The organism is Arthrobacter sp. AFG7.2 (assembly GCF_002892835.1).
In the GTDB taxonomy this organism is placed as follows: domain Bacteria; phylum Actinomycetota; class Actinomycetes; order Actinomycetales; family Micrococcaceae; genus Arthrobacter.
On sequence record NZ_PJMB01000003.1, the window covers coordinates 283,799 to 339,247 of the forward strand.

At 66.6% G+C, this 55,449-nt stretch carries 55 protein-coding genes and 1 riboswitch (2 of these 56 only partly in view); of the genes, 27 read left to right on the plus strand and 28 right to left on the minus strand.

Translation table 11 applies throughout. The features are described from left to right. From uraD to CXX84_RS07815, 10 genes are all read left to right on the plus strand, one after another. A protein-coding gene (gene uraD / locus CXX84_RS07770) for a 2-oxo-4-hydroxy-4-carboxy-5-ureidoimidazoline decarboxylase (protein ID WP_102976121.1) crosses the window boundary here: on the plus strand, positions 1 to 14 show its 3' end. Its footprint begins 484 nt before the window's first position; only the last 14 of its 498 coding nucleotides appear in the window; the start codon falls outside the window, past its left edge; its stop codon occupies positions 12 to 14. Next, the gene (gene uraH / locus CXX84_RS07775; RefSeq protein ID WP_102976122.1) at positions 11 to 349 is read left to right on the plus strand and encodes a hydroxyisourate hydrolase; all 339 of its coding nucleotides are present in this window, start codon (positions 11 to 13) and stop codon (positions 347 to 349) included. The genes uraD and uraH overlap by 4 nt, the downstream gene beginning before the upstream one ends. A gap of 90 nt (positions 350 to 439) precedes the next feature. After that, positions 440 to 754, plus strand: a complete 315-nt coding sequence (locus CXX84_RS07780; protein WP_102976123.1) for a hypothetical protein — start codon at positions 440 to 442, stop codon at positions 752 to 754. A gap of 58 nt (positions 755 to 812) precedes the next feature. After that, positions 813 to 2,492 carry an amidophosphoribosyltransferase gene (gene purF, locus CXX84_RS07785; RefSeq protein WP_102976124.1) on the plus strand — a complete coding sequence of 560 codons (1,680 nt, stop codon included), beginning with the start codon at positions 813 to 815 and terminating at the stop codon, positions 2,490 to 2,492. Further along, a complete protein-coding gene (gene purM / locus CXX84_RS07790; RefSeq protein ID WP_102976125.1) occupies positions 2,489 to 3,649 on the plus strand; it encodes a phosphoribosylformylglycinamidine cyclo-ligase in 1,161 nt (386 codons plus the stop codon). The genes purF and purM overlap by 4 nt, the downstream gene beginning before the upstream one ends. Positions 3,650 to 3,809: 160 nt before the next feature. Next, positions 3,810 to 4,565 (plus strand): ABC transporter ATP-binding protein, encoded by a 756-nt coding sequence (locus CXX84_RS07795; protein ID WP_102976126.1) that lies wholly within the window; start codon positions 3,810 to 3,812, stop codon positions 4,563 to 4,565. Next, positions 4,562 to 5,416: an ABC transporter ATP-binding protein gene (locus CXX84_RS07800; RefSeq protein ID WP_223253019.1), complete on the plus strand. Its 855-nt coding sequence runs from the start codon at positions 4,562 to 4,564 to the stop codon at positions 5,414 to 5,416. Before CXX84_RS07795 ends, CXX84_RS07800 begins: the two co-directional genes overlap by 4 nt. Further along, a complete protein-coding gene (locus CXX84_RS07805; RefSeq protein ID WP_102976128.1) occupies positions 5,413 to 6,687 on the plus strand; it encodes an MFS transporter in 1,275 nt (424 codons plus the stop codon). Before CXX84_RS07800 ends, CXX84_RS07805 begins: the two co-directional genes overlap by 4 nt. 58 nt (positions 6,688 to 6,745) lie before the next feature. Then, the gene (locus tag CXX84_RS07810) at positions 6,746 to 8,302 is read left to right on the plus strand and encodes an ABC transporter substrate-binding protein (protein ID WP_102976129.1); all 1,557 of its coding nucleotides are present in this window, start codon (positions 6,746 to 6,748) and stop codon (positions 8,300 to 8,302) included. After that, entirely contained in the window at positions 8,302 to 10,083 is a 1,782-nt protein-coding gene (locus CXX84_RS07815) for an ABC transporter permease subunit (protein ID WP_102976130.1), read from the plus strand. Before CXX84_RS07810 ends, CXX84_RS07815 begins: the two co-directional genes overlap by 1 nt. 386 nt (positions 10,084 to 10,469) lie before the next feature. Here the strand turns inward: CXX84_RS07815 and CXX84_RS19280 are convergent, their stop codons facing one another. Next, the gene (locus CXX84_RS19280; RefSeq protein WP_223253020.1) at positions 10,470 to 10,622 is read right to left on the minus strand and encodes a hypothetical protein; all 153 of its coding nucleotides are present in this window, start codon (positions 10,620 to 10,622) and stop codon (positions 10,470 to 10,472) included. A 383-nt stretch (positions 10,623 to 11,005) separates the two neighbouring features. Further along, positions 11,006 to 11,239, minus strand: a complete 234-nt coding sequence (locus tag CXX84_RS07825) for a DUF3073 domain-containing protein (protein ID WP_050053419.1) — start codon at positions 11,237 to 11,239, stop codon at positions 11,006 to 11,008. Between the two features lie 417 nt (positions 11,240 to 11,656). Here CXX84_RS07825 and CXX84_RS07830 point away from each other — a divergent pair, with 417 nt between their 5' ends. Continuing rightward, complete coding sequence (locus tag CXX84_RS07830; RefSeq protein WP_223253021.1) at positions 11,657 to 12,172, plus strand: septum formation family protein; 516 nt, start codon at positions 11,657 to 11,659, stop codon at positions 12,170 to 12,172. 47 nt (positions 12,173 to 12,219) lie between these two features. Here the strand turns inward: CXX84_RS07830 and clpB are convergent, their stop codons facing one another. The 8 genes from clpB to CXX84_RS07870 all read right to left on the minus strand — a co-directional run bounded on the left by clpB (position 12,220) and on the right by CXX84_RS07870 (position 21,434). Next, on the minus strand, positions 12,220 to 14,868 hold the full coding sequence (gene clpB / locus CXX84_RS07835; protein ID WP_102976133.1) for an ATP-dependent chaperone ClpB: 2,649 nt from the start codon (positions 14,866 to 14,868) through the stop codon (positions 12,220 to 12,222). 233 nt (positions 14,869 to 15,101) lie between these two features. Further along, a complete protein-coding gene (locus CXX84_RS07840) occupies positions 15,102 to 16,286 on the minus strand; it encodes an ABC transporter permease (protein WP_102976134.1) in 1,185 nt (394 codons plus the stop codon). Further along, the gene (locus tag CXX84_RS07845) at positions 16,283 to 16,990 is read right to left on the minus strand and encodes an ABC transporter ATP-binding protein (protein WP_223253022.1); all 708 of its coding nucleotides are present in this window, start codon (positions 16,988 to 16,990) and stop codon (positions 16,283 to 16,285) included. Before CXX84_RS07845 ends, CXX84_RS07840 begins: the two co-directional genes overlap by 4 nt. A gap of 2 nt (positions 16,991 to 16,992) precedes the next feature. Then, a complete protein-coding gene (locus tag CXX84_RS07850) occupies positions 16,993 to 18,159 on the minus strand; it encodes a hypothetical protein (RefSeq protein ID WP_102976136.1) in 1,167 nt (388 codons plus the stop codon). 146 nt (positions 18,160 to 18,305) lie between these two features. Then, entirely contained in the window at positions 18,306 to 19,406 is a 1,101-nt protein-coding gene (locus CXX84_RS07855) for a sulfate/molybdate ABC transporter ATP-binding protein (protein WP_102976137.1), read from the minus strand. Continuing rightward, entirely contained in the window at positions 19,403 to 20,254 is an 852-nt protein-coding gene (locus tag CXX84_RS07860) for an ABC transporter permease (RefSeq protein ID WP_102976138.1), read from the minus strand. Before CXX84_RS07860 ends, CXX84_RS07855 begins: the two co-directional genes overlap by 4 nt. Continuing rightward, the gene (modA, locus tag CXX84_RS07865) at positions 20,251 to 21,030 is read right to left on the minus strand and encodes a molybdate ABC transporter substrate-binding protein (protein ID WP_223253024.1); all 780 of its coding nucleotides are present in this window, start codon (positions 21,028 to 21,030) and stop codon (positions 20,251 to 20,253) included. The genes CXX84_RS07860 and modA overlap by 4 nt, the downstream gene beginning before the upstream one ends. Beyond that, positions 21,027 to 21,434 (minus strand): molybdopterin-binding protein, encoded by a 408-nt coding sequence (locus CXX84_RS07870; RefSeq protein WP_102976259.1) that lies wholly within the window; start codon positions 21,432 to 21,434, stop codon positions 21,027 to 21,029. The genes modA and CXX84_RS07870 overlap by 4 nt, the downstream gene beginning before the upstream one ends. Positions 21,435 to 21,555: 121 nt before the next feature. Here CXX84_RS07870 and CXX84_RS07875 point away from each other — a divergent pair, with 121 nt between their 5' ends. Together CXX84_RS07875 and CXX84_RS07880 are read left to right on the plus strand one after the other, a co-directional pair. Then, positions 21,556 to 22,425: a DUF4031 domain-containing protein gene (locus CXX84_RS07875; RefSeq protein ID WP_102976140.1), complete on the plus strand. Its 870-nt coding sequence runs from the start codon at positions 21,556 to 21,558 to the stop codon at positions 22,423 to 22,425. After that, positions 22,422 to 23,231, plus strand: coding sequence for a 2-phosphosulfolactate phosphatase (locus CXX84_RS07880; protein ID WP_102976141.1), 810 nt, complete (start codon positions 22,422 to 22,424; stop codon positions 23,229 to 23,231). The genes CXX84_RS07875 and CXX84_RS07880 overlap by 4 nt, the downstream gene beginning before the upstream one ends. Before the next feature lie 42 nt (positions 23,232 to 23,273). On the opposite strand, the gene CXX84_RS07885 is transcribed toward CXX84_RS07880, so the two are convergent. Together CXX84_RS07885 and CXX84_RS07890 are read right to left on the minus strand one after the other, a co-directional pair. After that, the gene (locus tag CXX84_RS07885) at positions 23,274 to 23,675 is read right to left on the minus strand and encodes a YccF domain-containing protein (protein WP_102976142.1); all 402 of its coding nucleotides are present in this window, start codon (positions 23,673 to 23,675) and stop codon (positions 23,274 to 23,276) included. 207 nt (positions 23,676 to 23,882) lie between these two features. Further along, a complete protein-coding gene (locus CXX84_RS07890; protein ID WP_102976143.1) occupies positions 23,883 to 24,494 on the minus strand; it encodes a phosphoribosylanthranilate isomerase in 612 nt (203 codons plus the stop codon). Between the two features lie 107 nt (positions 24,495 to 24,601). Here CXX84_RS07890 and CXX84_RS07895 point away from each other — a divergent pair, with 107 nt between their 5' ends. Then, positions 24,602 to 25,177 carry a HutD family protein gene (locus tag CXX84_RS07895; RefSeq protein ID WP_102976144.1) on the plus strand — a complete coding sequence of 192 codons (576 nt, stop codon included), beginning with the start codon at positions 24,602 to 24,604 and terminating at the stop codon, positions 25,175 to 25,177. Here CXX84_RS07895 and CXX84_RS07900 read toward each other — a convergent pair. Genes CXX84_RS07900 through CXX84_RS07925 form a run of 6 tightly spaced genes read right to left on the minus strand, consistent with a single transcriptional unit; the run spans position 25,167 to position 32,092 of the window. Then, complete coding sequence (locus CXX84_RS07900; protein WP_102976145.1) at positions 25,167 to 26,501, minus strand: Gfo/Idh/MocA family protein; 1,335 nt, start codon at positions 26,499 to 26,501, stop codon at positions 25,167 to 25,169. The genes CXX84_RS07895 and CXX84_RS07900 overlap by 11 nt on opposite strands. Positions 26,502 to 26,504: 3 nt before the next feature. Further along, complete coding sequence (gene ggh, locus CXX84_RS07905) at positions 26,505 to 27,860, minus strand: glucosylglycerate hydrolase (protein ID WP_102976146.1); 1,356 nt, start codon at positions 27,858 to 27,860, stop codon at positions 26,505 to 26,507. After that, entirely contained in the window at positions 27,857 to 28,945 is a 1,089-nt protein-coding gene (locus CXX84_RS07910) for an ABC transporter ATP-binding protein (protein ID WP_102976147.1), read from the minus strand. Before CXX84_RS07910 ends, ggh begins: the two co-directional genes overlap by 4 nt. Before the next feature lie 23 nt (positions 28,946 to 28,968). Then, the gene (locus CXX84_RS07915) at positions 28,969 to 29,853 is read right to left on the minus strand and encodes a carbohydrate ABC transporter permease (protein ID WP_102976148.1); all 885 of its coding nucleotides are present in this window, start codon (positions 29,851 to 29,853) and stop codon (positions 28,969 to 28,971) included. After that, positions 29,850 to 30,764 carry a carbohydrate ABC transporter permease gene (locus CXX84_RS07920; RefSeq protein WP_223253025.1) on the minus strand — a complete coding sequence of 305 codons (915 nt, stop codon included), beginning with the start codon at positions 30,762 to 30,764 and terminating at the stop codon, positions 29,850 to 29,852. Before CXX84_RS07920 ends, CXX84_RS07915 begins: the two co-directional genes overlap by 4 nt. Next, entirely contained in the window at positions 30,764 to 32,092 is a 1,329-nt protein-coding gene (locus tag CXX84_RS07925; protein ID WP_102976149.1) for an ABC transporter substrate-binding protein, read from the minus strand. The genes CXX84_RS07920 and CXX84_RS07925 overlap by 1 nt, the downstream gene beginning before the upstream one ends. Positions 32,093 to 32,218: 126 nt before the next feature. Here CXX84_RS07925 and CXX84_RS07930 point away from each other — a divergent pair, with 126 nt between their 5' ends. The 7 genes from CXX84_RS07930 to CXX84_RS07960 all read left to right on the plus strand — a co-directional run bounded on the left by CXX84_RS07930 (position 32,219) and on the right by CXX84_RS07960 (position 37,227). After that, positions 32,219 to 33,400 (plus strand): ROK family transcriptional regulator, encoded by a 1,182-nt coding sequence (locus tag CXX84_RS07930; RefSeq protein ID WP_102976150.1) that lies wholly within the window; start codon positions 32,219 to 32,221, stop codon positions 33,398 to 33,400. Between the two features lie 103 nt (positions 33,401 to 33,503). Continuing rightward, positions 33,504 to 34,034 (plus strand): ferritin, encoded by a 531-nt coding sequence (locus CXX84_RS07935; protein WP_102976151.1) that lies wholly within the window; start codon positions 33,504 to 33,506, stop codon positions 34,032 to 34,034. Positions 34,035 to 34,111: 77 nt separating this feature from the next. Next, positions 34,112 to 34,175: riboswitch (guanidine-III (ykkC-III) riboswitch) on the plus strand. A 9-nt stretch (positions 34,176 to 34,184) separates the two neighbouring features. Then, a complete protein-coding gene (locus tag CXX84_RS07940) occupies positions 34,185 to 34,508 on the plus strand; it encodes a DMT family transporter (protein ID WP_102976152.1) in 324 nt (107 codons plus the stop codon). Beyond that, positions 34,508 to 34,885, plus strand: a complete 378-nt coding sequence (locus CXX84_RS07945; protein ID WP_102976153.1) for a DMT family transporter — start codon at positions 34,508 to 34,510, stop codon at positions 34,883 to 34,885. The genes CXX84_RS07940 and CXX84_RS07945 overlap by 1 nt, the downstream gene beginning before the upstream one ends. A 25-nt stretch (positions 34,886 to 34,910) precedes the next feature. Next, a complete protein-coding gene (locus CXX84_RS07950) occupies positions 34,911 to 35,537 on the plus strand; it encodes a nucleoside/nucleotide kinase family protein (protein ID WP_102976154.1) in 627 nt (208 codons plus the stop codon). Between the two features lie 36 nt (positions 35,538 to 35,573). After that, positions 35,574 to 36,566: an aldo/keto reductase gene (locus CXX84_RS07955; RefSeq protein ID WP_102976155.1), complete on the plus strand. Its 993-nt coding sequence runs from the start codon at positions 35,574 to 35,576 to the stop codon at positions 36,564 to 36,566. Between the two features lie 10 nt (positions 36,567 to 36,576). Beyond that, on the plus strand, positions 36,577 to 37,227 hold the full coding sequence (locus tag CXX84_RS07960) for an MBL fold metallo-hydrolase (RefSeq protein ID WP_102976156.1): 651 nt from the start codon (positions 36,577 to 36,579) through the stop codon (positions 37,225 to 37,227). A gap of 75 nt (positions 37,228 to 37,302) precedes the next feature. Here CXX84_RS07960 and CXX84_RS07965 read toward each other — a convergent pair whose 3' ends face one another. Then, on the minus strand, positions 37,303 to 39,198 hold the full coding sequence (locus CXX84_RS07965) for a DEAD/DEAH box helicase (protein WP_102976157.1): 1,896 nt from the start codon (positions 39,196 to 39,198) through the stop codon (positions 37,303 to 37,305). Between the two features lie 332 nt (positions 39,199 to 39,530). On the opposite strand from CXX84_RS07965, the gene CXX84_RS07970 reads away from it, so the two are divergent. Continuing rightward, a complete protein-coding gene (locus CXX84_RS07970; RefSeq protein WP_102976158.1) occupies positions 39,531 to 40,298 on the plus strand; it encodes a class I SAM-dependent methyltransferase in 768 nt (255 codons plus the stop codon). Positions 40,299 to 40,376: 78 nt separating this feature from the next. Here the strand turns inward: CXX84_RS07970 and CXX84_RS07975 are convergent, their stop codons facing one another. Further along, the gene (locus tag CXX84_RS07975; protein WP_102976159.1) at positions 40,377 to 41,762 is read right to left on the minus strand and encodes an MFS transporter; all 1,386 of its coding nucleotides are present in this window, start codon (positions 41,760 to 41,762) and stop codon (positions 40,377 to 40,379) included. Positions 41,763 to 41,776: 14 nt separating this feature from the next. Then, positions 41,777 to 43,096 carry an MFS transporter gene (locus tag CXX84_RS07980; RefSeq protein WP_189337531.1) on the minus strand — a complete coding sequence of 440 codons (1,320 nt, stop codon included), beginning with the start codon at positions 43,094 to 43,096 and terminating at the stop codon, positions 41,777 to 41,779. 90 nt (positions 43,097 to 43,186) lie between these two features. Here CXX84_RS07980 and CXX84_RS07985 point away from each other — a divergent pair, with 90 nt between their 5' ends. Together CXX84_RS07985 and trmB are read left to right on the plus strand one after the other, a co-directional pair. Continuing rightward, on the plus strand, positions 43,187 to 43,582 hold the full coding sequence (locus tag CXX84_RS07985; protein WP_146031853.1) for a hypothetical protein: 396 nt from the start codon (positions 43,187 to 43,189) through the stop codon (positions 43,580 to 43,582). Positions 43,583 to 43,676: 94 nt separating this feature from the next. Further along, on the plus strand, positions 43,677 to 44,600 hold the full coding sequence (gene trmB, locus CXX84_RS07990; protein ID WP_102976161.1) for a tRNA (guanosine(46)-N7)-methyltransferase TrmB: 924 nt from the start codon (positions 43,677 to 43,679) through the stop codon (positions 44,598 to 44,600). Positions 44,601 to 44,661: 61 nt separating this feature from the next. On the opposite strand, the gene CXX84_RS07995 is transcribed toward trmB, so the two are convergent. Together CXX84_RS07995 and CXX84_RS08000 are read right to left on the minus strand one after the other, a co-directional pair. Further along, entirely contained in the window at positions 44,662 to 45,111 is a 450-nt protein-coding gene (locus tag CXX84_RS07995; protein WP_102976162.1) for a hypothetical protein, read from the minus strand. Positions 45,112 to 45,114: 3 nt separating this feature from the next. Further along, the gene (locus tag CXX84_RS08000; RefSeq protein WP_102976262.1) at positions 45,115 to 46,698 is read right to left on the minus strand and encodes a hypothetical protein; all 1,584 of its coding nucleotides are present in this window, start codon (positions 46,696 to 46,698) and stop codon (positions 45,115 to 45,117) included. Positions 46,699 to 46,950: 252 nt separating this feature from the next. Here CXX84_RS08000 and CXX84_RS08005 point away from each other — a divergent pair, with 252 nt between their 5' ends. Next, on the plus strand, positions 46,951 to 47,799 hold the full coding sequence (locus CXX84_RS08005) for a DUF1206 domain-containing protein (RefSeq protein WP_102976163.1): 849 nt from the start codon (positions 46,951 to 46,953) through the stop codon (positions 47,797 to 47,799). Between the two features lie 5 nt (positions 47,800 to 47,804). On the opposite strand, the gene CXX84_RS08010 is transcribed toward CXX84_RS08005, so the two are convergent. Continuing rightward, complete coding sequence (locus CXX84_RS08010; RefSeq protein ID WP_102976164.1) at positions 47,805 to 48,467, minus strand: zf-HC2 domain-containing protein; 663 nt, start codon at positions 48,465 to 48,467, stop codon at positions 47,805 to 47,807. Next, a complete protein-coding gene (locus CXX84_RS08015; RefSeq protein WP_102976263.1) occupies positions 48,464 to 48,964 on the minus strand; it encodes a sigma-70 family RNA polymerase sigma factor in 501 nt (166 codons plus the stop codon). Before CXX84_RS08015 ends, CXX84_RS08010 begins: the two co-directional genes overlap by 4 nt. Before the next feature lie 172 nt (positions 48,965 to 49,136). Between CXX84_RS08015 and CXX84_RS08020 the strand changes: the two genes are divergently transcribed. Together CXX84_RS08020 and CXX84_RS08025 are read left to right on the plus strand one after the other, a co-directional pair. After that, complete coding sequence (locus tag CXX84_RS08020) at positions 49,137 to 49,700, plus strand: hypothetical protein (protein ID WP_102976165.1); 564 nt, start codon at positions 49,137 to 49,139, stop codon at positions 49,698 to 49,700. Between the two features lie 315 nt (positions 49,701 to 50,015). Beyond that, positions 50,016 to 50,636 carry a DUF5655 domain-containing protein gene (locus CXX84_RS08025; protein WP_102976166.1) on the plus strand — a complete coding sequence of 207 codons (621 nt, stop codon included), beginning with the start codon at positions 50,016 to 50,018 and terminating at the stop codon, positions 50,634 to 50,636. Positions 50,637 to 50,648: 12 nt separating this feature from the next. Here the strand turns inward: CXX84_RS08025 and CXX84_RS08030 are convergent, their stop codons facing one another. The 3 genes in view from CXX84_RS08030 to CXX84_RS08040 are tightly spaced (at most 35 nt apart) and all read right to left on the minus strand, a layout consistent with a single transcriptional unit that may run on beyond the window. Then, entirely contained in the window at positions 50,649 to 51,587 is a 939-nt protein-coding gene (locus CXX84_RS08030; RefSeq protein WP_223253026.1) for an aldo/keto reductase, read from the minus strand. 35 nt (positions 51,588 to 51,622) lie between these two features. Beyond that, positions 51,623 to 53,797 carry an alpha-xylosidase gene (gene yicI / locus CXX84_RS08035; protein WP_102976168.1) on the minus strand — a complete coding sequence of 725 codons (2,175 nt, stop codon included), beginning with the start codon at positions 53,795 to 53,797 and terminating at the stop codon, positions 51,623 to 51,625. A 6-nt stretch (positions 53,798 to 53,803) separates the two neighbouring features. Beyond that, a protein-coding gene (locus CXX84_RS08040) for a beta-galactosidase (RefSeq protein WP_102976169.1) crosses the window boundary here: on the minus strand, positions 53,804 to 55,449 show its 3' portion. Its footprint extends 418 nt past the window's final position; only the last 1,646 of its 2,064 coding nucleotides appear in the window; its start codon lies beyond the right edge, outside the window — the gene reads right to left on this strand; the stop codon is at positions 53,804 to 53,806.

The window sequence follows — 55,449 nt, forward strand, 5'->3', positions numbered from 1 at the left end:
TGATCGCCGAATGAGCGTCTCCCACATCACCACCCACATCCTCGACACAGGCGCCGGACGCCCAGCGGCGGGGGTCGCCGTCGTGCTTTACCAGAACGACGGCGGCACCTGGCGCCACGTCGCCGACTCCTCAACTGACGCTGACGGCCGCGCCAAGGACCTTGGTCCGGAGCAGCTGGAGGCCGGACACTACAAGCTCAACTTCGCCACCGGGGACTACTACGCCGGTCTCCAGACGGCCACGTTCTTCCCCGAGGTGGACCTGGTATTCGAGGTGACCGGCCCGGAGCACTACCACGTGCCGCTCCTCCTTAGCCCGTTCGCGTACTCCACCTACCGCGGCAGCTGACATCCCCGTTGCCCTATCACTTACGGTCCCCATCCGGGGGTTTTGGCAGCCGTAACTGATGGGGCAACAGCGGAAATGTAGGGTTAATGCATGCCTTCTGAACAACCCCCTGCCGAGCGCCGCGAAGTGACCGTCCGCCGTGCACCCAAGTACGTGCCGTTCCTCATCCTCGGGGCACTGGTGGGCATCGCGGCAGCCGCTGTAGTCGCCTACGCGGTCCCTGCGAATCCCAGCTTCGATGCCGGGGCAGTCTTCGGGTTCTTCCTGGTCATGTTCGGCGGCGGGGGCGCAATCCTCGGTGCCGTGCTGGCGCTGGTCCTCGACCGGCGGAGCGTCAAGCGGCAGCAGCGGGCCGTGGTGGAAGCCGTGCCGGATTCCGAGCCGGACACAGACTCCCAGCCATAGCCCGGCCATAAACCGGCCGCCGGAAAAGTCCTACCCCATGTCGTGAGATAATCGACCAGTGGCACGCGGCGATGGAAAACTTTCCCATGATCTCCTCCCTGGCGAAAAAGGCCCGCAGGACGCTTGTGGCGTCTTCGGCGTCTGGGCACCAGGTGAAGAGGTAGCAAAACTTACCTATTACGGGCTGTATGCATTGCAGCACCGCGGTCAGGAGTCGGCTGGTATTGCCACCAGCGACGGCAAGCGGATCAACGTCTACAAGGACATGGGACTCGTCTCCCAGGTCTTCGACGAGACCACGCTGAACACCCTGACCGGGCACCTGGCGGTGGGACACTGCCGCTACTCCACCACCGGAGCCAGTCACTGGGCCAACGCCCAGCCCACCCTGGGCGCCACCAGCACAGGCACTGTCGCCCTGGCGCATAACGGCAACCTGACCAACACGGCTGAGCTCAACGCCATGATCCAGGAGCGCAACGGCGGCCAGCTCACCGGCGAAATGAAGCAGGGCAACACCTCGGACACGGCCCTGGTGACAGCCCTCCTGGAAGGCGAGCCGGGGAAGAGCCTCGAGGAAACCGCCACCGAGCTCCTGCCCAAGATTAAGGGCGGCTTCTGCTTCGTCTTCATGGACGAAGGAACCCTCTACGCGGCCCGCGACACCTACGGAATTCGCCCGCTCGTACTGGGCCGGCTGGAGCGCGGCTGGGTTGTCGCTTCCGAGCAGTCCGCCCTCGCCACCGTTGGCGCGAGCTTCATCCGGGAAATTGAACCCGGCGAATTCATCGCCATTGACGAGCAGGGCGTGCGTTCGCAGAAGTTTGCGGAGCCGACGCCGGCCGGTTGCGTTTTCGAGTACGTCTACCTTGCGCGCCCGGACGCCTCCATCGCCGGCCGCTCGGTGTACGAGTCCCGGGTGGAGATGGGCCGCCAGCTGGCCCGCGAAAACACCCAGGTGGCGGACATCGTCATCCCCGTACCGGAATCCGGCACCCCTGCAGCCGTGGGCTACGCGGAAGAGTCCGGCATCCCCTTTGCCCACGGCTTCGTCAAGAACTCCTATGTGGGCCGTACTTTCATCCAGCCCTCTCAAACCCTGCGCCAGCTGGGTATCCGGCTTAAGCTCAATGCCCTTGAGTCGGTCATCCGCGGCAAGCGCGTGGTCGTCGTCGATGACTCGATCGTCCGCGGCAACACCCAGCGCGCCATCGTTCGGATGCTCCGGGAAGCCGGCGCGGCCGCTGTCCACGTCAAGATCTCCTCCCCGCCCGTGCAGTGGCCCTGCTTCTACGGCATCGACTTCGCCTCCCGGGCGGAGCTGATCGCCAACGGTGCCACTATCGAAGAGATTTCGCAGGCCATCGGCGCCGACTCGCTGGCCTACATCTCCGAAGACGGCATGATCGGAGCCACCCGGCAGCCGCGTGAAAGGCTGTGCACCGCCTGCTTCACGGGCCAGTACCCCATTGAGCTTCCGGGCTCGGACAAACTGGGCAAGAACCTCCTGGAACGCAAGGACCTCGGTGGACTGAAGCCCTCGCCGTCGGCCCTCCCCGGCTCTACCGCAGCCCTGGCCGTCGACTCGCATGAAGACCCGGCAGAAAAGTCCGGCGCCACCGGCTGTGATCCCGGGCCGGACTCCGAGTTTGAAAACCTGCTCACCGAAGCCGACCTCGTGCCGGAGATTCATCACGCAGTCATCACCCCCGACGCTGACAAGAAAGAGTCCGTATGACTTCCGCTGCCCCCGCCTCCGGCAACACCTCCGGGAACACTGCCGGCATCACCTACGCGTCCGCGGGCGTCGATGTTGAAGCCGGCGACCGCGCCGTCGAGCTGATGAAGGGTGCCATCAAGGCCACCCATAACTCCTCGGTGATCGGCGGGGTGGGCGGCTTCGCCGGCCTCTACGACGTCTCCAAACTCCTCACGTACAAGAAGCCGCTGCTGGCCACGTCAACCGACGGCGTGGGCACCAAGGTGGCCATCGCGCAGGCCATGGACATCCACGACACCATCGGGTTCGACCTGGTGGGCATGGTGGTGGACGACATTGTTGTGGTGGGCGCCGAACCGCTGTTCATGACCGACTACATTGCCTGCGGCAAGGTGGTGCCCGAGCGCATCGCCGACATTGTCCGCGGCATCGCAGCGGCATGCTCGGTGGCCGGCACTGCCCTGGTGGGCGGCGAAACCGCAGAACACCCCGGCCTGCTGGGCGAGCACGAGTACGACGTCGCCGGCGCAGCCACCGGCGTCATCGAGGCAGACCACCTGCTGGGACCGGACCGGGTCCGTGCCGGTGACGTCGTGATCGGCATGGCCTCCTCAGGCCTCCACTCCAACGGCTACTCCCTGGTCCGCCGCGTCATCAACCACGCAGGGTGGGCGCTGGACCGCCAGGTCTCGGAGCTCGGCCGCACCCTGGGCGAGGAGCTTTTGGAGCCCACCCGCGTGTACGCCGCAGATTGCCTGGATCTCGCCCGCAGCTTCCCCGTCACGGGGGCTGCTGCCGTGCATGGATTCAGCCATGTGACCGGCGGGGGCCTGGCCGCCAACCTGGCCCGCGTACTCCCCCGGGGCCTCGTGGCCACGGTGGACCGCGCAACCTGGGAGCTGCCGGCCATCTTCAAGCTGGTGTCCGAGCTGGGCAACGTCCCGCTGGCGGACCTGGAGCGCACCCTGAACCTTGGCGTGGGCATGGTGGCAATCGTCTCCGCTGACGTCGCTGACGCAGCAGTTGCCCGGCTGAACGACCGGGGCCTGCCATCCTGGGTGATGGGCACCGTCACGGAGGACTCGGACGCAATCCTGAAGTCCGGTCCGGACTACGTGCAGGGCGCCAAGGGCGTGGACGGCGGCGCAGTACGGCTGGTCAACGCCTACGCCTAGAAAACACACTGATTTTGCCGGCAGGTGCCTTGTGCACCTGCCGGCTTTTTGTTTCCATCTATCGGTATGGGCCACTGGACGGGAGAAATTTCCTAATGCGAATGATTATTGATAGCATGTGATTTGACCCCTTGAAGTCCTGCCGCGAAACGATGTCCCCATGCCTGCACCCGCCCTCTCCGTGAAAGACCTCAAGCTCTCCCTCCACGGCCGTGCCCTGGTGCATCCCCTCACTTTCACCATGGAAAAAGGCGAGCGCGTCGCTCTGCTCGGGGCCTCAGGGTCGGGAAAGTCACTCACTGCCGGTGCCCTCGCGGGCTCAGTTCCGGACGGGATCACGGCCGGCGGCACCATCACCTTCCCGGCCGGTTCAGAACCAGGGCATGCCGGATTGATCCGCCAGGACCCGGCAACTTCCCTCAACCCCCTGGTCCCCGTCGGCAAGCAGCTCCTCATTCCCTTGCGCAGGTCAGGATTTCGCCGTACCGAGGCACAGGCCGAAGCAGCCCGGGTGCTGGCGCTGGCCGGCATTGAGGATCCGGCGCGGATTCTCCGGCGGTACACCGGCGAGCTGTCCGGCGGGCAGCTGCAACGTGTCTGCATCGCCCTCGCCCTGGCCTCCCGCGGGTCCCTCCTGATAGCGGACGAACCCACCACCGCCCTGGACGCCGTCACGCAACTCAAAGTACTCACGACCCTCCGCACGTGGGCGACGGAAGGCCGCAGCCTCCTCTTCATCACCCACGACCTCACCGCAGCGGCCGCCCTGTGTACACGCGCCCTGGTCATGGAGTCCGGCCGGATTGTCGAAGAGGCGTCCATGGCGGAGCTGCTCCGGAACCCGCAGCACCCCTACACACAGCGGCTGTTAAAGGCCGCCGGCGCAGCCGATAAACCCTTCGCGGCGGCAGCATGAGCACCCGCGCCATTGAGGGCCTTGGCAGGACCCGGAGCACAGGGATGGATCCTGGCGCCCTCACCGCAGACGGCATCTCCTTCGCCTACCCCGCCCACCGCTTCCGCAACAGTGGGCCAACAAACACGCTGCACAACATCAGCCTGAGCCTCTCCCCCGGCACCAGTACGGCCCTCGTCGGCAACTCAGGCTCTGGAAAGTCCACCCTGGTGCGGATCCTGCTGGCCCTCGAGAAGCCCACAAGCGGCACAGTCACCTTTGGCAGCCGGGACGTGCAGTCCGGCCCCGTCAGGTCCCTGCGCTGGTACCGGCAATCCGTGCAGTACATCCCCCAGAACCCGGCCGGAAGCCTGGACCCCCGCATGACCGTTTCCCAGCTGTTGAAGGAACCACTGCGGCAGCTCCGGGTGGACGGGAACCACCAGGCCCTGGTGGCCGAGGCCCTGGACCGGGTTGAAGTGCCGGCAGGCTTGACGGAGCGCCGTCCCGGCGAGCTGTCCGGCGGCCAGAACCAGCGGGTGGCCATTGCCCGTGCCCTCGTTGTTCAGCCAACCTTCCTGTTGGCGGACGAACCGGTCAGCGGACTTGACCTTCCGTTGCGGGACACGGTCCTCTCGCTGCTGGACAGCCTGGTGCAGGGAGAAGGCCTGGGCCTGCTCCTGGTCACCCACGACCTTGGTACGGCAGCCAGGATGTGCCACACCACTGCCGTGCTGTCTGCAGGCCGCATCGTGGAACAAGGGCCCACCGGGCAGGTGCTGGAAAACCCCGCCAGCCCGGCCGCCATTGCACTTGTGCAGGCATCCGCCAGCCTGCAGCTCCCCAGCCATGTCCCGGCGGGTGCCCTGTGACAGGACTCCGTTCTCCACAGCGGGTAACCGGCACACCGCCCCACCCGGGTCCGGGCCTGCTCCTGGCCAGCCAGCTCGTCTTCAATGTCGGCTTCTACGCTGTGGTGCCGTTCCTTGCCCTTGTCATGACCCAGGACTTCGGCATGACCGCCACAGCCGTCGGCGTCGTCCTCGGTGCGCGCGTCTTCAGCCAGCAGGGCCTGTTCCTCGTCGGCGGTTTGATCACGGACCGCTGGGGGCCGCGGCGGGCCATGCTGGTGGGCTGCCTGGTCCGCGTCTCCGGGTACCTCACCTTGGCCATGGCCGCCAGCTTTCCTCTATTCCTCCTCGGCGCCGTCCTCACCGGCATGGGCGGAGCACTGTTCTCCCCCGCGCTGGAATCCCTCGTGGGGAAGGCAGAAGAACGACGGCGGAGCGCCAGCCGAAAGGGACCGGCGCTTTTTGCGCTGCTCGCCATTTGTGGAGAGATGGGCGCCGTGGCCGGGCCGCTGGTCGGCGCGCTGCTGCTCGGCCTTTCCTTCAGTTGGGCGGCACTTGCCGGAGCATTGGTCTTCATCGTCATGGCAGGGGTGCTGTGGTGCAACATCCCAAGTGAGGTGCCACATCTTGCCTGGTCCCCGGCCAAGCCGGACGTTCCGCCGCAACCGGCCACTGCACAGACTGAGGGTATCGCTGCGATGCTGCGTGAGAAGCGCTTTGTGCTGTTCGCTGCCCTGTACAGCGTCAACCTTCTCGCCTACAACCAGCTCTACTTCGGGCTCCCGATCGAACTGACCAGGAGCGGTGCCGGGCCTGCAGCACTGGCCGGCTTGTTCGCCGTCGCTTCCGTCCTGACCATAGCCCTGCAGTGGCCCATCTCCCGGCTGACAACGAGGATCGGCCCGGGGCCGGCCCTCACTGCCGGATTCCTCCTTAAGGGCCTGGCATTCGCCACCATGGCAGTGCTGGCCCAGTTTCCAGCCACCGGCGCAACGCAGCTCCTGCCGCCGCTGCTGCTGGTGGTGGGGTTGTGCCTCGGCCACATGTGCATCGGCCCGGTGGCCATGCCGCTGGTCCTGGACTTTGCCCGCGGCCGCCGTACCGGAATCTATTACGGCCTCCTTGCAAGCATGGGCGGCTGCGCCGTGCTGCTAGGCAACTTCATCCTGGGACCGCTCTACTCAGGAGCCGCACAGCCCGGACCCGCCGCCGTATGGCCCTGGGCGCTGATGGCGGCACTCACGGTGATTCCCGCCGTCGGACTTTCCAGGCTCCTGCCCGCCAAACACTAGGCCCGGCACCCGCGCCGGCCCGCACCCTCACCTCTACTGAAGGAACAGGTAATTCCCCATGGCAAAAACCCGCCTCAGCCATGCGCTCACCGGCGTGTCAGCAGTAATTCTGGCCGCCGGCCTGACAGGTTGTTTCTCCGCCGGAGCCGAACAAACAACAGAGAATGGCGCCGGTTCAGCCCGGATCAAGGTGGCCATGCTGCAGCCGCCACGGTCCGGGCTCTCGCCCCTGAGTGACGATGCCTTCAAACTGTCACGCTGGAAAACTGCGGAGACGCTGGTGGAACTTGACGATCTCGGCGAGGCAAAACCGGCTCTCGCCACCGCGTGGCAGCAAACCGGACCGACTGCCTGGCGTTTTACCCTTCGGGACGGCGTGGAGTTCCATGACGGAACGGCCCTGACAGCCGCGGAAGTGGTTGCTTCCCTGGCTGCCGCTGCAGGGGCCAGCCCCAAGCCCAGGATTCTGGACGGCGTGGTCCTCACCGCCCAGGCCGAGGGTGACACCACAGTCATCGTCACCACGGCAACGCCCGATCCCCTCCTTCCCCAACGGCTTTCCAGCCCCCAACTGGCCATCCTCGCAGCCTCGGCCTACAAGGACGGCGCAGTCAGTCCGGTCAACGCCGGCACCGGGCCCTACCGGCTGGTCTCTGTAGAGGGGACGTCCTCGGCCCGGCTGGACCGTTTTGACAGGTACTGGGGCGGGCGGGCCGAAGCCGACGGGGTGGACGTCGAGTTCGTTCCGGACGGGACTGCCAGGGCGGCTGCCATCCGGACCGGGGATGCAGACGTCGTCGAAGCGATCCCCGTGGGCCAGGTGGCCCAGATCGATCCAGCCCTGGTGCACGAAGTACCCATGCCGCGGACCAACACCCTGTACCTGAACACTGCTTCCGGCCCGTTCACGGATCCGGCGGTCCGGGCCGCCGCCCGGGGCGCGATCGATGCCGGCACCATCGTGGACAGTGTTTATGAGGGCCGGGCAGACAAGGCCGCCGGACTGCTGGGTCCGGCGCTTCCCTGGGCAGCCGGGGAACGGGACAGTGCGAGCTATGCGGCAGCATTGGCCACCCGGGTCACCGCAACTGCGGTAAAGGGCACACCCATCCGGCTCGGTACGTTCACTGACCGCGCTGAACTGCCGGAGGTGGCCGTCCAGCTGGAGCAGCAACTGGAGGCTGCCGGTTTCACGGTGGAGCAGGATGTCAGGGAGTACCAGCACATTGAGGCGGACGCCCTGGCCGGAAAGTTTGACGCCTTCATCCTCTCCCGCGCCACAGTGCTGGATTCCGGGGACCCGGTGGCCTACCTTTACAGCGACTTCTCCTGCGCCGGGTCCTTCAACATCTCCCAGTTCTGCGATCCGGCCGTTGATGCCGCACTGGCCAAGGCTGCCGGGATTCCGGCCGGCCCGGAACGCCGCGCTGCCATCGCCGCCGCAGAAAGCCTGATCCTGGCCCGTGATGCGGCAATCCCGCTGCTTCACGAACGCGTCATCCAAGGCGAGTCCGGCAGCGTCCGGGAGGTGGAGCGGGATTCGCGCGAGCGGGCCCTGATTACGGGCAGGACAGCGGTCACCGGCGGAGCTGGGACCACAGGGGCTGCAGGCTGATGCCCACCGGTCCGGTGTTGCTGAAAGTCACTGCCTCGCGGATCCTTGCCCTGGTTTCCCTGGTGCTGCTGGTTGGCATGATGCCGCGGCTCTCAGGGCGCGGAGCGGAGTACACCATCCTGCGCGCCAGGTACTCGGACCGTGAGCCCACGCCCGAAGCCCTGGCTGCAGTCCGGGCAGAGCTCGGCCTGGAGCAGGGGCCCGTGGCCATGTTCCTGTCCTGGATGGGGGGCGTATTCACCGGGGACCTCGGCACCTCCTGGATCAGCAATGCGCCCGTAGGTCCGGGGATCACGGCCGCGCTGAGCGTCTCAGTGACCCTGATGGGGTTCGCCACCGCCGTCGCTGCCCTCATCGCCATTCTCACGTGCACGCCCGCGGTGGTGGACGGGCTGCGGCAGCGGCGAAGGCCGGCGTCGGGTGCCCTGTCCGCCGCGCTGACCTCCCTGCCGGAGTTCCTCCTGGCAGCGATGCTGCTGGTAGTGGGTGCCATCTGGCTTCGCTGGTTCCCGCCCTTTGGCTGGAAAGGCGTGGAGTATGCGGTCCTGCCGGCTCTTTCGTTGGGCATCCCGGCGGGCGGACTGATCGGACTCCTGCTGTCGGACGCTGTCCGCGCCGCGTTCGCGGAGCAGTGGGTGGCCACCTGGCGGATGGCCCATGCGGGGTCCGCGCAGCTGACCGTTGCGGTGCTCCGCCGTGCACTGCCGGCGGTGCTGCCGCAGGTGGGGCTGGTCCTCATTGGGCTGACGGGCGGAGCGGTGGCCGTTGAGAAGGTGTACTCGATCCCGGGGCTCGGCCGTGCGCTCCTGGGCGCAGCCAGTGCCCAGGACATCCCCACCCTTCAGGCGGGCATGCTGGTGCTGATGGGGCTTGCCCTGCTGGTGGGAACGCTGACGACGGCGGCGCGGTTCGTGCTGCTTGGGCCTGCGGTGCGCTTCGGCACGCTTCCGCTGTCCGAGGCACCGCGGTCGGGGAACCGCCGCCACCTGGCCGTGCCTGCTGTCGCGGGCCTGGCCTTGCTGCTGATGATCGGCGCCGGGTTGCTGCGCGACCCTTTTACATCCACGCATGCCCGGCTGGCAGCACCCACGTTCACGCTGCCTTTTGGGGCAGACGCCAGCGGCCGGGACCTGCTGGCCCGTGTGGCGCACGGAGCGCTGGGCACGCTGGGAACTGCGCTGCTGGTGGTGCTGGCCTGCCTGGTCATCGGAATCGCCGTCGGGCTCTTTCCGCTGGCAGCCACAGGACCGCTCGAGGTCACTAACGCTGCACCGCCCATCCTTGCGGGCCTTGTGGTTGCAGCGCTAGCGGGCCCCTCGGCGCATGGCGCGGCGCTTGCCGTGGCTGCCGTGAGCTGGGCACCCCTGGCTGCCCATACTGCCGCGTTGGCCCAGGAAGCAAGGGCGCAACCCTATGTCCAGGTCCTTCCCGTGCTGGGTGTGGGCAAGGCGCGGATCATGCTCCGCTACATCCTTCCGGCCGTGGCGCGGCCAATTTTGCGGCACGCGATGCTCCGGTTGCCCGGAGTTGCCCTTGCCCTCGCCGCCCTGGGATTCCTGGGACTGGGACCACAGCAGCCGTCAGCGGAGTGGGGACTGATCCTGGCCGAGGGCATCGGCTATGTGGAACGAGCACCATGGGCGGTCCTGGCACCGGCGTCCGCACTGGTGCTGGCGTCGGTGTTGGCTGTGGGGCTGGCTGGTGCGCCCCGCGCTCTGGCCTTGGAAAGAAAGCACGATTCGAACGGCGTAATTCAAGAACCGCGCCGCGCCTCACGCTGAACCCTGCCAAAAGAATTTATGTGAGATAAACCACTCCCATATCTTGACCCTAAGTATACTTACCTTTATGCTCGAAGGTATGGAAGAGCAGTACCGGAGTCGGTATGGGGGTTCTTCTCCAGGGCCAGTGACAGCAGTCCTTAAAGGGGCAAGTTCGCCCTAGCAGCCCGGTACTTGGCTGCTTCCTACCGCCGCCGGCGGAGAGCAAAGAAACCACAAAGTCCGTGTTCCCACACGGCCACGCCATACGATATTGGGGCGTTTAGCTGGTCAGACGTACTTCGGGTACTACGGTCAGATTTCAGGGAGAAACAATGTCTATCATGCGCAAAATCACGGCAGCAGCCGCCGGATCTCTTTTCATCATTGGAGCTGTCGCGGCACCATCACAGGCAGTTCGTGACGTTGACCAGGACGGACTGGTAAATGTCAGCGTAGGAAACGTAACGATCCTGGAAGACGTCAATGTCGCGGTCGCCGCGAACGTAGCCGCCCAGGTCTGCGGTGTAAAGGTTGGGCCTGTCATCCTGCTCGCCCAAGAAGTCGATGCGAATGACACCACCAGGGTTGTTTGCGACCAGCAGGGCCAAAGGAATGATGTCGAACTGAGCAACAACTAGGAGCGGCGGTTACTGCGAGTAGTCATAGCAACACAATGAGTGCCCCGACCCAAACGGGGCGGGGTGCTCCCATTTTCTCTGACGAGTCGCGACAAGTCACTGGTCCAGCAGAAAGCCCGCTGCCTGCACCGTTTCCGGTGCGGGCAGCGGGCTTTTCAACTGAAGTCGGCCCCGGAAATGAACTAATCCGGGTGCCAAAAAAGAAGCGCTGCACTAGGGCTGGAGTCCACCAGGACTTGCGGCGTCCTTCTGTGCTGCGGCGTCACATGGCTGTCCGGTCTCGGCAACAGCCCACGCGACAACTAGCCGATCCGACGGGTGTCTACCTCGTCGTCGTCTTCTTCCAAATCATCCGCGTACTTATCCACATAAGCCGAATAGTCGGGTTCAACCGGCTCATTCGCGTAATGGCTCGTGGCACGACTGCCTGGACCCGTCAGCTCACGCTGAAGTGCCGAGTAGTCAGTGTTCGGGGAGTAGTACTTGATATCCCGAGCCTGCTTGGTAGCTTTTGCCTTTTGACGGCCGCGCCCCATGGCGTGACCCCCTTTTGTACTTGGACCGGAGGTGGTCACCTTGGCGTAGGTGAGGCCCCGGAATGTTTGGTCAATTTGTCGTACACCTAGATTACATGCTTTCGACTGCCCCCGCTTGCCACCTTCGGCGCCTCGACGTGGTTTGGGTTACCATCAGGGCTTCAAACAGCGCGTTTGCAGCTTTTTTCTTCGGTAGAGTCGCTAAAAACATCTGCCAATACAGAGCCAAAGGCAGGGCCGGCGGAGAGAACCAGGAGGACGCACCACGTGAACCACCAGGACGTTCCGCCCAAGCCCGCCTCGCCGCCCCCCGCCGAACAGCATCGTATGCCTGCACCGCCAGCCGAACCGGTCCTGCACCCGCGCATGGAACCGGAACAGGGAACATCCACCCAATCCGGGAGGGTAAACCGCCGAATGCTGTGGATAGCAGCCTTCGTCGTCGTCCTTCTGGCCGTCATCGGTTCCCTGGTGTGGCTTGCCCTGTGGCTGAACTCGAACCCAGTCGCTGACAGTCCCAGGGGCAGCGCACCGGGGGTGCTGGAAACCACGGTCACACCGCCCGCTACACCACTGCCGCTGCCCCGCGAGGGCGTCACCCCCGCCGACTACGCACTCGGAGACTGCTTCAAGGATTTCGATCCCGAAGCGCTGGCAGCCACCGTGGTGGCGTGCGATACGCCGCACTCGGCCCAGCTCGTAGCGTTGTTCCGGTACCCGGAGGCGGAAACGTATCCCGGCGCCGAAGCCCTGAAGGCAAAAGCGCTGGAAGCATGCCAGGCCGCGAAGCTGGGCCCGGCTGCCAACAACTTCGCCCTCAACTTCGAGCGCAGCTTCCCCAGTACCACCAGTTGGGAATCAGGGGACCGCAGAGCTGACTGCTATGTCACCGCAGCCGGCGGCAACGTGATTAACGCAAGCGTGCTGCCCTAGCGGCCATACCGCCAGGGCAGCACCCCTGCATCCACCCTTGATCGCCATTAGTCCTTCCGGCGGACGGACAGACCGTTACTGAGCCCCACCCCGGCGGCTGGGGCATCAATTCCGTCCGCGGTGAGCTCTCCAAGGTCCGCCGCCGTATCCACCAGCACCGTATCGCCGTCGCTGATGTCGCCGGCCAGGATGGCTTTCGCCAGGCGGTCGCCGATCTCGCGCTGCACCAGGCGGCGGAGCGGCCGCGCGCCGTAGGCGGGATCGAATCCGGACAAGGCCAGCCAGGCTCGGGCGCCCTCGGTGACCTCGAGGGTGAGGCGGCGCTCGTGCAGCCGGCGGCCCAGTTCGTCCACGTGCAGCTCCACGATGTGTGCCAGCTCTTCAACGGTAAGGGCGTCGAACAGCACAACCTCGTCCAGCCGGTTCAGGAACTCGGGCTTGAAGGATGCATTGACGGTGGCCATAACGGCGTTCCGCTTGGCCTCCGGGTCCAGGGTCTGGTCCACCAGGAACTGGCTGCCCAGGTTGGAGGTCAGCACCAGGATCACGTTGCGGAAATCCACGGTGCGGCCCTGGCCGTCGGTGAGCCGGCCGTCATCGAGCACCTGCAGGAGGATGTCGAACACCTCGGGGTGGGCCTTCTCCACCTCGTCCAGCAGCACTACAGAGTACGGACGACGGCGGACCGCTTCAGTCAGCTGGCCGCCCTCCTCGTAGCCCACGTAGCCCGGGGGCGCACCCACGAGGCGGGCGACGGAGTGCTTCTCGCCGTACTCGGACATGTCGATCCGCACCATGGCACGCTCGTCGTCGAACAGGAAGTCCGCCAGGGCCTTGGCCAGCTCCGTCTTGCCGACGCCGGTGGGGCCCAGGAACAGGAACGACCCGGTGGGCCGGTTGGGATCGCTGATCCCCGCCCGTGCGCGCCGGACGGCGTCCGAGACTGCCGTGACAGCCTTGGTCTGACCGATGAGCCGCTTGCCCAGCTCCTCCTCCATGTGGAGCAGCTTCTGGCTTTCACCCTGTAGCATGCGGCCTGCAGGTATGCCGGTCCAGGCCGAGATGACCTCGGCGATGTCGTCAGCAGTCACCTGTTCCGCCACCATCTGCGAGGATTTGTCCGTGACGGCGGCTTCGGCCTCCGCGGCGGCATTCAGCTCCCGCTCCAAGGCCGGGATCTCGCCGTAAAGCACGCGGGACGCAGTCTCCAGGTCGCCCTCGCGCTGGGCCTTGTCCGCAGCGCTTCGCAGCTCATCGAGCTTTGCTTTGAGGTCGCCAACCCGGTTCAGTCCTGCCTTTTCGGCTTCCCAGCGGGCGTTGAGGGCATCCAGCTCCTCCCTCTTGTCCGCCTTGTCCGCACGGAGAGCCGCGAGGCGTTCCACAGAGGCGGCGTCCGTTTCACCTTCCAGAGCCAGCTCTTCCATGGTGAGCCGGTCCACCACGCGCTGGAGCTGGTCGATCTCCTCCGGCGCGGAGTCGATCTCCATGCGGAGCCGGGATGCGGCCTCATCCACCAGGTCGATGGCCTTGTCCGGCAGCTGGCGTCCGGAGATGTAGCGGTTTGAGAGCGTGGCGGCGGCCACCAGGGCAGCGTCCGCGATGGTGACCTTGTGGTGCGCCTCGTAGCGTTCCTTCAGGCCGCGGAGGATGCCGATGGTGTCCTCCACGCTGGGCTCACCCACGTACACCTGCTGGAAGCGGCGCTCAAGGGCGGGGTCCTTCTCGATGTTCTCCCGGTACTCGTCCAGGGTGGTGGCACCGATCAACCTCAGCTCGCCGCGGGCCAGCATGGGCTTGAGCATGTTGCCCGCGTCCATGGAGGAATCACCGGTGGCACCGGCCCCCACCACTGTGTGGATTTCATCGATGAAGGTGACGATCTGGCCTTCGGAGTTTTTGATTTCCTCCAAAACAGCCTTCAGCCGCTCTTCAAACTCGCCGCGGTACTTGGCACCCGCCACCATGGACGCGAGGTCCAAAGCAATGAGGGTCTTGCCGCGCAGGCTTTCGGGCACATCCCCGGCCACGATGCGCTGCGCCAGGCCCTCCACTACAGCGGTCTTGCCGACGCCGGGCTCACCGATGATTACGGGATTGTTCTTGGTGCGGCGGCTCAGGACCTGGACAATCCTGCGGATTTCGGCGTCGCGTCCGATCACGGGATCAAGCTTGCCCGACCGGGCCATGGCCGTAAGGTCGGTGCCGAACTTCTCAAGGGATTGGAACGTGTTCTCCGGGTCGGGGCTGGTGACCTTTCCGTCACCGCGGACTCCAGGCAGGGCGGCGAGCAGTGCTTCATGGGAGGCTCCGGCGTCGCGGAGCAACCGGGCTGCAGCATCATTGCCGGCCGAGACCCCCAGAAGGAGGACCTCGGTGGAGACGAACGTGTCACCCAGGCGGTCCGCTTCCTCCTTGGCGTTCTGGATGGCCTGCAGGGCGGGGCGGGAGAGCTGCGCCTGCTGGCTGGATCCCCCGGAAGTGGCCGGGAGTGCCTTGATCGCACTGCTCGCCTGGACGCTGACAGAGTCAGGATCGGCGCCGGTTGCGCGCAGCAGGGCCACGGCGACGCCTTCGCGCTGGTCCATCAGCGCCTTGAGCAGGTGAGCGGGCTCTACCTGCGGGTTTCCAGCCGTGGAGGCATTCATGGCCGCAGCCGAAAGAGCCTCCTGGCTCTTGGTGGTGAATTTGACGTCCAAAGAGAGCTCCTTTCGGGGGCAGTTTTACTTAAGTTGAGTCTACTCCGCTCAACTTTGGTTTTGCAGCGTATCCACTGGTTGTTTGCCTACAGCGAAACAGTTCAGGGTGGCTGGCCGCCAGAGGCGCCCGGCCCTACTAGAGGGGTTACTGCTTCCGGTTGCTGAGAGCACGCCTGAGACGCCGCCTGCTTGCCGGGCTCAGCGACGCTTCCGCCGGCCTGCAGGAGGCCCGGCTAGAAGCGGATCGCGTCAATCACCTTGATGCGGACGGCGACCAAGGCCGGGATGGCTCCGGCCAGCGCACCGACGAGGACCGCCGAGCCCAGGCCCAGCATCGCTGCTTCCAACGGAAACGCAGGGTACTCCGCAAGGCCTGGTGCAACATTGGACTGGACCCACGGGTTCTTTACGACTGCCACCGAGAGCATGACGCCAACGATTCCGGCCACTGCCGTCGCCACAACGGACTCCATCATGACGCCGAGGAATATCCGCTGCGAGGTTGCCCCAAAGCTGCGACGGATGCCGATTTCCCGGACACGGTACCGCACGGTAACCATCGAAATATTCAGCATTCCGACCGCTCCCAGGAGGAGGACAAGCCCGGCGATGCCGCCGACGGCCAACTGGACAGATTCGAAGGGATCTCCGTTGCTGGCGTAGTCCATCCGGTCCACCTGGACCTGCATGCCCGGGAACTGGCGCTGCAGGTCCGAGGTGATGGCCATTTTGAGCGGTTCGGCCTGGCCTTCCCCTACCCACAATTTGAACTGCCCGAATCCTCCTGCTGAAATGCCTGCAGTGTCCGCAGCCCCGGTCAGCATAAAGGCCGACGGCGGTGCCTGCGGGTGCGGGTCCGGAACCACCCCGATGATCACCGCGGTGGTTTTCTGTTGTCCAACCAGCTGGACCTTTGGATTAGAAACGAGGTTCGGCCTGCCCGCCGCGGTGTAGAAGTTCTCTGATACCACCAGGGCGGGAGCCAGCCGGTTTTCGTCGTCGGCCGCAAACCAGCCGCCCTGCCGGACGTCCAAACGGTGAATCATTCCGTAACCGGGATCCACGAGCTGGAGGTTCACCTGCTGCACGCCCTGGGGGGACTGGAAGCCATGCTGCGCCTGGCCGGACTTGGAGTAGTAGGTGATGCCGTAGCGGTCTATGACGCCCTGGTATGCGGTATCGAGCTTCCGCTGGTCCGGCTGCGTCGGTCCGTAGACGCCGATGCCAAGGGTGGCGGCGCGCCCGCCGTTTTGTTCCGACGACGCCTTGAAACCCTCACGGGCCAGGTTTCCCAGGCCCACAACCGATGTCAGGGCTGCCACGGAAAGAGCCACGCCGACGAGCGCCAGCAGGATGCGGGTCTTGTTAATCCGCAGTTCCTGCCATGCCTCCACCAGGGCGGAAATGATTCCCGTCATGCGCCCGCTCCCGCCGGTACCTCGGCCGGCGAGAGGACGCCCGCCTCAAGCCGGTAGCAGGCCCGGGCAAGGGCTGCGACATTTACGTCGTGCGTGATGGTTACGAGCGCCGCTCCGGATTCGGTGGCAACTTCGTCCAGCAGCGCCATCACGGCCTGCCCCGTATCCACGTCGAGTGCGCCCGTCGGCTCGTCGGCAAGGATCAGGCGGGGCCGGCGGACCAGGGCGCGGGCTATCGCAACTCGCTGCTGTTCGCCACCTGAAAGCATGTTCGGCAGCATCTGGGCCCGGTGAGCCAGTCCCACCCGGTCAAGGATGTCCATGGCAATCTCCCGGCGCCGCCAGAACCGGGCACCGCGGGCGTACAGCAGGGGTGTGATGACGTTGTCCAGGGCGGACCGTCCGGGCAGCAGGTTGAACTGCTGGAACACAAATCCCACCGCTTCACCGCGCAACCTGGCCCGTGCAGCATCGCCGAGCTGCTGTACAGGGCGCCCCTGGAAGCTGAGTTCGCCGCTGGTGGGGAGGTCCAGGAGCCCAAGCAGGTTCAACAGGGTGGACTTGCCGCAGCCGGACCGGCCAACCACTGCCGTATGGTCGCCGCTGTGGACCGCCAGGTCAACGCCCCGAAGAATGGGGAGTTCCTGGTCATCAGGAAGCAGTACAGTCCGGGTCACGCCCTTGAGGGCAACGAGTTCCTCCACCCTCAGCCGCCCATCGGAAAGACGGGCCCGCCGAACTGCGGTCCGGAGGGCACCTGGGCGGGCGCACCCGGGATGAACTCAAGTACCGACTCTCCCTCGGCCAGCCCTGACACCACCTCCACCACGGCACCGTCATTGAGGCCCAGCTGGACTTTCCGCTGCTCCGGCTCACTGGCTGGTCCCACTGCAGGAGTTCCGCCTGCGGGGGCTGGTCCGGCCGGCCCGCCGATGACGACGCCGCCGGCGCCGGGGTTCATGTCAGCTCCGGCGAGCCAGACAATGCCTTCCTTGACGCTGCCCTCCACCGCAGTGAGGGGAACGGTGACGACGTTAACGGCCTCGCCGGCCGTCACTGTCATGGTGGCGCCGAGTCCGGCAAAGACTTCGACGTCGGTTGGGACAGCGCAGCTGAGGGTCCCGGTGGGTGTCCCGCCCGGTGCGGGCGCACCATCAGGCCCTGCCGGGCCGACAGATATGGAGGGGACAGAGCGTCCTACTCCTCCCGTGATGCCGCCGCTTCCGGCGGCATCACCGGTGCCGCCGGCCGTACTCTTGAGCTCAACCGCGGGACAGGTAAAGGGCGCAGGCCCGCCGACCAGGGATATCTGGGCTGATCCCGGCTTTGCCAGGAGGCGGTACTGCTGGGCAGCGTCCACGGAACCACTGACAGTAAAGGTCCCCGGGTCAATCGTGCCGGCGGCCGCCCCCACGCTGACCTGCTGGTCAAGGAGCACATCCAGGGTCCGCAAAGTGCCGGCGGCCGGGGCAAGCACGTCTGAGTAAGTGTAGGTGGGAGCAGGTGGAGCCGTGAGCAGAATCCGGCTTCCAGGACCCTCGGCGTCGGGCGGCGATACCGGCTGGGAAGCCGCGGCTGCCTGCGGAGCAGGCTGGACTTCCGTCCGAACCTGGTAGAGCCGGTCACCTGAAGCCACCTTCACGCCGGGCTCCAGGAAAATGTAGGTCACAACCCCGGCGGCGGTGTTGCGCACCCCGACTGCCGGATCGTTCTGCACCGTTGCCTGGATTTCGACCTTGTTGGTCACCGTAGCCCGCGACGCCTGCACCACCGGAACGGCCACCTGCGCCCCCGGCCCAACAACCGCCTGCTCGGGTGCCATGCCGTCCACGAATGCCATCTTGACCAAAGCGACTGCTATCACGGCGAACACCGTCAACCATGCCGCCGGTAAAACGACACGCCTGAATACCCTCATCACTGCCCCCATCAGTAACTCCCCGGGCCACGATGCCGGGAAATGCATGCTCAGCATATAGTGGGGCCCGCAGACGGGCGGCACTGGCTGGCTTTGCACCTTTATGTTTCGGCCGGCACTTCTGGCGTACGGGCACCGTCACTGAGGTTCTGCCAGGTCTCGTACACCGACACGGCTGCCGCTTTGACCACAAAGTGCACTGTTAGGCCGGGAAGCAGGCCCAGGTCCGCCGAGGCAGCCGGGGTAACGTCGGCAGCCAGGCCTCCCGCCCGCACCCGGATAAGGTCACCGTGCGGCTCCAGATCCGTGATTCTCACCGTGAAGGAATTTCGGGGGCTGCCATGCGCATCATCGAGGAAAACGGATACGGCCGACGGCGGGAACGCGGCAGCCGCCGGCCGGCCGGCGGGGATGGGGTCCTCACTGTGTCCGGCAATGTGCCGGCCTCCGCTGGTCAGGATGCCTGTCCCGGCTGACGTTCCGGGCACGAAATTCAGGCCTGCCAGTCCGGCTGCGAAGGCGCTGCGCGGCCGTTCCAGCACTTTCCGGGCAGGACCTTCCTCCACGATCCTGCCCCCTTCCAGAATGACCACCCTGTCGGCAAGCATCAGCGCATCGAGCACGTCGTGGGTAATGATGATGGCCTGCCGCCCGGTGAGCACGCGCTTAAGCAGCCGCCGCAGCAGGGGCGCGGAGTGGATATCCAGCGCCGCCATGGGCTCGTCCAGGAGAAGTAGTCCGGGATCCGCTGCGAGCGCGCGGGCCACGGCGACACGCTGCGCCTGCCCGCCGGAAAGCTCCTCAGGACGCCGTGCCGCCAGGTCGCTTGCTTCCACTTCCGCCAGCCAATGCATGGCCCGGCTGATGGCGAGGTGCCGGACGGTCCCGGTGCTGCGCGGCCCAAAGGCCACATTGTCCAGGACGCTCAGGTGCGGAAAGAGCAGCGGCTCCTGTGCGAGCAGTGCCGTCCCCCGGTGGTGCGGAGCGGTCCACGTGCGCTCCCCGTCGGCCAGGTGGAAAAGGGTGCGGCCGTTGAGCTCGGCCCGCCCGCTGTCAGGGCGAAGCAGCCCGGCAATGACGGAGAACAGCGTGGACTTACCGGCACCGTTGGGTCCCATCACGGCAACAGTTTCCGTAGGGCCAAGCGAAAGCGCGACGTCGAAGCCGCGCTCTACCACGGCCGCCTGCAACGAGAACGTCACGTGACGCCACCGCCCGGCCCGGCAGCCGCCGTCGGCCGCGTTGTGGCCTTGTTGCCTGCCGGGCGTGCAGGGCGCCTGTAGGCGAGCGCCACCACGGCAACAGCCACGGCCACCAGTACCAGGGAAAGCGCGACGGCGGCGTCCGGGTCAGTCTCGCGCTGCAGGTAGATTTCCAGCGGCAGCGTCCGGGTGACCCCCTGCAGGCTGCCGGCGAAGGTCAGCGTGGCGCCGAACTCGCCAAGGCTCCGGGCGAACGACAGGACTGCTCCCGAGGCCAGCCCGGGCAGGACCAGCGGCACCGTGACACGGCGGAACACGGTGCCTGGCGAGGCTCCCAGTGTTGCCGCCACTGCCTCGTAGCGCTGGCCGCCGGTCCGCAGGGCGCCTTCCAGGCTGACCACCAGGAAGGGCAGGGCCACGAAGGTCTGGGCCAGGATCACGGCCGTGGTGGAAAACGCGATCCGCAATCCCAGCACCTCAAGGGTTCCGCCCAGGAGGCCTTGCCGGCCGAATGTGTACAGGAGGGCAATGCCGCCCACCACGGGCGGCAGGACGAGCGGGAGCAGCACCAGCGAGCGGAGGAGCCCCGACAACGGAAACCGGCCACGCGCCAGGACCACCGCCAGGGGAACCCCCAGCACGACGCAGAGACCAGCACTGGCAACCGACGTGCGAAGGCTCAGGCCCAGCGCCGCAAGGGCCGGCTCGGACGTGACCAGCGGAAGGAAGTTTGCCCAATTGACCCGTGCCGCCATGGCCGCCAGGGGAAGAACCACCACCAGGGCAGCCAGGGCCGCGAGTCCATATAGCCAGCGGGGGATGCCGGTGTACGCCTGGTGCCCGGTCACGTGGCACCCGGGCCAAAGCCGGCCGCTGCCAGGATTTCCTGGCCTTCGGGCCCGCTGACGAAGTCCACGAAGTCGCGAGCGGCAGCGATATTCCCGCCACCCGCCAGCGCGGCGACGGGGTACGCGTTCACGGCGCCGGCCGCCTCCGGGAAGGGGACACTGTCCACCCTGCCGCCAGCCGACCGGACGTCCGTGGCATAGACGAGCCCTGCGTCGGCTTCTCCCGAGATGACCTTGCCCAGGACGTCGGTTACCGAGTTCTCCTCGCTGACAGGGCGTAGCGTGATCCCGGTTTTCTCTGCCACGGAAGCCGCCGCTGCCCCGCAGGGCACCTGCCTGGCACAGGCCACCAGCCTCGTTCCGCTGTTGGCCAGGTCAGCGAAGGAGTTGATGCCGGCAGGATTGCCGGGCGGGACCGCGATGGCCAGGGTGTTGGTGGCAAAGTTCCGTGCTTCGCCGTCCAGCAGGCCTGCGTCCTGCAGTTTCGCCATGTTCCTGGCATCCGCGGACGCGAACACATCCGCGGGAGCACCCTGGCTGATCTGGGCCGCCAGGTCTGCCGACCCCGCGAAACTGAGCGCGACGGCGATGCCCGGGTGCCGGGCTTCGAAGCGCTCCGCGATGTCGGTGAAGCTGCTCTTGAGGGATGCGGCAGCGAATACCGCCAAGGTCCCGTTGCTGCCGTTGGCCGCCGTCCCTTTGCCGGCGCACCCTGCCAGCGAAGCGGTCAGGACCGCCGCCAGCAGCAAGGCGGGCAGCTTCCGGGGCCTTGTCACAGCGCCTTGCCCTTGGGGGTTTCGATGATCACCGTGGTTGCCTTGACCACCGCGGTGGCTACGGAGCCCAGTTCCAGCCCGAGCTCCCGCACCGCCTCGCTGCTCATCAGCGACACCACGCGAAAGGGACCGCACTGCAGTTCCACCTGGGCCATGACTTGGTCGGCGGTAATGCCGGTCACCAGGCCCACGAAGCGGTTGCGGGCCGAACTGCCCGTGCGGTGAGGATCGTCCGGAAGCTGCGCGAGTTTTTGGGCATGCCGGGCCAGCTCCAAGCCATCCACGGCTAGCCTGCCGGCGTCGTCCCTCACCGGGGAAAGACTTCCGTTCTCCAGCCAGCGCCGCACGGTATCGTCGCTGACACCGAGGAGCCGGGCAGCCTCAGCAACGCGGATAATCGTCATAGCGTCAGTGTAATCCGCAACTGCGGACGGCGGCGCGGTTTTCTTCCGCATTCACGGTCAATGAGTGAAAACAGCGGGGCAGGGCGCCTGCCTCTCAACCACGTCCAATTAGACTTCCACCATGGCCATTTTCATCGATCCGCCGCTGTGGCCTGCGCACGGGACGCACTTCTCCCACCTTGTCTCCGATGGGTCGCTGGAGGAGCTGCACGTGTTCGCGGCCGCGGCAGGCATCCCGGAGCGGGCGTTCGACGGCGACCATTACGACGTCCCGGAGCGCCGCTTCGACGACCTGGTGGCGGCGGGAGCGGTTCCCGTAGAGGCCCGGATCCTGGTCCGCAAGCTGATTGCCAGCGGCCTCCGCATCCCTGCCCGCCGGCGCAATAAATCATTGAAGGTTCCGCTGCTGAACCGCTGGAACGCCGTCATGCCCGGCCACGACGCCCTCTTCCTGGACCTCCTGGACCGCTGGAGCGAGCCGCACCGGCGGTACCACGGCTGCACCCACCTGCTGTCAGTCCTCGAATCCCTGGATTTGCTCACCGACCCCGCGGACCCGCCGCGCACGGTCCTGCTGGCCGCATGGTTCCACGACGCCGTCTACCGCGGGGTGGCGGGCCAGGATGAGGAGGAGTCCGCCCGCCTCGCCGAAGATCGCCTGCAGGCGGCCGGCCTGCCGGAGGCGGAGGCGTTTGAGGTGGGACGGCTTGTCCGTCTGACGTCGGACCACCGGCCCGAGCAAGGGGACGACGACGGCGCCCTCCTCTGCGATGCAGACCTGTCCGTTTTGGGCGGGGAGCCGGAGGAGTACGCACGGTACGTTGCCGCCGTCCGCCAGGATTATGCGCACATCGGTGACGCTGACTTCGCTGCCGGGCGGGCCGCCGTCGTCCGCCGGCTGCTGGAACTGGACCCGCTGTTCCACAGCGGACGGGCGAAGGAACTATGGCTGGAAGCCGCACACCGGAACCTGAACGGTGAACTGGCGTGAATGCATCCCCCTCGAACCCCCGCCACACGGTGACTGCGAGTGCAGCGCACAGGCAATTGCCCTCTGCCGTCCGGCTGGAGTGGGGCCTCGAAGGCGCCCGGACAGTAGCGTCCGGAGCCGACCTGGCCGTGGTGGTGGACGTCCTGTCCTTCAGCACCTGCGTCAGCGTCGCCCTGGACCGGGGCGCGCACGTCTTTCCTTTTCCGTGGAAGGACACCGGCGCTGAGGACTTTGCCGCCCGCCACGGTGCCCAGCTTGCCGGTCCCCGGGACGGAGGCGGGCTCAGCCTCTCCCCCGCCGGCATCCGGGCTGCCGAATCATTGGACCGCCTGGTCCTGCCGTCCCCGAACGGTTCCGCGCTCTGCCACGAACTGGCCCGCGACGTTCCCCTGGTGGCGGCGGTATGCCTGCGGAACGCGGCAGCCACGGCAGAATGGGCCGCAGCCACACTCCCTGGCGATGCTGTGATCGCTGTGATTGCAGCCGGTGAGCGCTGGCCTGACGGGACCCTCCGGCCCGCTGTGGAAGACCAGATTGGCGCCGGCGCATTCATCGCGGGCCTGGTGGCTGCAGGCAAGGGCGGCTACGAGCCGGAAGACGGCAGGCACGGCTACTCGCCGGAAGCGGTGGCGGCGATGGCTGTCTTTGAGGCTGCGGAGCCCCGCCTGCGTGAGATGCTCCTCGGCTGCTCGAGCGGCCGGGAGCTGGTGGGCGGGGGCTACGCGGCCGACATCGATATCGCCGCGGAACTGGACGACAGCGACGCCGTGGCCATCATGGCGGACGGGGTATTCAGGCCCCGCTGAGCACTTTGTGTCCCACCGGATCTGTGGCGTTGGAGGGTCGTGCTACCGGTACGTGGTCACGAACGGCTGGCTGGTGGGCACGATCTGCTTGCCCAGCGGCATCAGGGACACCGGAATGAGCTTCAGGTTGGCGATGGCCAGGGGGATGCCAATGATGGTCACTGCCATCGCAAAGGCGGTGACCACGTGCCCGATGGCGATCCAGATACCTGCGACCAGCAGCCAGATCACGTTGCCCAGCAGCGAAAAGACGCCGGTGCCGCCGGGCTTGTCCACCACTGTCCGGCCGAACGGCCAGAGCGTGTAGGCGGCGATCCGGAACGATGCGATGCCCCAGGGGATGGTGATGATCAGCAGGCAGCAGATGACACCGGCCGCGAAATAGCCCAGCGCGAGCCAGAACCCGCCAAATACAAGCCAGATGATGTTGAGCAGTGTCTTCATTCATCCATTGTGCCTTGGACTCTCCGGCCGGCACCTAAGGGTCTCCCCTGAGCTGCCCCTGAACCCTGGCCTTCGCAGAGCGACGCGCACATTCACTTTCGACCCGCATATACGTTGGCGCACGCGAAATACGGGCCGCGCAGGCGAACGGGTGCGTCGAAAACGAAACCGCGAGTCACAAGGGGGCGCGAGCTAGTGTAGGACCAGCTAGACGCTGGATTCAGCCTTTGCCGCCTGCACAAAGGCTCGGACCTTGGCCGGGTCCTTGACCCCGCGGCTCATCTCAACGCCCGAGGAAACATCAACCCCCCAGGCCTGGGCAGACGCCGACGCGTTCCCCACGTTCTCCGGGTCCAGCCCGCCGGCCAGCAGCCACCTTCGGCCCTGCAGGACCGGCAGCTCCGCCACCGAAGCGTAATCCCAGGACTCACCGGAGCCCGGCACGGCGGCGTCGATGAGCAGGAGGTCCTCGCCCCAGTCCTCCAGCTCCTCGGACGTGGCAGCCAAGGTGACGGCCCTGACCAGCTTCATGCCGGCGTCGTGCACTGTGGCAACGTCCTCGCGTGTGCGCGGGCCGTGCAGCTGGATCCAGGTGAGCCCGGCGGCGCGGGCGATGGCCACGGCATCGGCAACAGGCTCATCCCTGAACACGCCGATGGGCGAAACACCCGTGGGCACGTCGGACAGCAGTCCAGAAACTTGGTGCGGCGAGACCACCCGGGGGCTGGCGGTGAGGACAAATCCCACTGCGTCAGCTCCGGCGTCCACCGCTTCACGGACGGATTCAGGCGTACTGAGACCACACACTTTGACGAACATTCCCGGCTCCTTCAGGCTGTTTTCGCGTTGTCCCCCCGCAGGAGAGTAGCAGGCAGGGATGCGGGCTGCCGACACGGGGCATCAATGCGGGCAACTAGGCTTGGCAGATGGAGATCATCCGCTTTGCCGACCTGAAACCCCAGCCCTGGCGAAACGGCGGCGGGATAACACGGCAGATCGCCGGCCATACCGGCACCGCCCCTGCCCCTGATGGCGGGTGGGACTGGCAGGTCAGCATCGCCGAGGTCACCAAGGCCGGGGACTTCTCGCCGTTTCCCGGCATGGAACGGGTACTGACGGTTGTTGACGGCGAGCTCCTGCTGCTCACGGTGGACGGCGCCGAGCAGCCCCTGGAGAAGTACCGTCCCTTCAGGTTCCCGGGCGGTGCCGCCACCACCTGTTCCCTTCCCACCGGGGATGTCCGGAACCTCAACGTGATCACCCGGGCGGGGAGCTGCAAGGGCTTCACGTTCATCATCGAAATCTCGAAGAAGCGGGCGCATCCACTGTTTGCCGGCCAGTTGGGCATCCTGCTGCAGGGCCAGGCCACTGCCTCTGACGGGGCACATGAACCGGAGGTCCTGAACCGCTACGACGCCGTGGCAGGCTCGGACGAGGACTCCCCGGAAATTCTGGGCCGGGGCTTCCTGGCCGTCGTGTCCATCGATGAGGTCACTGACTGAGGCTGGCCGGCCTGACCTGGACAACGGTACTGCTCCGGCGCGCTTCCTCCGCGGCGAAGACGGCAGCGTGACTGATGAGGGACTCTTCCAGTCCTGAGACCACCCCTGACCAGTCCCCGGTGGCCAGCGCTGCCACCCATGCCTGAACGAGGCCGCGATCGCCTCCGTCGTGCTTTTCACCGCGGACCTGCTGCACCGCATCGGGAACCCGGTGGACGGTGGTTGCCCCGCTGAGGAAGTCATAGACCGACACGGCTCCGGCTGCGACGGATATCTCCCCGTGGCTGCCGAAGATCCGCGTCTGCCGCGGGCCTGCAGCAGTGAAAGCCGTGGCGGTAAAAGCGGCTGTTGTGCCGTCTTCGTATTCAATGTTCACAACCTGGTGGTCCACCACGTCGTTGTCGGAGGAATACACGCAGCGTCCGTACGGGCCCGTGGCCAGGGCGTGCAGGAGCGACTCGGGAGTCCCGCCGGGATCCACGACATCCGCGAAATAGGCCCGGGCCGCGTCAGGCTTCCCGCCGCCCGTCGGCCGGCCGGCGCCGTAGATCCGCAACGCCGAATAGGGGCACCGGGGCTCCGCGGGACAGTCGGAGCAGCGCCGGGATGCGCCCTCGGGCGCCGCCTCCGGACGGAAGTGGGCCAGGTTTCCGAAGGACGATACCCGGACGGGCGTGCTTCCAATGATGAAGGACAGCCAGTCGACGTCGTGCGTGCACTTGGCCAGCAGGAAGGGGCTTGAGTCGCCCTCCCTGCGCCAGTTGCCGCGGACATAGGAATGCGCGAAATGCCAGAATCCCACAGGTTCCAGGTGTTGGACTGAAATGATCCGGCCTACCGCTCCGCCGGCCAGGAGCTGTTTGAGCAGTGCCGTCAGCGGAGTGTAGCGCAGCACATGGCAGACAGTTGTGCTGGTGCCGCTTTCACGGCTCAGGCGTTCCAGTTCGGCACATCCCTCAGGGTCGACGGCGACGGGTTTCTCAAGGAGGACCGGGTAACCGTGGTTTGCGGCTGCCGCGAACGGACCTGCATGCTCCCGGTCAGGGGTGGCGATGATAATCCCATCGGCGGCAAGGCGGGTTGCAAGCATCGATTGCCAGTCGTCAAAAATCCCGTCGTCCGGAATTCCGAGCTCCGCCGCCAGGCGGTCACGCAGCACAGTCCGCGGCTCGGCAACGCCCACCACGATGGCCTGCCCGGTGGCGACGGCGAGACGGGCGTAGGCGGCGCCCCTTGCGCCGGCACCGGCGATGAGGAGGCGCACCGGCAGGTGGTCCGCGGAGCCCAGGCGCCGGGGGGCGCCTGGCGGCGGCCGCGCCTCCACCCGTCAGCCGTTCTCAGGATCGGCGAGCCATTCGAGCGCGACGGCCGCCGTCCATGACTGGTCCATGCTGCCCAGCGGTTCACCGGTGAAGGGTTCGTAGTACTCACCGAAGTGGCCCTCCATCAGCTGGGCGAGGGAGGCCTCGCGCAGCTGATGGTAGCGCTTCCCGTCGCCGCGCCTGCGCAGGCAGTGGGCCAGGTACCAGTTCATCACCGGCCACACCGGCCCCCGCCAATACTGGCGCGGCTTCAACCCTTCATAGGTGGTGGAGGTGGAGGCGGGCAGCGGGAAGGCCAGCCGCGGGTCGCCTGTCCACTCCGGCCCCTCGAAGACCTCTAGCTGCCGTTCCAGGAGGGCCTGGTCCGTGGTGGAAATCAGGGGTGCGAAGCCGGCCATGGTGGGTGGTCCGATCCATTCCCCGGTCAGCACATCCCGGTCCCGCGCGAGTCCGGTCCGTTCATCCACCGTAGCGTCAACACCCTCACAGAATTCCTGGGCCCACTGCCGCAGCCGGGGGGCTTCCTGTGGCCGGCCGAACTGCTCCGCCAGCACAGCAAGGTCCTCATTGGCTGTGGCAAAGATTGCAGACATGAAGACGTCCTTGACCTGGAAGTCCATCACCCCCGGCAAGCGCTCGTCGTCGAATCCCACGTCAGCCATCTGCTGCACCAGCCACAGGTAGCGGCTGTATTCCTCGTCGCTGGGCCGCTGGCTGTGGTCTGTGATTTTCAGCGTGTCCGTGCGGACGAACGGCTCCATCTCCCCTGGCTGGACCCTTGAGTACGGGCCATCGAACCGCGGGGAGTTGTCCATGCCGGACTCCCAGCCGTGGTAGATCGTGAGCAGGCCTGAACCGTCCTCGGCCCGGCTGTTCCGCAGCCACGCGTGCCAGTCGATCCAGCGCGGCAACGTCCGCCGGACGAATTCATCGGCGAGCCTGGCATCCTCGCCGCCCGCCGTCGTCGCCCGTTCCACGATGCGGCGAAGCATTGTGGTGTGCACCGGCGGCTGGCAGATGCCGCTGGACTGCACTCCCTCGGGCGAAGCGCCGCGGGTTCCCCACCGGTCCACGTCCGGGAAGTAGCCGGGGACGTCGGAGAACACGATGTGCGGGATCATTCCGCTTTTCCACTGGGCCGCCAGCAGGTAGTCCAACTCCTGGAGTGCCCGCTCAATACTTATGGTGGACAGCCCCGTGGCGACGAAGGCGGCGTCCCAGCTCCACATGTGCGGATACAGGTTCGGGGCGGCCGTCACCATGGTGCCAAGATCGTTGGCCGCTAGCACATCCCGTGCCCGGCTGCCGAGCTCCTCGAGGTCCTGGATGGGGTAGCTGTCCCCGTCCGGCGCCTGGCTCATGCCGTAAGCCCCAGCTGGGTCTCCGTATCAAAGAACCGGATGGCAGCCTGGTCGAACCGCAGGCCGACTTTTTCGGCCGGGGAAACCCGCACGGTGGAGGCAACCTGCACCTTGATGACCTGTCCGCCGAGGTCCACGGTCAGCAGTGTGGCATGGCCCAGCGGTTCCACCACGTCCACGGTGGCGTCCAGGGTCCCCGGCGCTCCGCGCTGCTCAATGTAGATGTTCTCCGCCCGGATTCCCACCATCACGGGCAGGCCGCCGGAACGTGCCGCGGAGCGGGCCAGGAATTCGGGCGCGTCCGTGCTTTGGCCGGCGACTTCCAGGGCGCCCTGCTGGGTGACGCGGCCCTCCAGGAAGTTCATGGGCGGGGAACCGATGAACCCTCCGACGAAGCGGTCCGCCGGCTCCTCATACACGGTGATGGGGTGGCCCAGCTGCGCGATCTGGCCCTTCTTCATCACGGCCACCCGGTCCGACAGGCTCATGGCCTCCACCTGGTCGTGAGTGACGTAGAGCGTGGTGGAGCCGAGCTGCTGGACGATCTTCTTCAGCTCCGCCCGGAAGTCGAGGCGCAGGAGGGCATCGAGGTTGGAGAGCGGCTCGTCCATGAGCAGCACGTCCGCGTCCATGACGATGGCCCGCGCGACGGCGACGCGCTGCCGCTGGCCGCCGGAAAGCTGGGCAGGATACCGGTCCAGGTAGGGGGTCAGCTGGAGCAGGTCGGCCGCCCAGGCGACTTTCTTCTCCAGCTCGTCCCGGGGAACCTTCTTCATCACCAGGCCGAACCCGATGTTGGTGCGGACTTTCCTATGCGGGAAGACAGCGTAGGACTGGAACACCATGGAGAGGTTCCGGTCCTGGGGAGGCAGGTATGTCACATCCCTGCCTCCGATGGAAATGCTCCCCTCATCCGGAAAATCCAGCCCGGCCACCATGCGCAGCAGGGTGGTCTTTCCGCAGCCTGAGGGCCCCAGAAGCACCATGAACTCACCCTCGGCAACCTCGAGGGAGACGTTGTTCGTGGCGAGCTCCGTGCTGCCCGGGTAGGTCTTGTGAAGGCCCTTGATCGAGATGTCAGCCATTGAACAGCCTCTCTGGAAAGCACTCAGCGGATGGTGGAGCCCCACATGTTTGTGAGGTAGCGGCGCATGAAGAAGATGAAGATCAGTGCCGGGACCACCAGCAGGAAGCCGCCCGCGAACCGGTAGGCCAGGGGTGATTCGGCGAGTGAACTGAGAACCTGGGCCGGCAGGGTCCGCTGGTTCAGGGTAAGGATGGACGCGCCCAGGACTTCGTTCCACGACATCACGAAAGTGAAAATCGACGCCGCGGCAATGCCGGGGATGGCCATGGGCATGACCACTTTGAGGAAGGCCTGCACAGGGCTGCAGCCGAAGATCCGGGCAGCCTCCTCCACATCGCGCGGCACGCCCAGGAACACTGAGGACGTGATCAGGATGGTGGTGGGCAGCGCCAGCGCTGTATGGAGCAGGACGACGGCGAGGATGCTGTCGTACAGCCCCGTCTGGAGGAAGAGCTGGGCCAGCGGAACGGACAGCACCACGATGGGGAGGGCACGGGTAAAGAGCAGGAAGAGCTGGTACGGGTCCCTGCCGGGGAAGGCAAAGCGGGCGACGGCGTACCCGGCCGGGACCCCGATGATCAGGGACAGCAGGAGGGTGAAGATGCCCACCTGGATGGAGTTGATGAGCCCGCCCAGGATGCCTGTGGACTGCAGGAACGTCTCCATGGTCTCCAGCGAGAAGTTGTTCGGGATAAAGCTCAGGGGGAACTCCTGCAGGGCCGCCCTGCTGGAAGTCGCCGAGAGGGCGATCAGGTAGATCGGAAGGGCCATGAACAGCGTGATCAGGACGCAGCCCACCTGGAGCAGAATCCTGTTGCGGCGCTGACGGGCGAGCGGCCTGCGGTCCACCTCCGGCTGTGGGCGGGATTCCGGAGACGTCGTCTTGTTGGTGGTGGCGTGGCTCATCGTGGGGCCTCCGACTGGTCTCTCAGGAGCTTGAGGTATCCGATGGCCGTGACCATGGAAACTGCCATGACCACCAGAGCCAGGGCCGAAGCGACATTGGCGTCCTGGAGGCCGGTGTACCAGCGGTACGTCTCGCCGACCACGAGCGGGAAGTTCTGGCCGGTGAGGGCCAATGCCACGGCAAAGGTCTGGAAGGCGAGGATGGTCCGCAGGATCAGCGCCGTCTGGAGGCTGGGACGCAGCAGCGGAAGGGTCACGTGGAAAAGCCGGTCCCAAAATCCAGCTCCGAAGACGCTGGCGGCTTCCTCGTAGTCCTTCGGAATGGACTGCAGCCCGGCCACGACGATCACGAACACGAGTGAGGTGGCACGCCAGACTTCCGCGATCAGCACGGCCATGAACATCGACGCGTAGTTGTCGTAGGCGAGCCAGGAGACCGGCTCCATGCCTACAGATGCCAGCACTGAGTTCAGGTACCCGCGGTCCGTGAAGACTGTCAGCCAGACCAGGCCGGCGGCAAGGTCGCTGACTGCCAGGGGTATGGCCCAGATGTAGAAGTACACCGACGATCCCCGCGGTTTCGCCCGGATCAGCAGGGCCATGGCGAGCGCCAGGACGAACTGGATGGGAATCATCACCACGATCAGCAGCAGGGTGTTGCCCACCGAGGACCAGAAGTAGGGATCCTGCGCCATCCGGCTGAAGTTCGCCGTCGTCAATCCTTCGGGGCCGCCGAACGCCTGGAGGACGCCACTCACCATTGGCCAGCCGAAGAGGAGCGTCATGAAGACAATGGACGGGGCAATCAGCAGCATTGCCGCCGAAGTGCTGCTCTTCCGCGGCGGCCGGCCCCGCGGGGCGGCGGGCCGGGGCCGGGGCCTGGCGGCCGCCGGAGCGTCGGGGGCTGCCATCACGCAACCCTGCACTGGTCGGCGTCGGGATCCGGGGCCCAGCAGGGAACGTTCAGCGTGTCCATGATGGAGGCGAGCTCTGCCCCCTGCTGGTCCAGCGTTGCCTTGATGTCAGCGTTGTTCAGGCAGATCTCCTGGAAGCAGTTCTTGAACAGCTGGGACACCTGCGGATCCTTGTCCCCCAGGCCCACCGGCGGCAGGGCCAGTACCGCGTCCGGGGCCTCCTGTTGCGCCTTGACCGCTTTGGCCTCCAGGGCGATGCCGCCCGGCAGGTCGCCACCAATCTCCGTCTCCACCACGGGAAAGAAGGCGTTGGACTTCAGCGTCTCGATCTGCGCCTCGGGCTTTGAAAGGGCCTTGATCAGCTCGAATGCCTTGTCTTTCTCCGCCGACCCCTGCGGCACGGCCATTCCACCGACGACGAGCAGGTAGCCCTTGCCCTTCGGACCCGACGGGGCCGGAACCATCAGCCAGTCATCCGGCTTGTCCTGGACGGCGTTGATGAGGCGGGCAACGTGGTCCCAGGCCACCAGGACCTCGCCGTTGCCCAGCGGTTCCTGCATGAAGTCGTAATTGGCAGAGGCCGGATTCATGTTGGCCCACAGGTCCCGCATGTACGTCCAGGCTGTGACGGCGTCCGCATTCCGGAACGTGGTGATCTGCCCGCCGGTGAAGCTGGGGAGCAGGAAGCCCTGGTAGAAGCGGTGGTGGAGGCCCTTCGGGCCGGCAGGAATACCGAAGACGGGGCGTCCGTTCGCCTCCCTCGCGGCCTGCGCCCAGGCGAGGTAGTTTTCGTAGGTGAGGTTATTGACGTCAGCCCCCGAGGGGAGCCAGTCAAGGGCCTTCTTATTCACAGCTACGACGTAGGTTGCCTGGATCCACGGAATGTACCGGGGAACATCTGTGCCAAGCTTCGCCAGCTCCAACAGGTCGTCGGAGAAGCCCGCGGACGAGAGATCCCTGGTCAGGGAACTGAGATCCTCAAGCTGGGAAGCGAAGGGGATGAGATCGCTGTGCAGGCCCCCTGCGATGCCCACTTCCACTTTTCCGGCCCCAAGCTGGGATTTCAGGGTGGTATTGAAGACGCCGGTATCCACAGGGTTGTAGGCCACCTGGATGTCTCCGGCATGCTTCTTCAGCGTCGCCTCGTATTTCTGCCGCTCCTCCACGGGCGAGAACTGGGTGGACAGGAAGTTGACGGAGCCCTCTCCCCCGCTTCCGCTGGTATTCACGCCGCAGGCTGCGAGCAGCGGGCCGGTGGCCAGCGCCATCAGGCCCCCCTTGAGCAAGGTCCGCCGGCTGAGGTCATGATGGGCAAGATCCGACATGGGAACCTCCTGCTGCAAGGGCAGATAGTATTTTTGTCTGATGGTCGATCATAATTGTGTGATACAGACCACGTCAATGATCGGGCAGCAGGGCATGCACCCGAAAAACCAGAAGGAGCCGGGCGGATGAGCCAACAAAGGACGCTCGTCGGCGGCCCGGGCCAACCTCCCGTCGGGCCTGCCACCAGCGCCGGCCACATACTCCAGCTCCTGCGCTCAAGCCCGGCGGGCTACAGCCGGGCAGACCTGCTTGACATCACCGGCATGGCGCGGTCCACCCTCTATGAGCGGCTGGATGCGCTTTTCGCCGCCGGCCTGGTTTACGAAGCCACGCCGCTGCGGTCCCAGCGCGGCCGTCCGCCCCGCGCCCTTCGCTTCGATGACCGGGACAAACTGGTCCTCGGCATCGAGATCGGGCATACCCACGCCGGCGTCCACCTTTTGTCCCTGAGCCGGGACATTGTGGCCTCACGCCGGTTGCCCATTGATATCGGCCAGCCCCAGGAGGACGTGGTCAGCAGGCTCATGGAGCAGTCCCGCCAGCTGCTGGACGGGCGCCGGCCGGTAGGAGCAGGAGTGGGGCTGCCGGCCCCGGTGGACCCCCTCCACCGGCTGGGGCTGGAGCGCACCGTCCTGGCCCACTGGGACCTGCAGCGCCTGCAGGACGTTATGGAGGCAAGCCTCGACTGCCCGGTCCTGCTCGAAAACGACGCCCGTTCGATGGCAGTCGGGGAGGTACGTCATCCCTTTGAGTCCCTTGTGGCGGTGAAGGTCAGTACCGGCGTCGGCTCAGGCATCATCGTCCGGGGAGCCCTGGTCCGTGGAGCGCACGGTGCTGCCGGTGACATCGGCCATGTGCGGGTTCCGGAAGCCGCAGGCCGGCTGTGCCGCTGTGGGAGGGATGGGTGCCTGGCGGCAATGGCGTCAGGCCGTGCCCTGCTTGCGGCTCCGCAGTTTGCCGCCTACCGGACTCTTCGGCAGCTCGTTGACGCGTATGACAGCGATCCTGACGTGCGCCCTGCCGTTGCGGAAGCGGGACGAGTGCTTGGACGCGCGCTCGCAGCGATCATCGGGACGCTCAACCCCGGCCGGGTCGCAGTGGGCGGCCTGGTGGGCGTGCTCCCGGATTTCCTCCAGGCATGCCGCCGGCAGATCCTTGATGACGCCTTCGAACCCTCTTTGGTGGACCTTGAGGTTGTACCGGCGGACAGCCGCGCTGCCACCGCTGTTGGGCTGTGCAGGCTGGTGGAGGAGAGCCTCTACGCGCCGGAGCGGGTTGAGCAAATGCTGGTGCAGCAGGCCGGCTGACCGGACTGACGTGCACAAAGAGCTCCTGGCAGGAAAGGCTCGCCTTGGGAAGCACAGCCTTCCCACACTGGTGGGCCGACTGCACCGTCCATAAACTCGGGCTATGACCACTTCAACGTTCAATGCCCTCCTGTCCACCCAGATCGGCAACGAGTTTGCCGCCTCGCAGCAGTACATTGCCGTGGCCACCTGGTTCGCCAACCAGGACCTCCCGCAGCTGGCGCGCTACTTCTACCGCCAGTCGGTGGAGGAGCGGAACCACGCGATGATGATGGTGCAGTACATGCTGGACCGGGATATCCCGTTCATCATTCCCGGCGTTCCGGCTGTCCGTAACGACTTCACCTCCGTCACAGAGCCGCTGGCCCTGGCCCTGCAGCAGGAAAAGGAAGTGACCCGCAACATCGAGGACCTGTTCCGGGCGGCCCGCGGCGAAAACGACGCCCTGGGTGAGCAGTTCATGCTGTGGTTCCTCAAGGAGCAGGTGGAGGAAGTGGCGTCCATGACCACGCTGCTGAACATCGCCGAGCGCGCGGACAACCTGTTCGACATCGAGAACTTTATCGCCCGGGAGACCATCGGCGACGGCGGCCGCGATTCGTCCGCGCCCGAGGCGGCCGGCGGCGTCCTGTAGCCTGCCCGGGGCTGGCGGTGGTGAGGTTCGGCACCATTGCTGGCCCGCCGTCGTCGTGCGTTGTTACGCTGGAAGTCAAGGTTCCGCAAACGGGCCTCCGGACGACGGTTCAGTACCCGGCACGCGACAAGACTGGCCAAAGGATCTGTCATGCCGTGGTTAATCCTCATTCTTTCCGGCGCCCTTGAAGCCGTCTGGGCCGCAGCCCTGCACCGTGCCTTTCAGGCTTCCGGCCGGCGGCGCATCGCCCCCGCCGCCCTCTTCCTGGTCTCCGTGGCCGCCAGCACGGGCGGCCTCGCCATCGCCATGCAGTCCATTCCCACCGGCACCGCCTACGCGGTGTGGGTGGGCGTGGGCGTGGTGCTGACCTCCGCCTACGCCATCGTCACCAAGGTGGAACGCCCGACGGCGGCACGCCTCCTGCTGTTGTCCGGCATTGCCGTGTGCGTGGTTGGCCTGAAGGTGGTGGCGTAATGCTGCAGCGTTCACTCCCCTGGCTGGTGCTCCTGGTTTCAGCAGTCCTCGAAGCCGTGTGGGCCACCGCGCTGGGAATGTCCGACGGGTTCAGCAGGCCCGGCCCCACCGTCGTGTTCGCGGTCACGGCAACCCTCAGCATGCTGGGCCTCGGCTGGGCCATCCGCACCATACCGCTGGGCACTGCTTACGCCGTATGGGTGGGCATCGGCGCTGCCCTGACAGTCGCCTGGGCAATGGCCACCGGCGTCGAGACGTTCAGTGTGCTGAAGGTGCTGTTCATCGCCGGGATTGTTGGTTGCGCCGCGGGCCTGAAGGCACTGCCCAACGGGGCAGACGTCCACGAGCCGGAAACTGCCCGCTCAACCCGCCGCTGAGCTGCGGGCAGTCTAGGCTTTTGCCATGGACTCCCCCGAGATCGATGAGGCGATGGCCGCCCTCCGGGCAATGCTCGTTCCGGGAACACGGACCGTGCTGGGCATCGCAGGGGCGCCCGGCTCCGGCAAATCCACTTTCGCCGAGTGGATCCGGCAGCAGTTCGAACCCGGACAAGCTGTGGTGGTACCCATGGACGGCTTCCACCTCGGCAACACCATCATCGACGGCACTCCGCTGCGGCAGCGGAAGGGAGCCATCGACACGTTCGACGCCGGCGGTTACCTTTCGCTGCTGCGGCGCCTGGTGCGCCGGGACGAGCCAGTGGTGTATGCGCCGGAGTTCCGGCGGACCCTGGATGAACCGGTGGCTGCCTCCATCGCTGTCCCGGCCGACGTGCCGCTGGTCATCACCGAGGGCAACTACCTGCTGGCCGAACAGGAACCCTGGAAAGACATTCGGGCCCAGCTGGACGAGGTCTGGTTTGTCGACACGCCCCCGGAGCTGCGGCTGAACCGGCTGGTGGCGAGGCATGTGTCGTTCGGGATGGACCAGGCGGCGGCAAAAGCGTGGGCCCTTGGTCCGGACGAGGCCAACGCGGTGTTCATCGAGGCGACCCGGCCGGCCGCGGACCGCATCATCCCCTGGGACTGAACACCGGCACAGAAACCTCAACGAACAGGAGAACCCATGGCACCACTGGTCCAGCTTGGTGACGGCTTCAACGTCAGCCCCCTCGGCTTCGGCGGAATGGCCCTGACACCCGTGTACGGAGAGGTGGACCCGTCGGACGCACTCCGGACGCTGCATCACGCGGTCGATTCCGGCGTCAGCTTCATCGACACGGCGGACATCTACGGCGGGGGCAGCAACGAGGAACTGATCGCGCAACTGTTGAAGGAGCGGCGGGATGAAATCCAATTGGCCACCAAGTTTGGGCTGGTGGGCACTCCGGCGGACGGCTATACGGACATCCGCGGTGACGCCGCGTACATCCGGCAGGCCGTGGACCGCAGCCTGCGACGGCTGGGAACCGACCACATTGACCTGTACTACATGCACCGCCGCGACCTCCGCGTTCCCATTGCGGAAACCGTGGAGGCCATGGCGGAACTTGTGCAGCAGGGCAAGGTCAGGCATCTGGGGCTGTCCGAGGTGACGGCCCAGGAACTGGAGGAAGCTTCCGCTGTCCACCCCATTGCGGCAGTCCAAAGTGAGTGGTCCATCTGGAGCCGCGACGTGGAGCGTAACGTGGTTCCGGCCGCGGCCGCCCTGGGAGTGGGTTTTGTGCCGTACTCGCCGCTGGGCCGGGGTTTCCTCACCGGCACCGTTGACGCGTCCAGCCTGGGTGAGAAGGATTTCCGACGCCGGATCCCCCGGTTTGCCCCCGATGCGGCGAGTGCCAACCAGGTTGTAGTGGACACGGTGAAGTCCGTCGCGGACGAGCTGAATGCCACGCCCGCGCAGGTCGCCCTGGCCTGGCTTCTTGCCCAGGGCACCCGGCTGGGCATGCCTGTCGTGCCCATTCCGGGGACGCGCAGGACGCACCGCATCGACGAAAACCTGGGTGCGCTTGCCCTCCACCTGACCGCGGCGCAACTGGACGCCCTGGGCGAAGCCTCGGACGCCGTCGTCGGCTCCCGCTCAGCGGATCCCAACTGGGTGTCCGAGGGGCGTGAATAGACTCAGTCGCATGGAATCACTCATTCACGACCTTCCAGCCCTGACCATCCGCCGGATTTCCGTCAGCGAAATGGACAACAACGTCTACCTGCTGACCGCCAAGGCCAGCGGGCAGCAGGTGCTGATCGACGCTGCAGACGACCTTCAGGCCATTCATGGGCTGCTTGCCGATGCCGCCGGGGACACCGCCGCGGCGCCGAAGCTGGCCCTCGTTGCCACCACTCACCAGCACTGGGACCATGTCCGGGCGCTGAAGGAGCTGGTGGCCGCCACAGGTGCGCCTGCCGCCGCAGGAACGGACGACGCCGACGCCTTGCCTGTTGCCGTGGACCGGCGGCTTGGGCACGGGGACACCGTAGCGGTGGATGGCTTCGAGCTGACGGCAGTCCACCTGCGCGGACATACACCTGGTTCTGTCGCCTTCGTTTATGAGGACCCGGAAGGCCCGGCGCACATCTTCTCCGGCGATTCACTGTTCCCCGGCGGTGTAGGCAACACCCAGAACGATCCGCAGCGGTTCAGCCAGCTGATGGACGACGTCACGGAACGGTTGTTTGGGGGCTATCCGGACTCCGCGGTCGTCCACCCGGGCCACGGCAAGCCAACCACCCTGGGTGTCGAGCGGCCGCATCTTGAGGAATGGCGCGCCCGCGGCTGGTGACCGCGAGCGGATATTCCGATTAAAAAGCGAAGGGCCCAACCGTTCCTGGTTGGGCCCTTCGGACTTTGCTGGCGCTTAGCGGCTGCGGCGTTCGTTGGACGCCGGCGCCGAAGCACGGCGGGGCCCGCTGCGGGCGGGACGGCCGGAGCCGCCGCCGTTGCCTGCACCGTAGGAGCCACCGGAGGTACCACCGGTGTTGGAGGACCAGACTGCCTTGTTGCCGCCGCCGGCCGCAGCTGCACCTGCGGAGCGGCTGCCACCGGTCCGAGCACCTGCACCTGCTGCTGCGCGCTGGCCTGTTGCCGGGCGTCCGCTGCGCTGGCCGCCCGAAGCCGGACGGCCTGACGAAGCCGGACGGCCGGTGCCGCCACGCGGAGCGTCACTGCGGGTTACGCGTGACTCTGCACGGCCGTCCGAACCGCGGCCAGCCGATGCACGGCCACCTGCCGCGGGGACGTCGTTGCGGTGCGTGGAAGCGGTGCCGCGGCCACGGTTGTTACGCCGCGCAGCCGCTGCGGCAACAGCGCGGTCCTCGTTCTGCTCAGCCACGCGGTCGAAGGCTGCGCGGGCTTCGGTCCGGCCCTCGAAAGCAACGGCACGGCGCTCAGCGCGGGGAATGTCGGTACGGGTGGGCTCGGCCGAAACCTTGCCGCGACCGCCACGGCCGCCGCGGCCACCGGTAGTGGGTGCAGCCTGGCGGCGTGCCCGCTTGCGCTCGGCGTTGGCGCCCGTGGAGGTGCCGCCGCCCTGCTGTGCTGCCTTCTTGGCCAGCAGCGCAGCGCGGGTGCGGGGATCAATTTTCTCAGCCATGTCGCCCACGAGCTCGGCAACCAGCGGGGAGTTGGCGGTGACGCGCTCGAAGTTCACTTCCACGCCGGCAGCCTTCATCAGCTTCTTCACGTCGCTCTGCTGCTCCGGGAGGGTCAGCGTCACCACGGTGCCGTCGGAACCGGCACGTGCTGTACGGCCCGAACGGTGCAGGTATGCCTTGTGCTCGGTGGGCGGGTCCACGTGGATAACCAGCTCGACGTCGTCCACATGGACGCCGCGGGCTGCGACGTCGGTGGCCACCAGGACGCGGACGTCGCCGGAGGAGAACTCGGCGAGGTTGCGGTCACGGGCGTTCTGCGAGAGGTTGCCGTGGAGATCGACGGCGGGGATGCCGGCGTCGGTCAGGGTCTTGGCGAGCTTGCGGGCGTGGTGCTTGGTCCGCATGAACAGGACGCGGCGGCCGGCGCCGGAGGCGAGCTCAACAATCAGCTGCTTCTTGACCGTCTGGTCATTGACCACCAGGACGTGGTGCTCCATGGTGGTTACCGCTGCCTGCGGGTCGTCCACGGAGTGGGTCAGCGGGTTGGACAGGTAGCGCTGGACGATCTTGTCCACGCCGTTGTCCAGGGTTGCCGAGAAGAGCAGCCGCTGGCCCTGGCTGGGCGTCATGTCCATGAGCTTCTTGACCACGGGGAGGAACCCGAGGTCAGCCATGTGGTCCGCCTCGTCCAGGACAGTGATTTCCACTGCCTCGAGGGTGAGGATGCGCTGGCGGATCAGGTCTTCCAGGCGGCCGGGGCAGGCGATGACAATGTCGACGCCGGCACGCAGCGCCTTTTCCTGGCGCGCCTGGGAGATGCCGCCGTAGATCACCGTGGTGTTCAGGCCGGCGGCCTTGGCCAGCGGCTCGATGGTGGCATTGATCTGGGTGGCCAGTTCACGGGTGGGTGCAAGGACCAGGCCCATGGGGCGTCCTGGCTTGCGGAAGTGCTTGGCTTCCCGCTCAGCGAGTCTTGCTACAAGCGGGATAGCGAAAGCGATGGTCTTACCGGAGCCGGTCCGGCCGCGGCCCAGGACGTCACGCCCGGACAGCGTGTCCGGGAGGGTCTTGACCTGGATGGGGAACGGCTCAACAATTCCCTGTGCGGTAAGGGTGTCTGCAAGGGCCTTGGGAGTACCGAGGGCAGCAAAAGTAGTCATGTATGTATACGGTCTTTCAGGCGGTATCCAGGCGGATATCGGCCCCCGATGCCGGTTGGACCAGGGGTTCGCCGAAGAAAAGTCAGGTGATCAACCGGGCCGCTGCAAATAAGGGGCAGCCGGCCGGGACCAAATGGAACGCGTTCATCGACGCAGGATGTGCCTCTCACATGAAAATACCCACTTCCCGGTTCCGGGACTCCAGAAAACTCAGGAGAAAAGTGGGCATCACTGCACATCAAGTTCCCCCAGTCTAGCATCCCCCGCAGTTTCCCTTCTCCACCCCGTGCCCTGCCATTGCCCTGGCTGCCCGGGCGGGGCAGGCTTGAGGCATGAATGAACACGCGGCCCACCAGCATGAAGCGCAGGACAGACAGCACGACGGCGGTCCGGGCCTTCCGGGCGGTACGCTCGCCGAAGGTGTGGCAATTCACGCCGGCGGGGCCGATGCCGCTGCCACTTGGGACGAGCGCTACCGGAGCAAACCGCAGCTGTGGAGCGGCAAACCTAACCCGCAACTGGTCCGGGAGGCCGGCGGCCTCCGCGCCGGGAAGGCACTGGACCTGGGTTGCGGTGAAGGAGCGGATGCCATCTGGCTTGCCCAACAGGGCTGGACGGTGACCGCCGTCGACGTCTCAGAGGTGGCCCTGGACCGGGCCCGCTCCCATGAAAAGGCGGCACTGGCCCGGGAAAGCGTCCATGCGGCGGAAGGTGCCATCGGGAGCCGTATTACCTGGCAGCAGGCGGACCTTGGGCAGTGGGAGCCCGGAGACACCTTCGACCTGGTGACAGCACAGTTCCTGCATTCGCAGGAGCTCGCCTGGCAGAAGCCGCTGCGCACGGCTGCAGGTGCGGTCAATCCCGGCGGCACGTTGCTGGTGGTGGGCCACCATCCGGACCGGCTGCCGCCGTGGGGCAGCGAGCACCATCACCACAGGGAGATGTTCTACACCGGCGCGGAGCTGGTCCGGGAGCTGGGACTGGACGGGCCCGATTGGCAGCTGGAGGTCCAGACCAGCCGGGAGCGGCCGGTCACCGGCCCGGACGGCCGGCATGCAACGATCGCCGACGTCGTGCTGCGGGCCACCCGGCTGGCCTGAGCCCCGGCCGCGCCAGGCAGTTTTTGTTCCGCTAAGCAGACTTCGGAGGGCTTCAACCCTACTTATCCGGGCGAAAACTCAGGGAGTTTTCACGGTGACCCGAGGTGCCACGATGGCCGCCGCAACGGCTACCACGGCGGCAAGGGCGAAGACCCCGGCGAAGGAGCCCGCCGTCGTCGTAAAGGCCGTGAACACAATGCCCGTGGTGGCGAGCGCAAGCGCCCCGCCCAGGGAATCCGCAATGGACATGGCGGAGCTGTTGAAGCCCTCGCTCTCCTTGGAGGACAACGCCAACGTCATGACGCTGAGCCGCGGGTACAGCAGCCCCATGCCGCCACCGGCGGAGATCCACCCCGCGATGGCCACTGCGGCAGGCCACCCGAGCGCCGTGGTGGCCAGGGCGAGGACCACCGCTGCGAAGACCATCACCGCCCCGATACTCACTGCGCCGCGGTGGGACAGCCTGGTACCGAGCCGTCCCTGAACCGCTGACCCGGCCGCCCATGCCAGCGCACCGCCAGTCAGCGTAAGGCCCGCAAAGGTGGGTGAAAAGGCGTACTGCTCAATCAGCAGGTACGGCAGGTAAACCTCGGCACCAAAGAACGCAGCCGACGCGAGCCCGCGCGTCAGGATCACGCTGGGCAGCCCGCGCCGGGCGGTGAGGGTGCCGCGCGGAACCAGTGGCCGGACGGCCAACAGCGCCACGGCGACTGCGGCGACGGCAAGGGCACCGGACGCGGCCGGAACGCCGGGAAGACGCACCCCGGACGACAGGTTGAGCCCGAGCACCGCGGCAGCCGCCAGCCCCGCCCACCCCAGCCGGCCGACTGCCCACGGTGGCGAGGACTGGCTGGAGGGTTCACTGTCCAGCCCCCGCAGCACGGGGGCGATCATCAGCAGCGCCGGGACGACCAGGCCCACCACGCCCAGGAAAACCCAGTGCCAGCTGAAGACCTGGGCCACGATTCCGGCTGCGAACGGTCCCACCAGCGACGGAATAACCCACGCCGCGGAGAAGGCCGCGAAAATCTTCGGGTGCAGCGCGCCGGGATAGATGCGGGCCACCAGCACATACAGCGAAACGGTCAACGCTCCCCCGCCCAGGCCCTGCACCAGGCGGCCTGCCACCAGCACCGACATGGACACGGCGGTTCCGGCGATCAGCAGGCCCAGCACAAACAGCGCCACCGAGGCATAGAGCGGGACGGCGGGGCCGCGCCGGTCGGACCAGTTTCCGGCAGCAACCATGCCGATCACACCGGTTGCAAGGGGCCCGGCGAAGGCGAGCGCGTAGAGGTTGGCGCCGTCCAGTTCGCGGCTGACGAGGGGCATGATGGTGGTGACAGCAAGGGATTCGAAGGCGGCCAGGAACACCAGCGCGCACGTCCCCACCGTTACCCAGAGGTACGGGCCGCGGAGGATGCCGGCCGCCGGACGGGTGGCTGGGACAACAGAGTCCTGCACGTTACGCGGGCCCTTCAGCTGACGTACCGGTCGCGGCCGGCACGGTATCCAAAGATGCCCGCCAGCAGCCCGACGGCAAGGAACAGGACACCTGCGGCAGTGAATGACCCGGTGGCCTGGTGCAGCTGGCCCACCATCAGCGTCCCGGTGGACCCCAGCCCGTACCCCACGCCCTGCATCATGCCGGAGAGGTGCGCCGCGGTATGGCCGTCGCGGGTCCGGAGCATGATCATGGTGAGGGCCACGGCGGTCAGGCTTCCCTGGCCAAGCCCAAGGAGGCCCGCCCACACCCACACGAGCTCCAGGGGACCGAAGATACTGAGGGCGAAGCCGGCTCCGGTCATCAGGGCAACCACAGTGTTGATGGCGCGCTGGTCGCGGAACCTGGCTGCGAGTGCCGGCGCGAACAGCGAGCCGAGCATCTGCAGCACGATGCACATCGAGACGATGAGCCCGGCTGTTGCCCCGTCCACGCCCCTTTCCCGCAGGATAGGAGCCAGCCACGCGAAGACGCTGAAGGACATCATGGCCTGCAGCACCATGAAAATGGTCACCTGCCAGGCAACCGGGGAGCGCCAGACGTTGACGCCGTCCTTGACCGGGTGATGCTGGATGCGGGGCTGGCGGACGGCCACCGGGAGGAAGAGCAGAAGGACGACGGCGGCAGGCACCACCCAGAACCACAGCGCCTGGGTCCATTCACCCGTCGCCTTGTAGACCGGGTATGTGAAGCCCGCCCCGAGCGCCGCCGAGGCGCAGATGGCGGTGGTGTAGAGCCCGCCCATCAGGCCCAGCCGGTGCGGGAAATCCCGTTTCACCAGTCCGGGGAGCAGCACGTTGCAGAGGGCGATCGCGGCGCCGCAGGCCGCAGTCCCGGCCAGGAGCGCCGGCAGGTGGCCGGCCCCTTGCCCGGTTCCCGGCAGCCCCACCGCAGCGGGGCGGAGCAGAAGCCCCGCGGTGAGCACTGCCATGGCAGCCAGGAGTACGCGTTCGGCGCCGAACCGCCGGGCCAGTACAGGAGCGAGCGGGGCGAACACACCCAGCAGGGTAACGGGCACGGTGGTCAGTACCACCACCGCCCAGCCGGGCAGGGCGGCCTGTGAGGTCACCTCGGGAAGGACGGCGGAGAAGCTGGAGAAGACTGTGCGCAGGTTCAGCCCGATCAGGACCAGGCACAGTCCCAGGTACACGAGCTGCCGGCGGCTCCCAACGACGGTTGGCCCGGGTGCGGGCGCCTCATCGACCTCGGCGTCCACCAGGGTGCCTTGGTTGTCCTTCGCCGCGGGTCCGCCGCCCCGCTGCTTCCTTGCCTCGGCGTTCGTCGCTTCCATCACCCGCCCATTCTTGCAGGACTTGTTTCTCCGGTTATCCACATAGAAGCAAGCGCCCTCCCGCTACCGCAGGTCCGGACCTAGCTTTGACGCATGGGCAACATCCAGCCACCCGGGCCAAACATTCCAATATCCGATTCAGCGCCTCCAGCCGGGATCACTCGTTCTGCCACCTCCAGCCTGATGCTGGCCGTGATTGCCCCGGCCAGCATCTATCTCACCTTTCCTGTCGCGCTGATCGGAATTATGGGGGCCGCTGATGCGGGCGAGCACACTTTGTTCTCCTGGCTGGCCCCGTTAATCTTCTGGAGCCTTCCCGTGCCGCTGGGAGTCATCTCCATCTCCCTGGCTCTGTCCACCATCAGGAGGTTTGGGCCCGAGTCCGAAAATGGGCGCATCGCGGTGAAGTCATTGTGGATATCCAGCATTGTTTGCATCGTAGGATTCTTCGCCACACTGCGCTTCATGCACGGAATGCGGTACTTCTGAAGCGCCCACCCCGGGCCGGAAGCGCTTCCATACGTCCGCGGCTGTCTGCCGCTGCTTTCTTCATCCATCTCCGTCCGCCGGTATTCTGGAAGGGATGAGCGAATCCCCGGAAAACCCCCAGCAGCCGCATGTCCCGAGGCCCGTCACGCCCGGGACGCAGGCCTCCTTCGGCACATATGGCGGACGGCCGGTGAGCTTTGTCCGCCGCGGCACGCGCCTGCAGGGCCGGCGGCAGGCGGCATGGGAGGAGCACGCGGAACGGTGGGCTGTTGACGTCCCGCGGCACGTTGCCAACACCTCCGTGCACCCGGATTACACCTTCGACGCCGAAGCAGAGTTCGGCCGCAAGGCTCCCCTGATCGTGGAGATCGGCTCCGGCCTGGGTGATGCGGTGTGCCACGCCGCAGAGCAGAACCCCGACGCTGATTTCCTGGCGGTTGAGGTCTACACCCCGGGCCTTGCCAACACCATTATCAAGATCAACAGCCGCGGACTGCGCAATGTCCGGGTGGTGGAGGCCAATGCACCAGAGGTTCTGGCCACCATGCTCCCGCCGGGTTCCGTCACCGAACTGTGGGTCTTCTTTCCAGATCCGTGGCACAAGTCGCGGCACCATAAACGCCGGCTCATCCAGCCCGAGTTCGCGGACCTTGCAGCGCGTGCCCTGAAGCCCGGCGGGCTGTGGCGGGTAGCCACCGACTGGTCCAACTACGCGGTCCACGTCCGCGACGTCCTGGCCGGCTCCGAGGATTTCGAGAACCTCCACACCGGCGAGCGGCGCGGCCTGGAAAGCCCCTTGACACAGGTGTGGCAGTCCGGCGTCGAGTCCGTGGTGGGCGGCGCCCCGGTGAGGGAGGGCCGGGCGCCTGTCAGCACAGCGCACACCGGGCCCAATGAAGGTATCGACGAAACGGGAGGCTGGGCGCCCCGGTTCGAAGGAAGAATCCGGACCAGCTTTGAAGCGAAAGCCCACGAAGCCGGGCGGCTGATCTTCGATCTCTGCTACCGCCGGCGTTAAGCAGCGCCAGGGGCGGGCCGCCGAGCCCCGGCCGAACGCAGGAAGCAGGCTGCAGTCAGGATCAGGTGAGGCTGATGCCGGCCACAATCTCCTTCAGCATGCCGAGCCTCGGTTCCACTGAAGGATCGGCGTACGGCCAGATGACCACCACGCCGATAAAGCGTCCGCTTTCCCATACGCCTACCGGGGCGGCAATCCTGGCCAGGCCCGTTTCGTCGTCGTTGTAACCCACCACTACGGCGTACGCGGCTTTGCCCGGAAGGTTCAGTTCGCCCTCGGTCAGGAGCGTGCCGCTCCGCTCGTTGAGGTAGAACTCCGACATCAGATGCGCCCACCCGTTTGCCTGAGGTGCGCCGTGCACGGAGACATCGTCCGTGATAACTGTCACCAGGACGTCCCCCAGCAGTCCGTACTGTTCAGTGTTGGGACCGGCTGTGGATTCCGCCAGAACCTGGGTGTGCTCGGGAAATTCTGCTGTAAACCCTAGCGGGGATTCGATGTGCACTGACATGGGTCACAGCCTCTCGAGCTTGGTGTCGTTGGGCACCTTATAGTACGTGGACACGTTGGTGGTGGCCTGGCTCTCCGTACTGACCTCCACCTCGCCGGCCCTCACGTCAAGTCCTGCCTCATGGGAGGCGGTGATCACGCTGTTGACCTGGACGGTGGCGGAGCCGGCCTCGTACAGCTTTGCCGCGTCACGGGCTGCACCGTGTTCGTTACCGAGGGCGATGTTCCGCAGGTAGCTGTCGATGACGGCCCTGTTTTCCGGGGAGTAGTCGACGTCGATCCTGACGGTGCCCTGGGTGCCCGCGCTGACCGAAGATTCGATCTTCGCCGCTTTGACGTCCGTACCAGCGGTGACGCCTTGGGCGACTGTTCCATCCATGGACACTGACACGGAGTCGATGTTGCTGTCCTTGTCCATGGTGACCTGCAGACCGCCCTTGCCCGAGGCTTCAAACACGCGTCCGTCCAGGTTGAGCTTCCCCTGCGCAGACACCTCGCCGCTCGCCGTCGCGGTTCCGTCCGTCAGGTTCCGTTCGTACGCCAGGTCCAGCTTCGCGGAGCCGGCGGCTGCGCCTGCCTCTCCCTCGGCTTCCAGTGAAAGAGTGCCCTTCGCTTTGTCCACCTGGCCCGTGGAGCCGTTGTCATCCGCGGCTTCATTGATGGTGTCCAGAATGTACCCGGGCGGGTTACCGGCGACGTCCTTGATGTCGCCCACACTGTCCGGCGGCAGGTCCCGGTACATCTGTTCCCGGGCGGCCATGGCCTCCTCCACACTCCCGAACGTGTATTGGCGCGAGACTTCGCCGTTGAGCGTGACACCCGCAGCGCCGGTAGTGTCGTTGACGCCCAGCCCCATGTTGCCGTAGACCTTCATGGTGGCAGAGCCGTCAGCGTTTTCCACCACTTCCGTGCCCACTTCGGCGCCGCCGTGGACCCATGCGACCCGGGCTTCAATGGAAGCCGTGCCGGTCTCTGAGTAGACGGGGATGTCCGCCTTGGCGAGTTCCTGCAGGTGGCGCCGCGCCTGCTCCTGCACGGCCGCAGGGATCCCGCCATCCATACGCATGAGGTCCATGGCGAACGGTCCGTCGGCGTCGGCACCCTCCAGCAGGTACTTCCGGTCCGCTGCGGAAAGGCCGGCCCACCAGGCAGCCTGTTCTTCGGCCCCAGCCGCCAGCATGCGGTCCAGGTCCGCCTGCAGCTCCCGGCGGTGTTCTGCGTTCGCGGCGGCGGCAGCGGCCTGTTCCTTCAGCCAGTCCCGGGCCTGCTCGGCCAGCGACGTGATCGGGGCCCAGGGACTGTTGCCGCTGTTTCCGGCCGAGGACGACGAGGAGGATTTCTCCTGTTCCTCCGCATGCTGCAACAGGAGCTTCGAGTTTTCCCGCAGGCTGGACACCACCTTTTCCAGGCTGGGGCGGTGGGTTCCGCTCCACTCCTGCCGGAAGCGTTCCCCGTCGCTGCCCTTCCACGGTGCCGAACGGATCTCGCTGTGCAGCGAACCCGCCCGCGTACTCAGCAAGGAGGCTGCCTGGTCCGCGGCCTTGGCCAGGGCCCGCAACTGACTGACGTCAGCGCCGTAAAAAGTCATGCTGTTCCCCCGGGAGATTTTCGCGGTGCGTGTCCAATGCTGGTCCATATCCTTGCACAGCAGCTGTTACCGGGCGATGGGGATTCCTCCCCATCGCCTGCGTGGTCTGAGTCCCGCATCCGCGGCTGCTCGAGCCGCGGACCCCGGGCCGCGGCACCCGGCCCTGTGGCTGGCGGCACCCGGCCACTGTCCCGGACGGCCCCGGCGTGGCACGATTGCCCTTGTGTGCAGCGGCGCACTCCGGGACAGCACTTGCACAGAGGAACGGCCATCAAAAGAGAACTTAAGCAGGCCGTTGACACGGCGGAGAACGTCACCAACTCGCGGACGCTGGAACTGCTGGCCAGGGCGGGCTTCGCGGCAAGCGGGATCCTGCATCTGCTCGTGGGTGCGATAGCCATCCGGTTGGCTTTCACCGGAACGGGCAATGCGGACTTCAGCGGAGCGGTGGCAGAGCTTGCGGGCCAGCCGGCCGGACCGTTCCTCCTGTGGGCGAGTTTCGCGGCTTGTGCTGCGCTCGCGTTGTGGCAGCTCAGCGACACCATCTTCGACTACAACCGCCTGCCCATGAAGGAAAAGGCCGGGAAGAAAGCCAAAGCAGGCGCACAGGCGCTCGTCTTCACCGGGCTCGCGTTGACGCTGATGTCCTTTGCCACGGGGACGGGCTCGGGCGGGGACAACCAAGAGACCGCCAGCGACCTGACCGTCTCCCTCATCAAGGCGCCCGGCGGCGTAGCCCTGCTGGTCCTGGCAGGATTCGCCATCGCCGTGACAGGGGTGGTGTACGGCATCCGCGGGGTCAAGAAAAAGTTTGAGAAGCATCTGGTCATGCCGGCGTCCTCCTCAGCCCGGACGGCCGTGACGGTCCTCGGCGTGACAGGGTACGTGGCCAAAGGAACGGTACTGCTCCTGACGGGCCTGCTGATTGCCATCGCCACCCTGCAGGCCCATCCCGAGGACTCGACCGGGCTCGACGGCGGGCTGCGCGCGCTGCGTGACCAGCCTTTCGGCATCTATCTCCTGGCCGCGGTAGGCGCCGGGCTCATTTGTTATGGCGTCTTCATGATGGTGCGGGCGAAGCTCGGAAAAATGAACCGCTAGAACCATCAGGGCACGGTGACTACCGCCACCGCCTGCTGGGTGCCGTCGCGCAGCTCCACGCTCGAGATGCTCGCCAGCTGGATGGGCGTTGCCCCGGTGACTTTGACCCGGCCGCTGGGGGTGGCGGTCCACGCGCACGCACGGTCTACCCCGCCGGCCCGGTCCCTGACCCACAATGACAACGTCCCGTCCTGCGGCAGGCTGCTTCCATTCACGGCCAGCTCGGTTCCCCACGTTTTCCTGGCAAGGTCGATGCTGAACTGGAGCCCGCCGGCTGACTGCACCGAGTAGCTGGCGTCGGGCTGGGGAGACCGGGCCAGCAGCGGCCCTGCGGCCAGGCCCGCGGCGAGGCAAGCGGCGGCCGCGGCCCCCGCGAGCGCCGTCCACCGCCGTCGTAATGCCCGACGGCGGCCGGCCAGTTCGCGCAGCAGCGGCGCGGGAACGGACCGGGGCAGCGGATCGGACACCACCCCATGAACCACCGTGAGGGCGACAGCGTCCGGCACCGGAAGAGCGTCCAGCATCAACGGCATCTTCGCCAGGCCGGCAAGCTCATCCCGGCACGGTCCGCACTCCTGGAGATGGGCCTCGAAGGATGCCAGGTCCGCCGCGTCCAGTCCGCCCAGGAGGTACGCGCCCAGCAAGCGGTGCTGTTCAGCGCTGTTCACTGCTCCACCCCCATCTCGTCCAGGATTGTCCGCAGGGCCCGCACGGCGTAATAAGCCCGCGACTTGACCGTTCCGCTGGGAATGTTGAGCTGGACAGCCGCCTCGTTTACCGTGAACCGGCGGTAGTGCAGTGCCACCAGGACCTCGCGGTGTTCCTTGCTCAGCCGCAGCAGGGCCTCCTCCACCAGCACCCGGTTGAGCATCTCGTCCACCCTCTCCGGAACAGCGGCCTGCTCCGTAAGGCCGCCGTCCAGGGCTTCCGCCGGCCGGCGCCGTGCCCTTCGGTAGTTGTCGATCATGATGTTCCGCGCCGTCCGGTACAGGTAGCTGCGGAGACTGCCGGTAATCTCGGGTGTCTGTTGCCAGACGCGCAGGACGGTTTCCTGGACGACGTCCTCCGCAAGCTGCGGATCGCGGGTTGCGCTGAGCACGAAACGGCGCAGGGCGGCACCGTGGTCGCGGTAGATGGACGCCACCACGTCCTCATCGAGCGGCATGCCGTCCCTCCCGCCGGGGCTCTGTCCCGCGTTGCTGCTGACGACCATAAGACGCCGTCCGGGGGAAAATAGTTCACCTGCAGGCGGCCTGGTGTGAACCATTCTTCACCCGCATACGTCGTAGGGGTTAGCGTCCGGTGATCCGACGCCGGGCCCAGCCAAGGAGCAACCCATGAAACACCATTTGGGCGCAGGCCTCGCAGTCCTGGCCCTGGCCGCAGCGCTGACTGCCTGCGGCGGCAGCACCGGAACGGCACCGGCAACAGACAGCCCCGAAGTCACCACAGGCGCGCCGCCCACATCCGCAACCGCCCCCGCCGCCTCCGTTTCCCCGCCCTCCGCAACGTCCTCCTCAACGATGGGTGCCGCCGTCGACCTTAAGACAGCGTCCTCAGACGCCGGCACCATTGTGGTGGATGGCGAAGGCATGAGCGTTTATTTCTTCACCAAAGACGTAAAGGACTCGGGCACCAGCGCCTGCATGGACGCCTGCCTTGCCGCGTGGCCCCCGGTCACCACCACGGCTGACGAGCCGCGGGTTGAAGGGGTCACGGGAACCGTGGGCACCATCACGACGCCGGACGGTGCGCAGCAGGTCACCCTGAACGGCCTTCCGCTGTACTACTTCGCCAAGGACACCAAGGCCGGCGACACCCTCGGCCAAGGGGTCAACGATGCCTGGTACCTCGCGGATCCGTCCGGAGAAATGATCAGGACGGGCGCAGCCGGCTCCTGAGCGCCAGGCTTTCCCGGCCGGGCGCAGGAAGGGCTACGGGAGCGGAACGGCCGGAAGCGTTTCTGGCAGTGGAACCGGCGGCGCAGCCGGCACTTCCGGTGCTTTGCCGCCAGGACTCCGGCGGCGACGTTGCTGGTGGCGGGAACGGTGAACAACGACATGTAGTACTCCAAGAAACCTGGACAACATATCGGGGATTGGGCCTGCGCGGCAGGCCCGTCACCTCCTACATCGCAGGGGTGGGCTGAAAGGTTACGGGTGCCCGGAGATCTTTTTTAGCGGACCCGGCCCGGCTGGCCGCATTACGATCGATGCATGCCCAGCGACCAGCCCCAGCAGCCCGAAGAGCAAAGCCCTCACCCGACGAAGAAGGCCGGTACCTGGCAAAGCATGGTGGACAGCAATAAGGCCCTGCTGCTGCGGAAGACCGGCAAGGACACCGCCCACTGGGCAGCGCAGGCCCGCGCCGCGGGCATCACCAGTGACAGCGGGCTCCGCGCCTGGATGCGTGACGGCTTCGGGGTGACGGGGTACGCGCAGTACGCCGTGTCCTGGGAGATGTTCGGCTACCCGGAATTCATGCTGCGGGACGCGGATGAGCTGATCGACGGCCAGTACGCCAACCACCCGGGGCTGCGGCCCATCGCGGACGCCCTCCTGGGCTGGGCATCTTCAGCCGAAGGCGTGGAGATCCAGATGCGGAAGGGCTATGTGTCGCTCCACAGCCCGCGGCGCAAGTTCGCCCAGGTCACGCGGACCACCAACACGGCGGTGGACGTGATCCTCCGGCTCGATGCCCCTGCGGAAGGCCGGATTGAAACAGTAAGGACGCGCGCGGACGACCCCTTCACCCGGAGGGTCCGCCTGACGTCCATGGAGCAGGTGGACGACGAACTGCTGGACATCCTGGTGGCCGCGCTGGAGCAGAACAGCTAGGCAATACCGGCGTCAGTTAACCAGGCCCGCATTCCCGCCCGCAGCCAGGGGCAGCACACGTTCCCAGAATTCTTCCGGGATGCTCCACCGGGCAAGGCGGGCAGTCCCGGGTACACGGTCCGGTTCCGCCATGCCAACGATGGTTGATGTGATGCGGGGGTCGCGCGTGGAGAACTGCAGGGCGGCGGCGGCAAGCGGCACCGCGTATTCGCTGCAGAGGTCCTGCATCTTCCGCACCCGGCCCAGCACCTCGGCGCTGGCCGGCCGGTAACAGTAGTTGGTGGTCACGTCCGGGCCCTTCACCAGCATGCCGCCGCCAAAAGGCGCGGCGTTCATGAAGGCAACGCCCCGCCGTCGCGCATCCTCGATGAGTGGTTCCGCGCTCTGGTCCACCAGCGTGTACCGGTTGTGGCTGATCACGACGTCGAAGACTTCCGTGGCCAGGTACTTCAGTTCCAGCCCGATGGGTCCGCCGGCCACACCCAGGTGCCCGATCATCCCCTGGTCCCGCAGGTCAACAAGAGCTTCCAGCGGCCCGCCGGCCCCGACTCCCTCCTCGAAGCTGATTTTTTCCGGATCGTGAAGGTGGACCAGCGGCAGCGTGTCCAGCCCCAGCCGTTCCAGGCTTTCCTCGACGCTGCGCCGGACACGGTCACCGGAATAGTCGGCCGTCCCCACAACGGGATCCACTTTCGTGGACAGAACGAAGCCCTCCGGCAGCCCGCCCGCCTCCCGGAGCGCCTGCCCGATCCACCGTTCGCTCCCGCCGTCGTGCCCGTATTCGTTGGAGGTGTCCAGAAAGTTGAAGGGACCGGCCAGGGCGGCGCGGACGGCGGCCACTGCAGCCTCCGTCCGCTCCGCCGCGCTGCCGTGACGGGGGTGGTTTCCCAGCGAGCTGGTGCCGACGCACACGTCCGTCACCGGGAAGCCGGTGCGGCCCAGGGTCTTCATTGCTGTGGCACTCCTTGCCTCGGTAGTGCGTTCCATCAAACCACGACGGCGGACACGTCGCCGCCGCTGACGGTCACTTCGAAGGCCGTGCTGGAACCGTCCGGCGAGGGCACTTCAATGCGGCGCGTTCCGTCCGGCGCGGCGAAGGCCTGGAACTGCATCTCCTGCGCCCAGTTGTAGTCCGGCCGGTCCGACACAGTGCCGATGGGCAGCACAGCGCCTTCACGGACCCAGGTGGCAGCCTGCATCACCGAATACTCCTTGCGGTGCCAGCGCGGGCCGGCCAGCTGCTCCCCCGTCTGGAGGTGCGTCCAGGTGCCCTCCGGCAGGTAGAAGGACACTGTTCCGGACGGGTCCATGACGGGCGCCACCAGCAGGTCCGGCCCCAGCATGTACTGCCGGTCAAGGTGTGCACAGCCCGGGTCCTCCGGGAACTCCATAAAAAGCGGGCGCATCAGGGGAATGCCTTCCGAGTAGGCCTGCTCAGCTGCGATCTGCAGGTAGGGCATCAGCCGCATCTTCTGCTCGGTGAAGTGCCGGAGCACATCCACGGATTCCTCGTCCACCAGCCAGGGCACACGGTAGGAGTTGGAGCCGTGCAGCCTCGAGTGCGAGGACAGCAGGCCGAAAGCGATCCACCGCTTGAAGATCTCCGGTTCGGGGGTGCCCTCGAAGCCGCCGATGTCGTGGCTCCAGAAGGAGAAGCCTGACGAGGCCAGGGACAGTCCGCCGCGCAGTGATTCGGCCATCGCAGCGAACGTGGATTCGCAGTCACCGCCCCAGTGCACGGGCATTGTCTGGCCGCCGGCCGTGGCGGAGCGGGCGAAGACCACGGCTTCGCCTTCGCCCAGTTCCTTGGACAACAGGTCGAAAACCGTCCTGTTGTACAGCTGCGCGTAGTAGTTGTGCATCCTGTCGGGGTCAGAACCGTCGTGCCACACCACATCGGTGGGGATGCGTTCGCCGAAATCGGTCTTGAAGGAGTCCACGCCCTGGCCCAGCAGGCCGCGGAGCTTGTCCTGGTACCAGAGCACGGCGTCGGGGTTGGTGAAGTCCACCAGTCCCATGCCCGCCTGCCACATGTCCCACTGCCACACGGAACCGTCCGCCCGTTTGACCAGGAAGCCGCGCTCCACGCCTTCCCGGAACAGGTGCGAACGCTGCGCAATGTACGGGTTGATCCAGACGCACACCTTCAGCCCGCGGTCGTGCAGCCGGGCCAGCATGCCCTCGGGGTCCGGGAACGTTGCCGGGTCCCAGACGAAGTCGCTCCAGTGGAAGGACCTCATCCAGTGGCAGTCGAAGTGGAAGACGGACAGGGGCAGGTTCCGCTCCTCCATGCCGTCAATGAAGGAGTTGACAGTCTTTTCATCGTAGTCCGTGGTGAAGGAGGTGGAGAGCCACAGCCCGTAGGACCAGGCCGGGATCCGGGACGGCCGGCCGGTCAGCTCGGTGTACCGCCGGATGATGTCCTTGGGTGTGGGCCCGTGGATGATGAAGTACTGGAGCTTCTGGCCTTCCACGCTGAACTGGGTCCGGGACACCACCTCGGAACCCACCTCGAAGGACACCTTCTCCGGGTGGTTCACGAACACCCCGTATCCGTCATTGGTGATGAAGAACGGCACGTTCTTGTAGGCGAGGTCGCTGGAGGTGCCGCCGTCCTCGTTCCAGATGTCCACGGACTGGCCGTTCTTCACGAACGCGCCGAAGCGTTCGCCCAGGCCGTACACGTTGGTTCCCACGCCCAGGCTGAGCTGTTCGTGCACAAAGGTCCGCCCGCCGTCGTCCGTGATAACGCCGACGCTGCGTGGAGTGGACGTGGTCAGCAGCCGCCCGTTCCCGAGGAAGTCCACCCCCCAGTCACCGCCCGTGCTGATCCGTGCCGTGAGTCCGCCCGAGGTGATGCTGGCCGTGCCCTCGTCGCGGCTGAACTGCGGTGCCGGTCCTGCCCGGTTCACGTCAAAGTGCGGTCCGTTGTCCAGCCCGCCCTGGAAGTGCTCGATGGTCACGCCGATGACGTCCGGCAGGGGCGCGTCGAAGGTCACCGTCAGCTGGGGAAGGTTGAGGGCGTCCCCGCGGGAGTTGATGCGCTTGGTGGGCGCGTAAACGGTGAGGCTTCGCTCGTCCGTCACCACGTCCGACACGTCGCGCGGGTGCAGCGCCGAAAAGCCTTTGCGGTACAGCCAGTAGCCGTCGGTGAATTTCATGGGGTGTCAGTTTCCGTTCTCAAGAGGGGCAGAGCTGTCTTTGAGGACCAGGGCGCCGTACGGTTCCAGGGTCAGGTGGGGCCCGTGGGCCTCTCCGGTGAGCACGTCCACGGACTGCTCGGTGAGCGCCACGGTGCGTGGTTCCGGGCTGTGGTTCAGCAGGAAGTGGTAGCCGGCGCGGGTGGCGAGTTCGACGTCGTCGGGCAGCGTTCCTGCCACCGGTGAGGTGATGCGGGCTGCCGCCAGGGCGGTCCCGATGATGCTGTCCAGCGCGGGGCCGGGCAGATCGCAGCCTGCGTACCAGGCGGTGCCGCGGCCGTGGCTGTTGCGCACGACTGCCGGTTGTCCGGCCAGGGCTCCGGCGGCAAACGTGGCCACGGCAGAAGCGCCGGCACCGTGGAGGCGCAGGTCCTCGGACCAGACGGAGGCTTCGAGGCCGGCCGGGAACCCGGGGGAAGCGCCGCCCGGACCCCGCTCTGCACCATCGAGGCCCACCGCGCCGGCCAGCGGGCGCCATTCCTCTCCGCTGACGCCCAGCAGGTCAGCCAGGACCGACGGGAAACGCCCCTGGCGGAGGTGGCCGTTACTGTCCGCCACCCCGGTGAAGGGTCCGACGACGGCCGTCCCGCCGCGGTGCACCCATCCGGTCAGCGCCCCGGCGTGGTCTTCCTTCAGGAGGAAGAGGCTGGGGACGAGGACCATGTCGAAACGGTCCAGCGCAGCGGAGGGGTGCACCACTTCGACGGAAAGTCCGCGCCGCAGCAGCGGCCGGTAGTAGGCCTGCAGCTGGTCCAGGACGCCGAGCCGGTCCGTGGGGCAGTCCGGGGACTCCGCCGCCCACCAGCTGTTCCAGTCGAACAGGATGGCAATCCGGGACGGTGCGGGGGTACCGGCGAGGAGCCGCAGGTCCTGCAGCCGGGAGCCGAGGTCCGCGACTTCCCGGAACACACGCGTGTCCTCCCCCGCCAGCGGCACCACGGCCGAGTGGAACCGTTCAGCCCCAAAGGCGGACTGGCGGAACTGGAAGAAGCAGATGCCGTCCGAGCCCCTGGCCAGGGCGGACAGCGAGTCCACCCGCAGCGCCCCGGGTTCCTTGGCACTGTTGTGGGGCCGCCAGTTCACGGCGGAGGCAGCGGATTCCATCAGGAGCCACGGTTGGCCCCCGGCGAGTCCCCGGCACAGGTCGTGGGTGAGGGCGCCAAGTTCCCAGGTCTGCGGCTGGGCCGGATCCATGTACCAGTTGTTGCCTACCAGGTCCGTCTCCCCCGCGAAGCTGAAGTAGTCAGCGCCGCGGAAGAACCCCATGAGGTTGGTGGTGACCGGGACATCCGGGGAGTGCCGGCGGATGATGTCGCGTTCCGCGGTGAAGAGCTTGAGCAGTGACTCGGAGGTGAAGCGCTTGAAGTCCAGGACCTGGGTGGGGTTGTGCAGGTACGGCGCCGTCCGCGGCGGCAGGATCTCCTCCCAGGTGCTGTAGCCCTGGCTCCAGAAGGTGGTCCCCCAGGCTGAGTTCAGGTTCTCGAGGGAGCCGTAGCGGCGCAGCAGCCAGGTGCGGAACGCGCCGGCCGTTTCGTCGTCGTAGCTGATCTGTCCCAGCTCGTTGCCCACGTGCCACATCACCACGGCCGGGTGTTTGCCGTAGCGCTCCGCCA

What these genes read in the sequence shown, in the direction of transcription:
- uraH (WP_102976122.1), top strand. Translation starts at nt 11, where the DNA reads ATGAGCGTCTCCCACATCACCACCCACATCCTCGACACAGGCGCCGGA.
- CXX84_RS07780 (WP_102976123.1), top strand. Translation starts at nt 440, where the DNA reads ATGCCTTCTGAACAACCCCCTGCCGAGCGCCGCGAAGTGACCGTCCGC.
- purM (WP_102976125.1), top strand. Translation starts at nt 2,489, where the DNA reads ATGACTTCCGCTGCCCCCGCCTCCGGCAACACCTCCGGGAACACTGCC.
- CXX84_RS07795 (WP_102976126.1), top strand. Translation starts at nt 3,810, where the DNA reads ATGCCTGCACCCGCCCTCTCCGTGAAAGACCTCAAGCTCTCCCTCCAC.
- CXX84_RS07800 (WP_223253019.1), top strand. Translation starts at nt 4,562, where the DNA reads ATGAGCACCCGCGCCATTGAGGGCCTTGGCAGGACCCGGAGCACAGGG.
- CXX84_RS07810 (WP_102976129.1), top strand. Translation starts at nt 6,746, where the DNA reads ATGGCAAAAACCCGCCTCAGCCATGCGCTCACCGGCGTGTCAGCAGTA.
- CXX84_RS07815 (WP_102976130.1), top strand. Translation starts at nt 8,302, where the DNA reads ATGCCCACCGGTCCGGTGTTGCTGAAAGTCACTGCCTCGCGGATCCTT.
- CXX84_RS07825 (WP_050053419.1), bottom strand. Translation starts at nt 11,239, where the DNA reads ATGGGGCGCGGCCGTCAAAAGGCAAAAGCTACCAAGCAGGCTCGGGAT.
- CXX84_RS07830 (WP_223253021.1), top strand. Translation starts at nt 11,657, where the DNA reads ATGCTGTGGATAGCAGCCTTCGTCGTCGTCCTTCTGGCCGTCATCGGT.
- CXX84_RS07840 (WP_102976134.1), bottom strand. Translation starts at nt 16,286, where the DNA reads ATGACGGGAATCATTTCCGCCCTGGTGGAGGCATGGCAGGAACTGCGG.
- CXX84_RS07870 (WP_102976259.1), bottom strand. Translation starts at nt 21,434, where the DNA reads ATGACGATTATCCGCGTTGCTGAGGCTGCCCGGCTCCTCGGTGTCAGC.
- CXX84_RS07875 (WP_102976140.1), top strand. Translation starts at nt 21,556, where the DNA reads ATGGCCATTTTCATCGATCCGCCGCTGTGGCCTGCGCACGGGACGCAC.
- CXX84_RS07885 (WP_102976142.1), bottom strand. Translation starts at nt 23,675, where the DNA reads ATGAAGACACTGCTCAACATCATCTGGCTTGTATTTGGCGGGTTCTGG.
- CXX84_RS07890 (WP_102976143.1), bottom strand. Translation starts at nt 24,494, where the DNA reads ATGTTCGTCAAAGTGTGTGGTCTCAGTACGCCTGAATCCGTCCGTGAA.
- CXX84_RS07895 (WP_102976144.1), top strand. Translation starts at nt 24,602, where the DNA reads ATGGAGATCATCCGCTTTGCCGACCTGAAACCCCAGCCCTGGCGAAAC.
- ggh (WP_102976146.1), bottom strand. Translation starts at nt 27,860, where the DNA reads ATGAGCCAGGCGCCGGACGGGGACAGCTACCCCATCCAGGACCTCGAG.
- CXX84_RS07910 (WP_102976147.1), bottom strand. Translation starts at nt 28,945, where the DNA reads ATGGCTGACATCTCGATCAAGGGCCTTCACAAGACCTACCCGGGCAGC.
- CXX84_RS07915 (WP_102976148.1), bottom strand. Translation starts at nt 29,853, where the DNA reads ATGAGCCACGCCACCACCAACAAGACGACGTCTCCGGAATCCCGCCCA.
- CXX84_RS07920 (WP_223253025.1), bottom strand. Translation starts at nt 30,764, where the DNA reads ATGGCAGCCCCCGACGCTCCGGCGGCCGCCAGGCCCCGGCCCCGGCCC.
- CXX84_RS07925 (WP_102976149.1), bottom strand. Translation starts at nt 32,092, where the DNA reads ATGTCGGATCTTGCCCATCATGACCTCAGCCGGCGGACCTTGCTCAAG.
- CXX84_RS07930 (WP_102976150.1), top strand. Translation starts at nt 32,219, where the DNA reads ATGAGCCAACAAAGGACGCTCGTCGGCGGCCCGGGCCAACCTCCCGTC.
- CXX84_RS07935 (WP_102976151.1), top strand. Translation starts at nt 33,504, where the DNA reads ATGACCACTTCAACGTTCAATGCCCTCCTGTCCACCCAGATCGGCAAC.
- CXX84_RS07940 (WP_102976152.1), top strand. Translation starts at nt 34,185, where the DNA reads ATGCCGTGGTTAATCCTCATTCTTTCCGGCGCCCTTGAAGCCGTCTGG.
- CXX84_RS07945 (WP_102976153.1), top strand. Translation starts at nt 34,508, where the DNA reads ATGCTGCAGCGTTCACTCCCCTGGCTGGTGCTCCTGGTTTCAGCAGTC.
- CXX84_RS07950 (WP_102976154.1), top strand. Translation starts at nt 34,911, where the DNA reads ATGGACTCCCCCGAGATCGATGAGGCGATGGCCGCCCTCCGGGCAATG.
- CXX84_RS07955 (WP_102976155.1), top strand. Translation starts at nt 35,574, where the DNA reads ATGGCACCACTGGTCCAGCTTGGTGACGGCTTCAACGTCAGCCCCCTC.
- CXX84_RS07960 (WP_102976156.1), top strand. Translation starts at nt 36,577, where the DNA reads ATGGAATCACTCATTCACGACCTTCCAGCCCTGACCATCCGCCGGATT.
- CXX84_RS07965 (WP_102976157.1), bottom strand. Translation starts at nt 39,198, where the DNA reads ATGACTACTTTTGCTGCCCTCGGTACTCCCAAGGCCCTTGCAGACACC.
- CXX84_RS07970 (WP_102976158.1), top strand. Translation starts at nt 39,531, where the DNA reads ATGAATGAACACGCGGCCCACCAGCATGAAGCGCAGGACAGACAGCAC.
- CXX84_RS07985 (WP_146031853.1), top strand. Translation starts at nt 43,187, where the DNA reads ATGGGCAACATCCAGCCACCCGGGCCAAACATTCCAATATCCGATTCA.
- trmB (WP_102976161.1), top strand. Translation starts at nt 43,677, where the DNA reads ATGAGCGAATCCCCGGAAAACCCCCAGCAGCCGCATGTCCCGAGGCCC.
- CXX84_RS07995 (WP_102976162.1), bottom strand. Translation starts at nt 45,111, where the DNA reads ATGTCAGTGCACATCGAATCCCCGCTAGGGTTTACAGCAGAATTTCCC.
- CXX84_RS08000 (WP_102976262.1), bottom strand. Translation starts at nt 46,698, where the DNA reads ATGACTTTTTACGGCGCTGACGTCAGTCAGTTGCGGGCCCTGGCCAAG.
- CXX84_RS08015 (WP_102976263.1), bottom strand. Translation starts at nt 48,964, where the DNA reads ATGCCGCTCGATGAGGACGTGGTGGCGTCCATCTACCGCGACCACGGT.
- CXX84_RS08020 (WP_102976165.1), top strand. Translation starts at nt 49,137, where the DNA reads ATGAAACACCATTTGGGCGCAGGCCTCGCAGTCCTGGCCCTGGCCGCA.
- CXX84_RS08025 (WP_102976166.1), top strand. Translation starts at nt 50,016, where the DNA reads ATGCCCAGCGACCAGCCCCAGCAGCCCGAAGAGCAAAGCCCTCACCCG.
- CXX84_RS08030 (WP_223253026.1), bottom strand. Translation starts at nt 51,587, where the DNA reads ATGAAGACCCTGGGCCGCACCGGCTTCCCGGTGACGGACGTGTGCGTC.
- yicI (WP_102976168.1), bottom strand. Translation starts at nt 53,797, where the DNA reads ATGAAATTCACCGACGGCTACTGGCTGTACCGCAAAGGCTTTTCGGCG.